Raw genomic sequence first — 41,264 nt, forward strand, 5'->3', positions numbered from 1 at the left:
TGGTCGGTGCGCAGATCCGGGGTCCCCGGGGGCCCGCGGAATCGGGGCCAACCCCGTGAAACCCTTGTCAGAACGTGATCCAGGACACCTCTGTCATGGTCGTAATACGGCTGTAACAAAAACATCATTTCATAGCCGCATCCGCCGACGCCGTCGGCTCTACCCCGCTATGGAGTGACCATGAAACTGCACTCGGCCGGCCTTGCCGCCCTTTCCCTGGCCATCGCCCTGGGCCTGTCGGCCTGCGGTGGCGACAAGCAGGCAGCGCAGCAGCCGGCTTCCGACGGTGCCGCCGCTCCGGCCGCTGCCGGTGCCAAGGTGACCGCCGAAGTGTCCGGTGCCGGCGCTTCCTTCATCTTCCCGCTGGTCTCCAAGTGGTCGGCTGACTACAACGCCAGCACCGGCGCCAAGATCAACTACCAGTCGATCGGCTCGGGCGGCGGTATCGCCCAGATCAAGGCAGGCACCGTCGACTTCGGTTCCTCCGACAAGCCGCTGAGCAGCGAAGAGCTGGCCCAGGCCGGCCTGGCGCAGTTCCCGTCCGCGATCGGCGGCGTGGTGCCGGTGGTCAACATCGAAGGCCTGGAAGGTGGCAAGCTGCGTCTGAGCGGCGCCCTGCTGGCCGACATCTTCCTGGGCAAGGTCAAGACCTGGAACGACCCGGCCATCGTCGCCGCCAACCCGGGCGTGAAGCTGCCGGAAGGCAAGATCACTCTGGTCCACCGTTCGGACGGTTCGGGCACCACCTTCAACTTCTCCAACTACCTGTCCAAGGTCAGCCCGGAGTGGAAGACCAAGGTCGGCGAAGGCACCTCGGTGCAGTGGCCGGATGGCGTCGGTGGCAAGGGCAACGAAGGCGTCGCTTCCTACGTGAAGCAGATCAAGGGCTCCATCGGCTACGTCGAACTGGCCTACGCGCTGCAGAACGGTATGCCGTACACCGCCATGCAGAACGCGGCCGGCAACTGGGTCGAGCCGAGCGCGGAAACCTTCGCCGCTGCAGCCGCCAGCGCCGACTGGGCCAGCGCCAAGGACTTCAACCTGGTCATCACCAACGCTCCGGGCGAGCAGGCCTGGCCGATCACTGCCACCAACTTCATGCTGATGCAGAAGCAGCCGAAGGACGCCAAGCGCAACCAGGACACCCTGGCCTTCTTCAAGTGGGCCTTCGAGAACGGCCAGGCCCAGGCCAACGAGCTGCACTACGTGCCGCTGCCGGCCGAACTGGTCAAGCAGATCGAGGCCTACTGGGCGACCGACCTGAAGTGATGGACACGACGGTGCCCGCCCCGCGCGGGCACCGCCTCTTCCACGCCGTGCCGCCCCGCCCCTTCCTGGCCCTGCCGTCCCCATGAATGCCATCGCCCAGCCTGTAGCCGCCCCGTCCACGCGTGATACGCGTGATGCCCGCAACGACAAACTGTTCCGATGGGTGCTGGTCGGCACCGTCATCTTCGTCCTGATCGCCCTGGCCTGCGCCGCGCTGTCGATGCTGTGGGGCGGCCGCCATGCCCTGCAGATGCAGGGCCTGAGCTTCTTCTTCTCCGCCGACTGGAATCCGGTCGAAAACAAGTTCGGCGCCCTCGCCCCGATCTACGGCACCCTGGTCACCGCGCTCATCGCGATGGTCATCGCCGTGCCGGTCAGCTTCGGCATCGCCTTCTTCCTCACCGAAGTCGCCCCGCGCTGGCTGCGTGGCCCGGTCGGCACCGCCATCGAACTGCTGGCCGGCATCCCCTCGATCATCTACGGCATGTGGGGCCTGTTCGTGCTGGTGCCGGTGATGACCGAGTACGTCACCCCGTTCCTCAACGAGACCCTGGGCGAATGGCCGATCATCGGCCCGATGTTCCAGGGCCCGCCGCTGGGCATCGGCATGCTCACCGCCGGTTTCGTACTGGCCATCATGGTCATTCCGTTCATCTCCTCGGTGATGCGCGAAGTGTTCCTGACCGTGCCGACCCGTCTGAAGGAATCGGCCTACGCGCTGGGCTCCACCAAGTGGGAAGTGAGCTGGGACATCGTCCTGCCCTACACCCGCTCGGCGGTGATCGGCGGCATCTTCCTTGGCCTCGGCCGCGCCCTGGGCGAGACGATGGCGGTGGCCTTCGTGATCGGCAACAGCGTGCGCCTGTCGCCGTCGCTGCTGGAACCGGGCACCACCATCGCCGCGCTGATCGCCAACGATTTCGGCGAAGCCACTGAAACCTACCGCTCGGCCCTGCTGCTGCTCGGCTTCGTCCTCTTCATCGTCACCTTCGTAGTGCTGGCCATCGCCCGCCTGATGCTGATGCGCCTGTCCCGCAAGGAGGGCAACTGATGTCCAGCACCGCTGATTCGCTGTACCTGCGCCGCCGCATCGGCAATGTCGTCGCCATCGCCGCGTCGTGCGCCACCGCCCTGTTCGGCCTGTTCTTCCTGGGCTGGATCCTGTTCACCCTGGCTTCCAAGGGCCTGGCCGGTATCAACTGGGATCTGTTCACCAAGATGACGCCGCCGCCGATGCAGGAAGGCGGCCTCGCCAACGCCTTCTTCGGCAGCGCGGTGATGTGTGCGCTGGCGATCGGCATCGGCACCCCGCTGGGCGTGCTGGCCGGCACCTGGCTGGCCGAGTACGGCAACGCCCGCAAGGCCGGCACCGTGGTCCGCTTCGTCAACGACATCCTGCTGTCGGCACCGTCCATCGTGCTTGGCCTGTTCGTCTACACCCTGTACGTGATGCAGACCGGCGGCAACTTCTCGGCATTCGCCGGTGCGCTGTCGCTGGCCTTCATCGTGCTGCCGGTGGTGGTGCGCACCACCGACGAGATGCTGCGCCTGGTGCCCTCGCAGATGCGCGAAGCGGCCCTGTCGCTGGGCATCCCGCAGTGGAAGGTGATCGTGCAGGTGCTGTACCGCAGTGCGTCGGCCGGCATCATCACCGGCATCCTGCTGGCCCTGGCCCGCATCTCCGGCGAGACCGCACCGCTGCTGTTCACTGCCTTCGGCAACCAGTACTGGAACAACAACATCTTCCAGCCGATGGCCTCGGTGCCGGTGGTGATGAACCAGTTCGCCGGCAGCCCGTATGAATCCTGGCAGGTGCTGGCCTGGGCCGGTGCCCTGGTGCTGACTGTCTTCGTGTTGCTGGTCAGCCTTGCCGCACGCGGCATCCTGCTGCGCAACCGTATCTCCCATGACTGACCTTTCCGTGGATAACGCCATGAACGACCTTTCCAACGCCGTGCCGATGCAGCGCATCGCCGTGCCGTCCTCGCACGAGAGCCTGCACACGCCGTCGCCGGTGAAGCTGGCTGCGCGTGGACTGGACTTCTACTACGACAAGTTCCACGCCCTGAAGGGCATCAACCTGGAGATTCCGGAAAAGCGCGTGACCGCGCTGATCGGTCCCTCCGGTTGCGGCAAGTCCACGCTGCTGCGCATCTTCAACCGCATCTACGCGCTGTACCCGAAGCTGGAAGCGCGCGGTGAAGTGCTGCTGGACGGCGAGAACATCCTGTCGCCGAAGTACCCGATGAACCGCCTGCGCAGCAAGGTCGGCATGGTGTTCCAGAAGCCGGTGCCGTTCCCGATGACCATCTTCGAGAACGTGGCCTACGGCATCCGCCACCACGAGAAGCTGAGCAAGGCCGACATGGCCGACCGCGTCGAGCAGGCGCTGCGCCAGGGCGCGCTGTGGGACGAGGTGAAGGACAAGCTGGGGCAGAGCGCACTGGGCCTGTCCGGTGGCCAGCAGCAGCGTCTGTGCATCGCCCGTGCCGTGGCCCTGCGCCCGTCGGTGCTGCTGCTGGACGAGCCGACCTCGGCGCTGGACCCAATCTCCACCAGCCGCATCGAGCAGCTGGTAGAAGAGCTCAAGCACGAGTACACGATCGTGATCGTCACCCACAACATGCAGCAGGCCGCGCGCGTGTCCGACTACACCGCCTTCATGTACCTGGGCGACCTGATCGAGCACGACCGCACCGAAGTGATCTTCTCGCAGCCGTCGCAGCGGCAGACCGAGGATTACATCACCGGTCGCTTCGGCTGATCGACGCTGTTCCTTCGCCACATGTCCCAGCCAGGCATGGCCTGGCTCTACCCGGATTGCAGACCATGAATCTTCCCAACGACCACATCGTCAAGAGCTACGACGAAGAGCAGCAGCGCCTGGTGGCCGAAATCGTGCGCATGGGCGAGATGGCCGTCGCCCAGCTCGAAGCTGCGATGGACGTGATCGAGAAGCGCGACGAGAACGCCGCCCATCGCATCATCGCCAACGACGAAGCGATCGATGCGCTTGAGCAGCAGATCAGCCACGACGTGATGCGCCTGGCGCTGCGTGGACCGATGGCGCGCGACCTGCGCGAGATCCTGGCGGGCCTGCGCATCCCGGCCGACATCGAACGTATCGGCGACTATGCAGCGAACGTGGCCAAACGTTCGATCGCGCTGGGCAAGGTGCCGCCGCTGCCGCAGATCCAGGGCCTGCGTGCGCTGGGTCGCCTGGCCGCGCAGCAGGTGCGCCGTGCCATTGCCGCCTACCGCGACAACGACGCCGATGCTGCGCTGGAACTGCGCGAGGATGACGCCCGCCTGGACGCGCAGTACACCGCGCTGTTCCGCGAACTGCTGACCTACATGATGGAAGACCCGCGCAACATCACCCCGTGCACCCATCTGTTGTTCATGGCCAAGAACCTGGAGCGCGTGGGCGACCACGCCACCAACATCGCCGAGAACGTGTGGTTCCTGGTGCACGGCGAGCAGCCGCTGCCGCCGCGTGAAAAGCGCGACGAGACCTCCAGCACCGGGCAGCCCTGACGCTGCACTGCAACACCGGAGTTGACTCCAAGGTGGCCGCTGTCCTGGTGACAGCGGCCTTCTTTTTTTGCGTGTTCCACCCGCATTGTGGGCGCCGGGCTCGCCCGGTGCGAACCTGCCGGATGCTTCTGTAACAAACCTCACGAAAATTTGAGGTCTTGGCGAGGATTCGTTGAGTAGGATCGCTGCACCATCGATTCCACCGGCACCCGTGCCGGCGACCCGGGCACCCGCCCACACCACCCAGGAGCACGACCGATGAGCAGTTCCAACAAGACCCTGTCCCTGCTGACTGCTACCGCCCTGGCCGCCGGCCTGGGCATGACCGCCAGTGCCTCGGCGCTGAGCATGAGCGACCTGGCCCAGGGCTATCTGGTGGCCGGCCAGGCGGCCAAGGCCAGCACCGATGCCAAGGCAGCGGATACCAGGATGGCCGCTGACGCGACCAAGCACGCCGAAGGCAAATGTGGTGCCGATGGCAAGAGTGCCGAAGGCAAGTGCGGCGCCGACAAGGGCAAGGCCGCCGGTGCTGCGGCAGGCGCCAAGGCCAAGACCGGCGACAAGAAGTCGGCCGAGGGCAAGTGCGGCGAAGGCAAGTGCGGTGCCAAGCACTGACGTCCGCGCCAGTGCCGTCCACCTGCGGTCGCCGCTTCATGCGGCGGCCGCCGGGTTGGGGCTGCGCAGGGCGCTGCTGCAGGATCTGCGCGATGCACCGGCGGGCGACTTCGATTTCCTCGAATGTGCGCCGGAGAACTGGATCCATGTCGGTGGTCCCGCCGGGGATGCACTGGCCGAACTGGCGCAGCGCCATCCGTTGAGCTGCCACGGCCTGTCATTGTCGCTGGGCGGCAGCGCGCCGCTGGATACGCAGCTGCTGGAACAGGTCGGCCAGTTCCTCGACACGCACCGCGTGCCGCTGTACAGCGAGCACCTGAGCTACTGCAGCGACGACGGCCATCTGTACGACCTGCTGCCGATTCCATTCACCGACGAAGCCGTACGCCATACCGCGGCCCGCATCGCGCGCGTGCAGGATATTCTCGGCCGCCGCATCGCAGTGGAGAACGTCTCCTATTACCTGGCACCGGAACCGGCGATGGACGAACTGGCCTTCACCAATGCGGTGCTTGCCGAAGCCGACTGCGATCTGCTGCTGGACGTCAACAACGTCTACGTCAACGCCTGCAACCATGGCTACGACGCCGACACCTTCATTGCCGGGCTGCCCGCAGAGCGCATCGTCTGCCTGCACGTGGCCGGGCACCTGGACGAGGCACCGGACCTGAAGATCGATACCCATGGCAGCGCAGTGATCGATCCCGTCTGGGACCTGCTGGCGCGTACCTACGCGCGCATCGGCCCGCGCCCCACCCTGCTCGAACGCGATTTCAATTTCCCGCCCTACGCCGAGCTGCAGGGCGAACTGCAGACCATCCGCCGCCTGCAGGCCCCCCATACCGGGATCGCCCATGGCTGATACCTCCCACACCCTGCGCGCGCAGCAGCACGCCTTCACTGCCCATCTGCGCGATCCGCAGGGCGTGCCGCCACCGGCCGGGCTGGAGCCACGCCGGGTGGCGGTGTACCAACGGCTGCTGTTCAACAATCTGCTCGGCCTGTTGAGCAATGGCTTCCCGGTCTGTGTGCGCCTGCTCGGAGAACCGGCCTGGAGCACACTGGTGCGCCGGTACTTCGCCACGCACCGCTGCCAGACGCCGTTGTTCACCGAACTGGCCGCCGAGTTCGTGCAATGGCTGCAGGCGCAGGCGCAGCTGCCGCATCCGGCCCTGGCCGAACTGGCCCACTACGAGTGGGTGGAAACCGCGCTGTACCAGCTGGCCGCCGAGCCCCTGCCGCCCGCGGGAGACATCGATCCGCTGCAGGTACCGCTGCGGCGCTCGCCGCTGGCGTGGCCGCTGCTGTACCAGTGGCCGGTGCACCGGCTCGGTGCCGAGGATGCACCGTCACAACCGCCGGCCGAACCGACCGGCCTGCTGGTCCGCCGCGAGGCCGATGGCGAGGTGCGCTTTGCCGTGCTCAGCCCGCTGGCGGTGTACCTGCTGTCCAGCATCGGGGAACACCCCGGCCTTGATGGTCATGCCTACCTGCAGCACCTGGCAGCCGCGCACGGCCTGGCCGAGGATGCGCTGGCCGGACCCGGTGCCGCGCTGCTGCAGCAGTTCCTGCAGGCCGGCGTAATCGGCCCGCTCGCAGTCCCCAGCTGACGCCCCTTTCCCCGGAGAACCGCCGATGAACCTCCCGACCCTGGCCACCGCGCGCGGCCAGCTGGACCGTCTCGCCCCCTGGTTGGCCCCGCTCGGCCTGCGCCTGCTGCTGGCCTGGGAATACTTCGAATCCGGCCGCGAGAAACTGCACGGCCAGAACTGGTTCGCCGACCTGCAGGACGCGTTCCCGTTCCCGTTCGACCAGCTGCCGGCCACCCTGAACTGGCAGCTCGCCACGTGGTTCGAACTGGTCGGCGCGGTCTGCCTGCTGGTTGGCTTCGGCACCCGGTTTGCCGCGGCCAGCCTGCTGGTGCTGACCATTGTGGCCACCTATGCGGTGCATTGGCCGATGGAGTGGAACTCGCTGGCCGACCTGGCAATGGGCTATGCGATCAGCGACCAGGGCTTCGGCAACTTCAAGCTGCCGGTGCTGTTCATGGCGATGCTGCTGCCGCTGATCTTCACCGGCGCCGGCAAGCTGAGTCTGGACGCGTGGTTGGCGCGGTGGTCTCCCTCGGCCACACCTGCGCGGCCAGCGGTTCGGTAGTTGCCGCCCCTGGTCGGCACGCACCGTGCCAACCAAGGTTGGCACCTACCGGAATCCTGAGCGCGCGGTGCACCGGTGGGTGTCGACCTTGGTCGACACGCTCCTGCGCAGGGAACCCGTGCGCCACAGGCTGGCCGGGCGCTCAGGGTCGCTCTGCTAGAATTCACGCATGACTGACCCCACCCCCGCACCTGCCGCCGCTCCCGATTCCGTAGTACCCCAGGCGCAGCGCGCGATGTCACAACGCTTCCGCGGCTTCCTGCCGGTGGTGGTGGATGTGGAAACCGGCGGCTTCGACAGCCAGCGCAATGCGCTGCTGGAAATCGCCGCCGTGCCGATCGAGATGGACGAGAACGGCCTGCTCTACCCCGGCCAGACCGCCAGCGCCCACGTGGTGCCGGCCGAAGGCCTGGAGATCGATCCGAAGTCACTGGAAGTGACCGGCATCATCCTCGACCACCCGTTCCGGCTGGCCAAGGAAGAAAAGGCGGCGCTGGACCACATCTTCACCCCGGTGCGTGCGGCGATGAAGAAATACGGCTGCCAGCGCGCGATCCTGGTCGGCCACAACGCCCATTTCGACCTCGGATTCGTCAATGCGGCGGTGGCGCGGACCGGCCACAAGCGCAATCCGTTCCATCCGTTCAGCGTGTTCGACACGGTCACCCTGGCCGGCATCGCCTACGGGCAGACCGTGCTGGCGCGTGCAGCCACCGCCGCCGGGCTAGGTTGGGATGCCAACGAAGCACACAGCGCGGTGTACGACACCGAGCAGACGGCGCGGCTGTTCTGCACCATCGCCAACGCCTGGCCGCGGTGAAGCAGCCAACGGCGGAGCCCCTCGTGGCGTGAAGCAAATCATCAATTGGGCCGGACGGGTGGACTGCGCAGGGGACGCTGCAAGTACGTCCATGTAAGCTCGGTCGCCGCATCCATGCGGCTCACGCCCCTGCGCAGCCCACCCGTCCGGCCGCGGACACGTTGCTGAGCGCCACGGAAAGATCAGAAAAGCAGGAGCAACAGCGGGTCACTGCACTCGTTGTGAGCTGCCGACGGCCTCTGTGGGTCACTTCTTTGGTGGGTGCCGACTATTGGTCGGCACCGCCGGTTGGTACGGCACTCCAGTAAATCCACGCCACGCGTGGATGCGATCAACCAATGCTCGTACGATCGCGGCCATCGCTCTTGGCGCGATACAACGCCCGGTCGGCGCGCTGGTACAGCAGTGCCGGGGTGCGGTCGTCGGCATCCAGTTCCACCAGGCCCGCGCTGAAGGTCACGCGCAGGCCGTCCACGCCAGCCCAGTCCGGGTGGTCGTGGAACAGGCCGCGCAGGCGCGCGCACAGCTGTGCGGCTTCCTCCAGGCGGGTGTCGTTGAGCAGCAGCGCGAACTCTTCGCCGCCGGTCCGCGCCGGCAGGTCCGAGTCGCGGCTGGCGGCGGCGATCAACCGCGCCACCTGCACCAGCACGGCATCGCCGATGCTGTGGCTATGGCGGTCGTTGACGTCCTTGAAGTGGTCGATATCCAGCACCACCAGGCACAGCGGATGGCCACTGCGCTGCGAACGTGCGAAGTCGCGCGCCAGGGTCTCATCGAAGGCTCGGCGGTTGGCCAGGCCGGTCAGCGCATCCTCGCGGGCCTGCCGTTCGAAGGCCTCGGCCTGGCGTGCCAGACGCTCGGCCAGTTCGGTCTTTTCCTGGTTCAGCGCCTGCAGGTGCACGGTCTTGGCCTGCAGGTCAAAGGTGGCTTCATCCACCCGCCGTGCCAGGCGCAGGTTGCTGGCCTTCAGCTGCTGCAGCAGCAGGCGGTACAGCGCCACCAGCCCGGCCAGCAGCAACAGGCCACCCAGCACCTGCACACTGCGTCGCTGCCACCAGAACGGCTCCACGGTGAAGCTCCATACCGCTTCCTGCTGGCCCCAGCTGCCACTCGGATGGGCAGCGGCCACGTGCAGGGTGTAGTCGCCCGGCGGCAAGCCGACGAACTCCACGCTGCGCTGCGGGCCGCGTTCGACCCACCCCGCATCCAGGCCGTCCAGCCGCGTGCGGTAGCGGATCCGGTCAGACATCAGGTAACTCAGGCCGACATAGCTCACCGTCAACCGGCGGCCGCCGGGAATGTAGTTGCGGTCCGGGCCTTCCCAATGCACCGGTGCGCCATCCACCTGCACGCTTTCAATCGCTGCCGGCGGTGAAAGACGCTCGCGGAAACGCTGCAGGCGTTGCGGGTCGACGGTGCTCAGGCCTCCGGCGGTGACCACCCAGAACGTGCCGTCCTGGCGCAGGATCGCCGATGGCCCGGAGCTGCCGTTGGCCTGCGCGTTGGCCATGCCGTCGATCTCGTTGTAGCGCTCCACCACCACCCGCGGCGCGCGGCCATCGGCCACCGCGTTGAGGGTGGCCATGTCGGTGCGCAGCACACCGCGGTTGCTGCTGATCCACACATTGCCCAGGCGGTCCGGCACCAGTTGGAACACCGCATCCACCGGCATGCCCTGCTCCAGCCCCACCCGCGCCAGCGTGCCGTTGCGCCAGCGGTACAGGCCACGGTCGCTGCTGATCCACATCGCGTCACCCAGCTGGTGGAAACCGAACACACTGCGGCCGCCGCCCAGCGGCGCCAGGTCGATCGACTGCACGTGGTCGCCGCGCAGCACGCGGATTCCCTCGATGGTGCCGATCCACAGGTTGCCTTGGTGATCGTGCTCTAGCGCGGTGATCAGGCCGCTGGGCATGCCCGGGACGTTTGACACCTGCACGCGGTCGCCGTCGATGCGGACCACGCCCTTCTGCGTACCGGCCCAGACCACGCCCTGCGGGTCCACGCTGATCGCGCGGATGTTGCCACCCGGCATGCCATCGGCGGCGGCATAGTTGTGTCGCAGCCGGCCATCGCGGCCAAGACGGTAGACGCCATCGCCGAACGTTCCAACCCACAGGTCACCGTCCGGGCCCTGCGCCAGGCTCAGCACCGAAGGTGCCTTGCCGCCGCGGTTGTGCAGCGGCATCGCACGGAAGCGGCCATCGGCGGTCTGCAGGTCGAGGCCGCTGGCGCTGCCGACCCACAGCTGGCGGTCGCGGTCCTCGAACACGGTGCGCACATAGTCGCCACTGAGGCCATCGCGCTCGGTGTAGCTGCTGAACAGTGTTTCGCGCAGGCGGTACAGGCCACCGTTGGCACCCACCCAGATGCTGCCCTCGGCGTCCTCGCGCAGGCTGACCACGCGCCCACCCGGCAGGTTCAGGCCCGCCGGCAGCCGCTCCAGACCATGTGCGGAGATGCGCAGCAGGCCCTGGTTCTCGGTGCCCAGCCACAGGTCACCGTGGCGGTCCTGCAGCATCGAGGTCATGTGCAGCTGGCCCGGCAGGCGGTGCATCAACACCAGCTGGTCATCTTCCACCCGGTACAGGCGCTCGCCGGCGACGATCCACAGCGCGCCATCCGGAGCACGGTACGGCCACGACAGGCCACTGCCGGCGCCCAGCCCCCACGCCGCAGGCGCCCGCTTGAGAACGCCGTCGTTGTCGCGCAGTACCAGTCCATCGAGGGTGCCGGCCCAGACCCGGTCCTGCGCATCGACCACCAGCTTGGTGAAGCTCATCGCCATCGGCAGGTCAGCGGCCGGAGCCTGGTAGACGATGCCGGTGTCCGGCGTCAGATAGCCGATGCCCTTGCCTTCATACAGCAGCCACAGGCGGCCCTGGCTGTCCATCTGCATGGACTGGATCAGCACCTGCGGGGTATCGGCCTGGTGCTCCCAGACCCGCCACTGGCCGTCATTGCCACGATGGCTGACATTGCCGCGCGAATCACTGATCCACAGCCCGCCCTGGCGGTCGACGAACAGCGCGCCGATGCCGTTGTCGCGCAGGCCTGGGCGGGTACTGCGGTCGAACACGGTGAAATCCAAGCCGTTGTAACGCACCAGACCTTCCCAGGTGGCGAACCACAGATGGCCTTCCGGCGTCTGCGCGATGTCACGCAGCGAGTTGTGTGGCAGGCCGTTGCGCGAGGTCCATACATCGATGGCGTAGTCGCGCAGCGGGGGGGCGCCGTCCTGTGCGGCCAGCGGCAGCGCAAGCGCCAGCAGCAGCCACAGCAGCCCCTGCCGCAGCGCCCGCCTGAATCCCGATACGTGGCACTCCACCCAGCGCCCGTTGCCCCCCTGTCCGCCCATCAGTGCAGCGGCGGTGGCCAGATGCAGCCACCGGACCAGGCAGCATGCGGGAACGGCCGGGCAGCGCGGAACGGCATGCCGGCGGGAACAGGCTGGCTCATCGACGGAAAACTGGGGAGTTGCGCAGATGATAGGCCAAACCCCGGCCCTGGCGTCACCGTTGGCTGGCGGGCGGACTCAGCCAGCCCGGCCCGGGGGCACCACCTGCGCGCTGGCCGGCCACTGCACCACCGCCTCCAACCCGCCTTCGGCACGGTTGCGCAGCCACAGGCGAGCGCCGTCCTTCTCGGCCAGTGCGCGGGCGATGGTCAGGCCCAGCCCGGCGCCGCCGGTTTCCCGCGAACGGGAGGTTTCCACCCGCACGAACGGGTCGAACACCGCCTCCAGCTGCTCCTCCGCCAGCCCGGGACCATCATCGGACACCATCACGGTGATCGAGCCACCGCCGCGCTCCACCCGCACCCGCACGCGATGCGCATACATCACAGCGTTGTCCACCAGATTGGAGAACAACCGGTGCATGGCCAGTGGACGCAGCATCAGCACCGCGCCGGTACCGCCTTCGAAGACGACATCAGCGCCGCCCTCGGTGGCATCCTCGACGATGCTTTCCAGCAGTGAGTCCAGGTCCAGCGCGGCACGCTGCTCGGCGCTTTCGGCGCTGCGGGCCAGCTCAAGGCCTTCGCGCACCAGTGCCTGCATTGCCGCCAGATCACCGATCAGGCGCTCGCGCAGCGCTTCGTCGCTGACATTTTCCAGACGCAGGCGCAGGCGGGTCAGCGGCGTCTGCAGGTCATGGGTGATCGCCGCCAGCATCTGCGTGCGCTCGGCCAGATGCCGCTGCAGGCGGTGCTGCATGGCGTTGAAGGCTTCGGCGGCACGCTGCACCTCGCGCGGCCCGCGCAGGGGCAAGGGATCACGCTGCAGGTCGTCGCCAAGGTCCTCGGCGGCAGCGGCCAGTTCCTGCAGCGGCGCGCTGGCCATGCGCGCGACGATGTACGCCAGCACCGCAATCGCCAGCACCAGCAGGGTCAGGAACCATGGATCCACGGCAAGAATGCCGTTGTGCGCCACGGCCGGTGAATCCAGTGCCAGCTTGAGCAGCGTGCCGTCGTTGAGGGTCACGTCGACCGCACGGCACTTGGGCGGGATGAACGCCGGATCACGCTCGCGCGGGTGGCGGCGGTGCCCGGGCGGCGGTGGCGGCAGCAGATCCTGCAGCTTGGGAATGCACGAGCGGAACGAAGCGAAGTGCACGTGGGCGCGGGACACCGGCCCCGGGCGGTCTTCCAGTACCTCCATCAGCGCGGTGTCGGCACGTCCCAGGCGAGCGCCCGGCTGCAGCGCACGCACGCTCGGCCCGCCGATCTCGAGCAGGCGCTCGCGCAGCTCCGGATTGCCATCGAGCAGGTTGACGTAGCCCTGCAGGCGGTCGGCGATGCGGTTCAGGTTCTGCCGTTCGAACTCCTGCTGGCGCTTGGAGGTGGCCAGGATGGTCGCGCCGATCGCGGCCACGCTCATGCCCAGCAGCAGGATCACGAACAACCGCCCGACCATCGAGGACAGGAAATGGCGCAGGCGCTTCATCGAGGCTTATTCCAGGTTCACCGACGAGGCCAGTACGTAGCCTTCGTTGCGCACGGTCTTGATCAGGCCGTCCGGGCCACCGTCGTCGCCCAGCTTGTTGCGCAGCCGGCTGACCTGCAGGTCGATGGCGCGGTCCTGCGCCTCGTAGTTGCGGCCACTGCTGAGCGCCACCAGCTGTTCGCGCGACAGCACCTTGTTGGCATGGGCGATGAACACCCGCAGCAGGCGGAACTCGGCACCGGACAGCACCACCACGCGGTCGTCCGGGTCCACCAGGTGGCGGTGCTCCAGGTCGAATATCCAGCGCGAGAAGCGCGCGCGGCGCACCGCCAGCGGCTCCAGATTGGCCGGCAGCGCCTCGGTCCGGCGCAGCACGTTGCGGATGCGCGCCAGCAGCTCGCGCGGTTCGAACGGCTTGGCCAGGTAGTCGTCGGCGCCCATTTCCAGGCCCAGCACCCGGTCGATCGGCTCGGCGCGTGCGGTCAGCATGATCACCGGCGTGTTCGAGCGCGCGCGCAGGTCGCGGCACAGGGTCAGGCCATCCTCACGCGGCAGGTTGAGGTCGAGCACGATCAGGTCCACGTGCTCACGGTCCAACAACTGGCGCATGGCGGTGCCATCGGCGGCCGTGCTCACCTGGTAGCCGGCACGGCCCAGCTGTTCTGCCAGCAGGGTCCGGATGTCGTTGTCGTCGTCGACGATCAGCAGTCGATGCATCGGGTTTTCAGTCTCCATGTCGCGATCATCCCGTGTCGGCAGCTGAACCGCATCCGGGGCAATGCGTACCAGTGTATCCAGCCATGGGCGGGATACCTGTGGTTACGCGTATTCACCGACAGTGTTACATACAGACATACCCCGAGGATTGGCCCCCCGTCGGTCGATCTTCACAATGCCCACCAACGCCGCCACCGCGGCCCCGAGAGTGAAGCCACGACGTGACGTTCCGCCTGTTGCCTGCGACCCGCCGAGGTCGCCTGATACTGATCGCCCTGCTTGCCCTCGCCGTCGCCGCAGCCGCCTGGTGGCTGCTGCGCAAGCCCGCCGCCCCGGCCGTAGCGACCACCCCGGTCAGCCGCGGCGACATCGAGCAGACGGTGGAGGCCACCGGCGTGATCGACGCCTACAAGCTGGTCAGCGTCGGTGCGCAGGCCTCGGGCCAGATCAAGTCGCTGAAGGTGCAGCTGGGCGACACCGTGAAGGAAGGCGACCTGATCGCCGAGATCGATGCCACCACCCAGCAGAACCAGGTGCTCAACGCGCAGGCCTCGCTGGACCAGGTCACCGCCCAGCGCGCCGTGCAGCAGGCCACCCTGCGCCAGGCAGAACTGGAATTCGCGCGCCAGCAGCAGATGCTGGCCGCCGAGGCCACCTCGCGCCAGGAATACGATGCCGCCGAGGCGCAGCTGAAGACCGCCCGTGCCCAGCTGCAGTCCTACGAGGCGCAGATCAAGGGCCGCGAAACCGAGCTGGGCACGGCCCGCGCCAACCTGGCCTACACCCGCATCACCGCGCCGATGGATGGCACCGTGGTGGCGGTGGTGGCCGAGGAAGGCCGCACCGTGAACGCCAACCAGACCGCGCCGACCATCGTCATGCTGGCGCGGCTGGACGTGGTCACGGTCAATGCCGAGATATCCGAAGCCGACGTGGTCAAGATCAAGGCCGGCATGCCGGTGTACTTCACCACGCTGGGCGAACCCGATCGCAAGTACCACGCCACGCTGCGCCAGATCAATCCGGCGCCGGCCTCGATCGCCAATGAAAACTCGTCCAGTTCCAGCAGCTCCTCCAGTTCCAGCTCCAGCAGCGCGGTGTACTACAACGCGCTGTTCGATGTGGAGAACCCGGACGGCACGCTGCGCATCGACATGACCGCGCAGGTCTCGGTGCTGCTCAAGCAGGCCAAGGGCGTGCTGATGGTGCCGGCGGTGGCACTGGGACCGAAGCGCCGTGGCGACGAGCGCATGGTGCGGGTGCTGGACGACAAGGGCCAGCCGCAGCCGCGCAAGGTCACCGTGGGCATCAACAACGGCGCCTCGGCCGAGATCCTGTCCGGGCTGAAGGAAGGCGAGCGCGTGGTGGTCGGCGAAGCCAGCGCCGCCGCGGCCGGTGCCGGCGGCGGCAACCGCGGCGGCATGCAGATGCGGGTCGGCGGCCCAGGCATGGGGCGCCGATGAGCACGACGGCGCCGCTGCTGCGCCTGCGCGACCTGCGACGCGAGTTCCCGGCCGGCGACGATGTGATCGCCGTGCTGCGCGACGTCAATCTCGACATCCACGCCGGTGAGATGGTGGCCATCGTCGGCCAGTCCGGCTCGGGCAAGTCGACGCTGATGAACATCCTCGGCTGCCTCGATCGTCCTACCCGTGGCAGCTACCAGGTGGCCGGCCGCGAAACCGGGAAGATGGAGCCGGACGAACTGGCCGAACTGCGCCGCGAGCATTTCGGCTTCATCTTCCAGCGCTACCACCTGCTGGGCGACCTGGACGCGCGCGGCAACGTGGAGGTTCCGGCGGTATATGCCGGCAGCCCGGGCGCCCTGCGCAACGCGCGTGCCGAGCAGCTGCTGCAGCGGCTGGGCCTGAGCGACCGCATGCACCACAAGCCAGGCCAGCTGTCCGGTGGCCAGCAGCAGCGCGTGTCGATCGCACGTGCCCTGATGAACGGCGGCGAGGTGATCCTGGCCGACGAACCGACCGGCGCGCTCGACACGAAATCCGGCGAGGAAGTGATGGCGATCCTGGGCGAGCTGCACGCCGAAGGCCACACCATCATCATCGTCACCCACGACATGAGCGTTGCCGAACATGCGCAGCGCATCATCGAGATCCGCGATGGCGAGATCATCGCCGACCGCGCCAACCCGAACGCGCCGACCTACCGCGCGCAGCGCGAAGCCAGCACCGGCGTTGCCCGCGGCAACAGCTGGCGGGCGGCCCGCGACCGTTTCACCGAAGCGTTCCGCATGGCGCTGCTGGCGATGAACGCACATCGGCTGCGTACCTTCCTGACCATGCTCGGCATCATCATCGGCATCGCCTCGGTGGTCTCGGTGGTGGCGCTGGGCAATGGCTCTCAGCAGCAGATCCTGCAGAACATCAGCGCGCTCGGCACCAACACCATCGACGTCTATCCCGGCCGTGGTTTCGGCGACATGCGCTCGGCGCGGGTACAGACGCTCAAGGCCAGCGATGCCGATGCACTGGCAAAGCAGAGCTACGTGGACAGCGCCACCCCCAGCGTGTCGACCTCGGTCACGGCCCGCTACCGCAACCAGTCCTCCACCGCCCAGGTCAGTGGCGTTGGCGAGCAGTTCTTCCGGGTCAAGGGCGTGACCCTGCTCAGCGGCAGCTTCTTCGATAGCGATGCGGTGAAGGGCCTGGGCCAGGTGGCGGTGATCGACGAGAACACCCAGACCCAGTTCTTCCCCGATGTCGATCCGGTCGGCCAGGTGATCCTGCTCGGCAACGTGCCGGCACGCGTGGTCGGCGTGGCCAAGCGCCAGAGTTTCGGCTTCGGCGGCAGCACCAGCCTCAGCGTGTGGGTGCCGTACACCACGGTGATGTCGCGCATGCTCGGCCAGAGCCACGTCTCCAGCATCACCGTGCGCGTGGACGACGACACGCCGATGGATGCCGCGCAGGAAGCGATCACCCGACTGTTGACGATGCGCCATGGCACCGAGGACTTCTTCCTCAGCAACAGCGCCGAGATCCGCGAGACCATCGAGCAGACCACGCGCACGATGACCCTGCTGATCGGGGCCATCGCCGCCATCGCGCTGCTGGTCGGTGGCATCGGTGTGATGAACATCATGCTGGTGTCGGTGACCGAACGCACCCGCGAGATCGGCGTGCGCATGGCCGTCGGTGCACGGCAGAGCGACATCCGCCAGCAGTTCCTGATCGAAGCGGTGCTGGTGTGCCTGCTCGGCGGCGTGCTCGGCATCGGCCTGGCCCTGCTGCTGGGCTCGATGATCGGCCGCTTCGCCAGCGACTTCCAGGTGCTGTTCTCCACCGCCTCGATCGTCGCCGCGTTTGCCTGCTCGACCCTGATCGGCGTGGCGTTCGGCTTCCTGCCCGCGCGCAATGCCGCGCAGCTCGACCCGGTGGAGGCCCTGGCCCGCGAATGAAGATGATGACCCGACTGCCCTTCCCTGCTCCCTCGTGCCTGCTGCTGGCGGGCGCCGTACTGCTCGCCCTGTCAGGCTGCGCATCGATGGGCCGCTATCCGGTGGCAGACCCCAGCGTAGCGGCTGCCTATGGGCGCGGCGATGCCACCCTCAACGCACCGGCCGACGACCCGCGCAGCAGCCTGGATACACCGGGCCGCGACATCCGCCAGGACACCTGGTGGACCGGCTTCGGCGATGAACGCCTGGACCGCCTGGTGGCGCAGGCGCTGGCGGCCAACAGCGATCTGGCCGCCGCCGGCCTGGCCGTGCAGCGTTCGCGCCTGCAGGCCGGCCTGGCCAGCAACGCGCTGTGGCCGCAGCCTTCGTCATCCGGCGTCAGCGGCAATGCCAGCCGCGCCACCGACCAGTCTGATGATTGGCGTCGCAGCTATTCCACAGGCGTGTCGCTGGGTTGGGAGGTCGACCTGTGGGGCCGCCTGCGTACCCAGCGCGACATCGCCCGCTGGGAAGCCGAGGCCAGCGAGGAAGACCGGCAGAACACCGCGTTGCTGGTGATCGGCGACACCATCACCCAGTACTGGAACCTGGCCTATCTCAACCAGTCGATCGCCACTGGCCAGGCCAACCTGGAGCGGCTGGAACGCACCCGCGAACTGGTGCAGGCCCGCTTCGACGCTGGTGCGGTATCGCGGCTGGAAGTACGCCAGGCACTGCAGAACCTGCAATCGCAGCGTTCCTCGCAGAGCGCACTGGAGCAGCAGCAGGTGGAGGTGCGCAATGCACTGGCCGTGCTGCTGGACGGCACGCCCTGGCCGCAGCAGGACGAACCGCAGGACCTGCTGGCCGCACGCAGCCCCGGCGTCAACGAAGGGCTGCCGACCGACCTGCTCGGCCGCCGTCCGGATCTGCGCGCAGCCGAACTGCGCCTTCGCAACAGCCTGAAGACGATCAAGGTCACCGCCACCCAGTACTACCCGGCGCTGAGCCTGACCGGCAGCCTCGGTTCCAGCGCGACTTCGCTGGGCGATGTGCTGCGCAACCCGGTAGCCACGCTGGGCGCCGGCCTGTCGCTGCCGTTCCTCAACCTGCAGCGTGCGCAGCTGGATACCGATATCGCCGGCACCGCCTACCAGATCGCCGCCACCAACTTCCGCAAGACGCTGTATACCGCGCTCTCGGAAGTGGACAACGCGCTGTCGGCACGCGAGCAGCTGGCGCGCCAGGTAGCGGCCTCGCAGGCCTCGTACGACGAAGCGGTGGAAGTGGAGCGAGCACAGGAAGTGCGCTACCGCGTGGGTGCCACCGACCTGCGCACCTGGCTGGAAGCGCAGCAGACCCGGCGTGATGCCGAGCTGTCGCTGGCACGCGTGCGCCAGGGCCAGCTGAACAACGACGTGACCCTGTTCAAGGCGCTGGGCGGCAGCGCGGGGTAAGGCAGCAGGAGCGCCAACCAAGGTTGGCGACTACCTGGTGGGTGTCGACCTTGGTCGACACGGCCCCTGCTGCCGATCAACCGCGCTGGCGCACGGCCTCGAACAGGCTGACGCCGGCGGCGACGGAGACGTTCAGGCTCTCGATCTCGCCCGGCATCGGGATCTTGACCAGGCCATCGCAGTTCTCGCGGGTCAGGCGGCGCAGGCCATCGGCCTCGCCGCCCAGCACCAGGGCGATGTTGCCCTTCAGGTCCAGCTGGTACAGCGAGGCGGTGGCTTCGCCGGCCAGGCCGTAGATCCACACGCCCTGCTTCTGCAGGTCCTTCAGGCAGCGCGACAGGTTGGTCACCGCCACCACCGGGATGAGATCGGCGGCACCGGCCGAGGTCTTGCGCACGGTGGCATTGACCGTGGCCGACTTGTCCTTGGGAATGATCACCGCCGTGGCGCCGGCGGCAGCCGCCGAGCGCAGGCAGGCGCCCAGGTTGTGCGGGTCCTGCACTTCGTCCAGCACCAGCAGCAGGGCCTTGCCCTCGGCCGCGGTGACCAGGCCTTCCAGCTCGTTCTCGCTGTAGGTACGGGCGGCGGCATAGCGCGCGGCCACGCCCTGGTGGCGCACCGAACCGCCGACACCGTCCAGCGCCTGGCTGTTCACCTTGCGCACGTCGATGCCCTTGCGGCGGGCGTTTTCCTCGATCTCGGTCAGGCGCGGGTTCTTCGCACCGGCCTCGACCAGCACTTCGCGGACGTTCTCGGCGTCGTTCTCGATGGAGGAGGCGACGGCGTTGACGCCGACAATCCACTGGCTGTTCTTGCTCATGCGGGCGGGGACCGGAAAGGGGGTGGCTATGGTAGAGCATCGGCGGGCCGGGCGCTGCGACCGGCCATCTGTAGAGCCGAGCCTACGCTCGGCTGCCCCTGGTCCAGGCAGCGGCGATCCGCCAGCCGAGCGTGGGCTCGGCTCTACAGGCGGGTCACCGGCTGCGCGGCGGCCAGTGCGGAGTGTCGTGGTCGGGGTGCTGGTGGGACACGATGGTGGCCAGGAACTCCAGCGCGGCGATGTCCTCCTCGGTACGTCGCGCCGGCAGGCTGGCCAAGCCGTCGACGAAGGGCAGCTTGCGTTCGACCCCGTACTGGATCGTCGGCGGCAGGCGTTCGGGCTCGTCAAACGCGCCGGCAGCCACCGCCACGCCATCGGGCGCCTCGTAGGTCAATGGCGTACCACAGTCGGCGCAGAAGCCGCGCCGCACCACGTTGGACGACTGGAAATAGCGCGGCTGGCCGCGGGTCCAGCTGAACTGCACGCCGCGCACCGACACCAGCGGCGCGTAATAGGCACCGAAGGCCTTCTGGCACATCCGGCAATGGCAGATCGAGCTGTCGGTCAACTCGCCACGCGCCTGGAAGCGGATCGCGCCGCACTGGCAGCCGCCACTGTGTTCGGGTTGGCCCTGCATGGTGAGTTCCTCCGCAAAATCGTGTCGACCGAGGTCGACACCCACCGGACAGGAGGCGCCGACGTGGTGGGTGCCGACCGTTGGTCGGCACACCTTTCAATACTGCTTCTTGGTGCGCTTGGCCGGCTTGCCACGCTCGGGCAGTGGCGGCAGGCCATCGCCCTCGTCCTCGCCCTTGTGCTCGACCAGGCGGAAGTCGATCTTGCGCTCTTCCATGCTGGCCTTCAGCACGAGGATCCGCACGCGGTCACCCAGCCGGTAGCTGCTGCCGCGGCGTTCGCCGGTCAGCGTCTTGCGGGTCGCATCGAACTTGTAATAGTCCTGCGGCAGCTGGGTCACGTGCACCAGGCCCTGCACCTTGGACTCGTCCAGTTCCACGAACAGGCCGAAGCTGGTCACGCCGCTGATGACGCCGTCGAACTGGCCGCCCACGTGCTTTTCCATCCACGCCGCGCGGTAACGCTCATCGACTTCGCGCTCGGCCTCGTCGGCACGACGCTCACGCTCGGAACACTGCAGCGCCAGGGCTGCCATTTCGCGTGCGTTGTAGGTGAACTTGTCCAGTGGCTTGCCGGACAACGCATGCTTGATCGCACGGTGCACCAGCAGGTCGGGGTAACGGCGGATCGGCGAGGTGAAGTGCGCGTACGCCTCCAGTGCAAGGCCGAAGTGACCGTGGTTTTCCGGGCTGTAGATCGCCAGGCTCTGGCTGCGCAGCAGCACCGATTCCAGCAGCGTGGCATCGGGGCGGTCGCGGATCTTCTTCAGCAGCTTGGTGTAGTCACCCGGGCGCACCTTCGACCATGGCGGCAGGCTCAGCTTGAACTCCTTGAGGAATTCCAGCAGGTCGGCGTACTTGGTTTCCGGCGGCTTTTCGTGGATGCGGTACGGGGCCGGCACGTGGCGCGACAGCAGGTACTTGGCCGCCTCGACGTTGGCCGCGATCATGCATTCCTCGATCAGCTTGTGCGCGTCGTTGCGCACCAGCATGCCGGCCTGGGTCACTTCACCGCGGTTGTCCAGCACGAAGCGCACTTCACTGCTTTCGAACTCGATGGCACCGCGCTTGGCACGTGCCTTGGACAGCACCTTGTACAGCTGGTGCAGGCGCTGCACCTGCGGCAGCAGGTCGCCCATCCAGGCCTTGGTATCGGCATCGTCCTCGCCCACCGCCTTCCACACCTGGGTGTAGGTCAGGCGCGCATGCGAGTTCATCACCGCCTCGTAGAAGCGCGAATGCGTGACCAGGCCATCGCGGTCGATCTGCATGTCGCAGACAAAGCACATGCGGTCGACCTTCGGCATCAGCGAGCAGATGCCGTTGGACAGCGTCTCCGGCAGCATCGGCACCACGAAGCCCGGGAAGTACACCGACGTGGCACGCTTCTGCGCTTCCTCGTCCAGCGGCGTGCCGGGGCGAACGTAGTTGGAGACATCGGCGATCGCCACCACCAGGCGGAAGCCATCGGCATTCGGTTCGCAGTACACCGCGTCGTCGAAGTCCTTGGCATCCTCGCCATCGATGGTCACCAGCGGCGTGCTGCGCAGATCAACGCGGTCGCCGATCATCGCCGGTTCGACCACCAGCGGCACCGAGGCCGCTTCGTCCAGCACGTCCTGCGGGAACTCGAACGGCAGTTCATGGCCGTGGATGGCGGTCTCCACCACCAGCGACGCGGTCAGTTTGTCGCCGAGCACGGCGATGATGCGGCCGATCGGCGGACGGCGGCTGTCCGGCGCCTGGGTCAGTTCGCAGACCACCAGCTGGCCGTCGCGCGCGCCACCGGTCTGGTCCGGCGGCACCTGCACGTTGCGCTGTACGCGCTTGTCGTCGGGCACCACATAGTTGATGCCCATCTCGATGCTGAAGCGGCCGATCAGTCGGGTCATGCCGCGTTCGAGCACGCGGGCGATGCTGCCTTCACGGCGGCCACGGTGATCGATGCCCGTCACGCGTGCCAGCACCTTGTCGCCGTGCATGACCTTGCGCATCTCATACGGCGGCAGGAACAGGTCGTCGCCGCCTTCGACCGGGCGCAGGAAGCCGAACCCTTCCGGGTTGGCGATCACCACGCCGGTGACCAGGTTCAGGGTCTGGATCGGTGCGAAACCGCCACGGCGGTTCTGCACCAGCTGGCCATCACGGACCATGGCACCGAGCCGGCGCGACAGCGCCTCGGCCCGATCCGGTGCGGTCAAGCCCAGGCGCGCGCCCAGTTCTTCAGCGGTCTGCGGCCCTTCGCAGCGCTCCAGCAGGGCCAGGATGGCCTCGCGGCTGGCGATGGGCTGTTCGTATTTCTCGGCTTCGCGGGCGGCATAGGGATCGTCGATCACCTTGCCGGTCGGCGGCAGCTTGCGGCCCGGGGCCGGGCCCGGGGCGTCGGCACTGCGAACCTTGCGGCCACGCGGTGGTGCGCCGCCTTCATTCAATTCAGGGAACCAGCCCGGCAACGGCTTGCCCGGCTTGGTGGTGCGGGCTGTGCCCGCCTTGGCGCCCTTCTTCGGGGCCTGGCTGCGGGAGGTGCTCCCGCCCTTGCTTGGTTTTTTGGTAGTCATCGCCCCACATGGTAGCCGTTGACGGCGTGCAGAACGGGTCAGTGGCGGCTCTGGAAGCGCCGCGTGAAATATTTGTTGGAAATCGTTGACAGCCTGCGGATTCATCTTCACAATTGCGCCTCTGGAACGCCCAGGTGGCGGAATTGGTAGACGCACTAGTTTCAGGTACTAGCGGGTAAAACCGTGGAGGTTCGAGTCCTCTCCTGGGCACCAACGAAAAAACTCCTCGCTTCGGCGGGGATTTTTTTTGCCTGTAATCCTGCAGCCGGGTCGGATCCCTTTCCACAGGAAAGGGCTCTGCCCCCCAAGCGAGTGAGATGGGGTCAGAGCCCGTACCGCACGCGAAACGGGATCCGACCCCGGCTCCAGAAAAGGTGTTGACACCCCGGTAACAACACCCCATAATCTCGCTCCTCGACGCCCAGGTGGCGGAATTGGTAGACGCACTAGCTTCAGGTGCTAGCGGGGGCAACTTCGTGGAGGTTCGAGTCCTCTCCTGGGCACCATGTCGAGAAAGAAAACAACCCGCGCAAGCGGGTTTTTTCTTGCCCGTGATTCGGGCTTCCGTAGCGTCGACCACGAACACCATCAGAACAATGGCCGCAGCACCAGCTCCAGCCCAAGCAGCAGCAGGAACCCGAGGAAACAGGCGCGGAACACCCGGGCACTGATGCGCTGCCGGATCACCTGCCCCAGCCACATGCCCAGCAATGCCGGCAGCACCGCCAACGCACTCAGCCCCAGCTGCTGGATACCGAATGCGCCGTGCAGCACCAGGCCAGTGGTCAGCGAAATCGTCGACACGGTGAAGGCCAATCCGAGCGCCTGCACCAGTTCCTCGCGCTGCAGCCCCAACGACTGCAGGTACGGCACCGCCGGCATCACGAACACGCCGGTGGCGCCGGTCACCACGCCCGACAACGCGCCCACCAGCGGCCCCAGCCAACGCTCGCGCCGCTGCGGCACGTGGAACACAGGTGCAAGCAGGGCATAGGCCGCGTAGACCACCAGCGCAACGCCCAGTGCAACGCGCGACCAGGTGCGATCGACCCGCACCAGCAGCGCCGCAGAACCCAGCGTCACCACCACCACCGCCAGCATCATCGGCCACAACCGCCGCACGATGTGGCCCAGCGACGGCCCGGACAACAGCTGCCATGCGTTGGTGACAAAGGTGGGGATGAACAGCATCGATGCCGCCGCCACCGGCGACAGCGCGCCACCCAGCAGACCCATCGCCACTGTCGGCAACCCCATGCCGGTCACGCCCTTGACCACGCCGGCCAGCACGAACACCACCACCAGCAGCACGTAGAAGTACATCGATTCATTCATGCCTTCATTGGATCGGGCGACCGCTCGGCGCACAATGCGGTCTTCCCGGCCTCGCCTTCGGCTGATCCGAAGGCGCAGGCGTTGCGATGAGGGCATCACATGCGGATGGATATCGCCGACCTGCGCCTGTTCCTGGCGATTGCCGAGGCGGGCAGCATCACGGCCGGTGCAGCGCAGGCAAACCTGGCACTGGCTTCGGCCAGCGAACGCCTGCGCACGATCGAAGCCGATGCCGGCACCGCGCTGCTCAACCGTCATCCGCGCGGCGTCAGCCTGACCGAAGCCGGTGCCGCCCTCGCCCACCATGCACGCTTGATCCTGCAGCAGCAGGCGCAGCTGCGCGGTGAACTGCAGGCGTTCGCGCATGGCGCGCGCGGCACCCTGCATCTGTATGCCAACACCGCAGCGCTGACCAACTACCTGCCCTCGCGGCTGGCACCCTGGCTGGCCGAACGCCCACGCCTGCACGTGGAACTGATGGAGCGCACCAGCCCCGAAGTCGTTCGTGCGATCAGCGCTGGCCAGGCCGAGGCCGGCATCATCAGTGATGCGGTCGACGCTGCCGGCCTGCAGCAACATGTGGTGGCTGAAGATCCGCTGGTGATGCTGCTGCCGGCCAACCACCGCTTCGCATCGAAGCGCAGCGTGGCCTTCGCCGAGGTTGCCAGCGAGACCTTCGTCGCCCTGGCCAATGGCAATGCACTGCAGACCTACATCGAGGACCAGGCGCGCGATATCGGGCGGCGCCTGGACGTGCGCATCCGCATGAAGACCTTCGAAGGCGTATGCATCATGGTCGGCCACGGCATTGGTGTCGGCATCGTGCCGCGGACCATCGCCCGGCAGCATCGGCGCAGCACGCATACAGTTGGCATAGCGCTCTCCGATGCGTGGGCACAACGTCGCCTGTGTGCGTGTTTTGCCGAGTGGACGCAGCTGTCACCGGCGATGCGCAGCCTGCTGCATCACCTGGGCGTGCAGCCGCAGAAAAAAGTGTGAAATGTTGTTGACACATCTTCTGTCGTTCCCCATAATTCGTCTCCTGAGTCGCCCAGGTGGCGGAATTGGTAGACGCACTAGCTTCAGGTGCTAGCGGGGGCAACTTCGTGGAGGTTCGAGTCCTCTCCTGGGCACCATGACTCAGCAAATGATCAAACCCGCGAAAGCGGGTTTTTTCATGTCCGGAGTCCGCCATGTCAACGTGATGGCGACGCTCATCCACGCATGGCGTGGATCTACCGAATTGCACAACGCTCCAAACAAGAACCCCGCCTTCCGGCGGGGTTTCTGCATCCAGTAGATCCACGCCATGCGTGGATGCATGCTGCGGGAAATCTGCCGGGCATGGCCCGGCGCTACCGAGTGGCAGATCGATCAGTGCCCACCACCTGCAGAGGCCGCACCCGCGCCCGCGCCGAACGGCGGCTTGGCCAGCCACAGGAAAGTGATGATCGCCAGGAAGATCCAGCCCAGCAGGAAGAAGATGTCGTTGAAGCCCATCTGCGATGCCTGGTGGTTGATCATGTTGTTCAGTACCGCTGCACCGTGTTGCAGGTCGCCCTGCCCCATCGCGGTGACCTGGTCCTGCATGCCCGGCTGATAGGCCGAGATGTGCTCGGTCAGGTCGGCATGGTGCACCTGGGTACGCCGCGCCCACAGCCACGTTGTCAGCGAGGCCGCGAAGCTGCCGCCCAGCGTACGCAGGAACGTGGCCAGGCCGGAGCCCGCCGCGATCTCGCGCCCATCCAGGTCCGACAGCAGGATCTGCAGCACCGGCATGAAGAACAGCGCAACACCAATGCCCATGATCAGCTGCACGCCGGCCACATGCTGGAAGTCCACCTGCAGGTTGAAGCCGGAACGCAGGAAGCTGGTCATCGACAGGAACACGAAGGCGATGGTCGCCAGCATGCGCATGTCGAAGCGCGACGCGTACTTGCCCACGAATGGCGTCATGATCACCGGCAGGATGCCGATCGGCGCGGTCGCCAGGCCTGCCCAGATCGCGGTGTAGCCCATGTCACGCTGCAGCCACTGCGGAATCAGCAGGGCCACGCTGAAGAACGCCGCGTAGGCCACCACCATCGCCAGCGTACCGGCGCGGAAGTTGCGATGGCGGAACAGCTTCAGGTCGACGATAGGATCCTTGTCGGTCAGCTCCCAGATCAGGAACACCGTCAGCGTCACCACTGCCACACATGCCAGCACCACGATCTTCATCGACGAGAACCAGTCCTCGTCGTTGCCAAGATCAAGCACCAGCTGCAGCGCACCGACACCAATCACCAGTGTGATCAGGCCGACGTAGTCCATCTTCGGCTTCTCGATCTGCTCCGGGCGCCCCTTCAACTGGTTGCCCACCACGAGGGCAGCGAATATGCCCAGCGGCACATTGATCAGGAAGATCCATTCCCAGCTGTAGTTGTCGGTGATCCAGCCACCGAGAATCGGGCCACAGATCGGCGCCACCACCGTGATCATCGCCAGCAGCGCCAATGCCTGTCCGCGTTTCTCGCGTGGATAGATCGAAACCAGCAGCGACTGCGTGATCGGGTACATCGGGCCGGCCACGAAGCCCTGCAGCGCACGCGACACCACCAGCATGCCCATGCTCTGCGCCAGGCCGCACAGCAGCGAGGTGATGACGAAGGCCAGCGTGGCCCAGACGAACAGCTTGCGTTCGCCGAAGCGGCGGCTGAGCCAGCCGGTCAGCGGCAGCGCAATGGCCGTGCTGACCGCGAACGAGGTGATGACCCAGGTCGCCTGCTGCGAACTGGCACCGAGATTACCGGCGATGGTCGGCAGCGAGACGTTGGCGATGGTGGTGTCGAGCACCTGCATGAACGACGCCATCGCCAGGCCCACGGTGCACAGGGCGACGCTGGGTGGCAGGAACCCGGAGGCCGCACCCGGCGCCGCCGGTGCGCCGGGCGCGGCTGGAGCTTGTGCGGACATGGCGACCTCAGCCCACCTTCGCCTGCTGCGGCAGGTTGCCCTGGATGATCGTGTGGATCACCTCATCGGCATCATGCAGCTGCTTGGCATACACGTCGGTGTCGAACACCGTGCCCTTGGCCGGTGCGCTCGGCAGCACTTCGCCCTTCTGGTCGCGCAGGCTCACTTCGGCCTTCATCGACAGGCCGATGCGCAGCGGATGTTCGGCCAGCTGCTTGGCATCGATGGCGATACGCACCGGCACGCGCTGCACGATCTTGATCCAGTTGCCGCTGGCGTTCTGCGCCGGCAGCAGCGAGAACGCCGAGCCGGTGCCCAGGCCCAGGCTCTGGATGCGGCCCTTGTACTTCACGTCGCCGGCGTACAGGTCCGACTTCAGCTCCACTTCCTGGCCCAGGCGCATGTGGCGCAGCTGGGTTTCCTTGAAGTTGGCCTCGACCCACATCTGCTCGGTCGGCACCACGGCCATCAGGGCATTGCCCGGCTGCACGCGCTGGCCGACCTGCACCGAACGACGGGCGACGTAGCCGGTGACCGGCGCGACGATGCCGGCGCGGGCGTTGTTGAGGAAGGCCTGGCGCAGCTGCGCGGCGGCCGCCTGCACGTCCGGCTGGGTGGCGATCACGGTGTCGTCGACCAGCGCGCGGTTGCGCTCGACCGTCTCGCGCGAACCGGCCACGGCCGCTTCGGCAGCGGCCAGCTCGTCACGGGCGTGGGCCAGTTCTTCGTTGGAGATGGCGCCGGTGGCGGCCAGGTCCTTGCGGCGGGCGAAGTCATCGCGCACGCGCTTCAGGGTCACCTGGCGGGCATTCAAGTCCGCCTGTGCGCCTTCCACGCTGCGGTACAGACCACGGGTCTGGCGCACGGTCTTGGCCAGGTTGGCTTCGGCCTGCTGCAGCGCCACCGAGGTATCGGACGGGTCCAGCTGCACCAGCAGCTGGCCGCGCTCCACGCGCATGCCGTCATCGGCGTTGATGGCGACCACGGTACCGGCCACCAGCGGGGTGATCTGCACCTGGTTGCCCTGCACGTAGGCGTCGTCGGTTTCTTCGAACCAACGGCCGAACATGAAGTACCACAGCGCCAGTGCGGCAAGCAGCAGCACGACGATCACGAACAGGCCGCGCAGCAGGTTGCCGCGGCGGTTGGAGGCGGCCGGGGCCGCAGTGTCTTGGGTCTGGCTCATGGCGGAGGTCTTCAGGAATGCGAGGAATCGGAATGGGAGGCGATCGGTGCGCGGTCGGCGTCAGCGGGCTGGAAACCACCACCCAGCGCCTTGCTCAGGCGCACCGAGGTCTGCACCTGCTGCGACTGCAGGCCGGCCAGCTGCTGCTGCGACTGCAGCAGGGTGGACTGCGCGGTCAGCACGTCCAGGTAGCTGCCGATGCCGGCGCGGTAGCGCTGCTGGGCCAGGTCGAAGGCCGAGCGTGCGGTGTCCACTGCCTGCTGCTGCGCGTGCGCCTGCTGCGCCAGCGAGCGCACCGCGTTGACCTGGTCGGCGACATCGCGCAGTGCGTCGAGCACGGTCTGGTTGTAGTTGGCCACCGCCAGGTCGTACTGCGCATCGGTGTTGGCAAGGTTGGCGCGCAGCTTGCCGCCTTCGAAGATCGGCAGGCTCAACGCCGGGCCGATGTAGGCGAAGGTGGAACTGCTCTTCAACAGATCGCCCACGTTCGGGGCAACCACGCCGGCCAGCGCGGTCAGGTTGAAGCTCGGGTAGAACTTGGTCTTGGCAACCTTGATCTGCTTGTCCGCCGCTTCCACGCGCCAGCGTGCAGCGACGATGTCGGGGCGGCGGCCGAGCAGTTCGCTGGGCAGCACGCCCGGCAGCTGCAGCGCCATCGGGTTCAACGGCTGCGGACGCTGGATTGACAGGCCACGGTCCGGGCCCTTGCCAACCAGTGCGGCCAGCGCTGTGCGGGCGGCGTCGATGCGCTGCTGCGCGGCCAGCACCTGCTGCTGCGCGGCCGGCACGCGGGCCTCGGCCTGACGCACCTGCAGATCGCTGTCGATGCCGGCGCCGCGACGCTGGCGGGTCAACTGCAGCGACTTCTGCGAGCGGGTCAACTCTTCCTCGGCCACGTCGTTGAGCTGCCATGCGTAAGCCAGATCGGCATAGGCCTGCGCAATGCCGGTGGACAGGTTCAGGCGCGCGGCCTGGGCTTCAACAGTGGCGGCATGCGCGCCATCCACCGCAGCTTCCCAGGCAGCGCGCTTGCCGCCCCACAGATCGACGCCGTAGCTGAAATCGAAGGCAACCTGGCTGCTGCCGCCATAGCGACCGCCCATTTCACTGCCGACCATCGACTCGGGCAGGCGCAGGCCGGTGTAGCCACCGGACACCGACAGGCTGGGCAGCTCATCGGCGCGTGCGGTGCCGACCTGGGCCTGGGCCTGACGCAGGCGCGCATCGGCGGCATCCAGGCTCGGGTGGCCAGCCAGGCCCTCGGCAATCAGCGCGTCCAGCTGCGCATCGCCCAATGCCTTCCACCAATCCTGCGCCGGGAAACCGGTGGCGCTCAGATCGGTGTCGGCCAGGGTACGTTCGCTGTGCAGGCTGTCCACATCAAGCACGTGGCCCTGTGGGTTGAGGCCACGACTGCTCGCGCAGGCGGCCAAGGCCAGGGCCAGCGCTGATACCAGCAGCGCGCGCCCGGACCGGCGGAGAGTGGAATGCGGGATCGGGTTCATGGGGTCGTCAGTGAATCGCGGATTCGGGTAAGGAGGGACAGCAGCAGCGTGCGCTCATCGGCGGAAAGATCGCGTAGGGCGTAATCCATCACCGCGTCGCCGCGCAGCTTCAGCCGTGCCCACAGCGCGCGACCTTCATCGGTCAGCACGATCTGCAGCGCACGCCGGTCCTGTGCATGTGGCTCGCGGCGCACGCAGCCCAGCGCTTCCAGCTTGTCCAGCAGGCGGGTCACCGCGCTGGGCACCTGGTCGATGGCCTGGGCCAGTTCGTTGGCGGTACACGGGGCCATGTTCGAAAGCACCTTCAGCCCGATGTAATGGGTGAAGCCGATACCCAGATCTTCTTCGGCCATGGACGCATCGAGCTGGCGGACCAGGCCGTCGCGCACCTGGCGCAGCAGCAGGCCGAAGCTGGGGGGAGTGGTTGCAGGACAGATCATGGGGGAGCATTCTCTTCCAAAAAAAATATTTCTCAATGGAAATATTCGATCTGGCATCGAATGCTGTGTTGCAGCAGCGGGCTGGATCAGTGAAGGCGCCTACCTTAATGATCTGGTCAGGTGGCCCGGTAGTACAATTCAGCCAATGGATGTCACATTTCAGCCAGCGGATATGATGAACAAGGCAGAAATTCCCCCTTCCAAGCGCCTGCTCAGGGATGACGCACTGGATTGGTTCGAGCGCAATGACGGGCCACCGGTTGTCGCCTTCCGCTTCGACAGCCCGCAGGGATTGGTCCGAGAAGTGGACTGGCATCATCACCAGCGCGCGCAGCTGATCTGCGTGGAGCGCGGCCTGTTGACCACCCGCACCTCGCACGGCACCTGGTCACTGGCGCCGGGCTCGGCCGGCTGGATGCCGCCACTGGAGCCACATACGGTCACCCTCGACGGCCCACTGCGCGGCTGGGGCATGGCATTGGCTGCGCCGGACTGCACCACCCTGCCCTCCGACCCCTGCGTGCTGGGCCTGTCCAAGCTGGCGCAGGCGTTGGCCGACCGTATCTGCGAGTGGCCCCTGGGCTACGACACCACGTCCGAGCGCCAGCACATCATCAGCGTGCTGCTGGACGAGATCCGCAGCGCGCCGCGCCAGCGCATGCATCTGCCGATGCCGCACGACCGGCGCCTGCTGAAGATCGCCTCGCAGCTGCTGGCCGACCCATCCGACGAACGCAGCCTGGCCGAATGGGCGCATTGGGCTGGCCTCTCGCCGCGCAGCCTGACCCGTCATTTCCGCGACGAGACCACCCTCAGCTTCGCCCAGTGGCGGCAGCAGGCCCGCCTGTCCGAGGCCCTGCGCCAGCTGACCGAAGGCCGCAGCGTGGCCGATATCGCCCATGCACTGGGTTTCAGCAGCGCCAGCGCCTTCGTCACCGTGTTCCGCCGCCACTTCGGGCTGCCGCCGGGGCGCTACCTGGCACGGGCCGGGCATGGCCTGGAAACCGGCCTGGACCCTGCACGTGGCTTGGCATCCCCCGCCGCATCCGGATAATCACAGGATTGCGAGCGGCGACCGCCGTCGCCGCCTCCCGACAACAGGTAACAACGCCGCATGACCGAACTTGCCCGCCCCGTGTTCCACGGATTCGAACAACTGCCGCTGCGCGAGTACGCCGAACGCGCCTACCTCGACTACTCGATGTACGTGGTCCTGGACCGCGCCCTGCCGTTCATCGGCGACGGCCTGAAGCCGGTGCAGCGCCGCATCATCTATTCGATGAGCGAGCTGGGCCTGAATGCCGCGTCCAAGCCGAAGAAGTCCGCGCGCACCGTCGGTGACGTCATCGGTAAGTACCACCCGCACGGCGACAGCGCGTGCTACGAGGCGCTGGTGCTGATGGCGCAGCCGTTCTCGTACCGCTACCCGCTGATCGAGGGCCAGGGCAACTTCGGTTCCAGCGATGACCCGAAGTCGTTCGCGGCGATGCGTTACACCGAATCCAAGCTGACCCCGATCGCCGAAGTGCTGCTGGGCGAACTGGGCCAGGGCACCACCGACTGGGCGCCGAACTTCGACGGTACCCTGCAGGAACCGACCTGGATGCCGGCGCGGCTGCCGCACCTGCTGCTCAACGGCACCACCGGCATCGCCGTGGGCATGGCCACCGACGTGCCGCCGCATAATCTCAACGAGATCGTCAGCGCGCTTCTGCACCTGCTGGACAACCCCGACGCCAGCGTGCGCGACCTGTGCGAGCACGTGCAGGGCCCGGACTATCCGTCCAGCGCCGAGATCATCACCGCGGCCAACGACCTGCGCACGATGTACGAGACCGGCAACGGCAGCGTGCGTGCGCGTGCGACCTTCACCAAGGAAGCCAACAACATCGTGGTCACCGCGCTGCCGTTCCAGGTGTCGCCGTCGAAGGTGATCGAGCAGATCGCCGCCCAGATGCGCGCCAAGAAGCTGCCTTGGCTGGAAGACATCCGCGATGAATCCGACCACGCCAACCCGGTGCGCGTGGTGCTGGTGCCGCGCTCCAACCGCGTCGACGCCGAGCAGCTGATGGGCCACCTGTTCGCCACCACGGACATGGAGCGCAGCTACCGCGTCAACCTCAACGTGATCGGGCTGGACGGCCGTCCGCAGGTGAAGAACCTGAAGATGCTGCTCAGCGAATGGCTGACCTTCCGCAGCAATACCGTCACCCGCCGCCTGCAGCACCGCCTGCAGAAGGTCGAGCGCCGCCTGCACCTGTTGGAAGGCCTGTTGGTCGCCTTCCTCAACCTGGACGAGGTGATCCACATCATCCGTACCGAGGACGAACCGAAGGCGGCGCTGATCGCGCGCTTCGGCCTGTCCGACGACCAGGCCGAGTACATCCTGGAAACCAAGCTGAAGCAGCTGGCCCGCCTGGAGGAGATGAAGATCCGCGGCGAGCAGGACGAGCTGGCCAAGGAGCGCGAGAAGATCCTCGGCATCCTCGACAGCAAGGCCAAGCTGAAGAAGCTGATCCGCGACGAACTGACCGCCGATGCCAAGAAGTTCGGCGATGCCCGCCGTTCGCCGCTGGTGCAGCGCCAGGCCGCGCAGGCCATCGACGAGACCGAACTGGTGCCGAGCGAGCCGATGACCGTCGTGCTGTCGGAGAAGGGCTGGATCCGTGCCGCCAAGGGCCACGACGTCGATGCGTCCGCCCTGTCCTATCGCGATGGTGACGCCCTGCAGGGCGCGGTGCGTGCACGCAGCACCCAGCAGGTCGCGTTCCTCGACAGCGAGGGCCGCGCCTACTCGACGCCGGTACACACCCTGCCCTCCGCGCGTGGCAACGGTGAACCGCTGACCGGCCGCTTCTCGCCGGCCGCAGGCACCAGCTTCGTGACCCTGGCCAGCGCCGAGCCGGACACCCGCTTCGTGCTGGCCTCCACCCACGGCTACGGCTTCGTCACCCGCTTCGAGAACCTGATCGGCCGCAACAAGGCCGGCAAAGCGATGCTGAACCTGTCGGCCGGCTCCACGGTGCTGACCCCGTCGATGGTGGCCAACGTCGCTACTGATCGCATCGTGGCGGTGACCAGTTCCGGCAACCTGCTGGCAATCGCCGCCAACGACCTGCCGGAACTGGACAAGGGCAAAGGCAACAAGATCATCGAGATCCCGAAGGCCAAGCTCGCCACCGAACGCGTGGTCGCCATCGTGGCGATCAGCCCGGGGCAGACCCTGCAGGTACGCAGCGGCCAGCGCACCATGGGCCTGAAGTTCAACGAGCTCGACGCCTACCTCGGCGCCCGCGCCACCCGCGGCCACCTGCTGCCGCGCGGCTGGCAGAAGGTCGAAGGATTGTCGGTGGAGTAAGGGCCGCGGCCCTGCTCCTGGTGGGTGTCAACCTTGGTTGAGGTGGGTGTGAACCTTGGTTGACACGCTTTGCCGGAGATCAGACACGAAAAAGCCGGGGCATTCCCCGGCTTTTTCGTTGTCGGCTGGCGGGCAGTGGAGCGGCTGGCTGGCGAAAGCTGGCTGGCGGTGCTCCGGTGCTGGCGGGCGACAGAACGCTGTGCTGCTGGTAGAGCCGACCGCGGGGGGGGGGGGGTTAGCCGATGAGCCCCCCCCCCGGCGGCGCGGACCGGGGGGCGGCGGGGCCGGCGACCGCTGGTCGGCTGCTTTTCGCAGAGCAGCCGACCAGCGGTCGGCTCTACCGGGTAGTCGCCGGGCATGGCCCGGCGCCACCCGCGGTCAGTGCGCCGGGGCGCCGTTGCCGTCGATCTTGCTCAGCTGATACAGCTCCAGGCCGATGCGCTTGATCAGGCCCAGCTGCTGCTCCAGCCACCAGGCATGGTCTTCCTCGGTGTCCTTCAGCTGCGCCAGCAGGATGTCGCGGCTCACGTAGTCGCCGTTCTCTTCGCACAGTTTCATGCCGGCGGCGAGATTGTTCCGAACCGCGTATTCAGTATCGAGATCCTTCTGCAGCATCTCCTCCACGGTCTTGCCAGGCTCGGTGGCATGCGGGCGCATGTCCGGGTCGCCGCCGAGGAACAGGATCCGGCGCAGCAGCGCATCGGCGTGCTGGGTTTCCTCTTCCATCTCGTGGTTCAGGCGTTCGTACAGCGCGAACAGGCCCTGGTCCTCGTAGCGGCGGGAATGGATGAAGTACTGGTCGCGGGCAGCAAGCTCGCCGCGCAGCAGTTCCTTCAGGCAGGCGATGACGTCCGGGTTGCCTTTCATGGGGGGGCTCCTGTGAATCGATGTGACATAGGGTGCCGCATTTCAAAATACGGTGATCTAATCGGAATCAGTCGCAGTTGCGCCTGCGGCTACAATCAGCCCACGAGTTCGGAAAGGACGTGCGATGCGACGTACATGGCGTTGGGTGCTGGGCGTGTTGATCGCCATCGTGCTGGTCACCGCACTGGTCCTGTGGCTGCTGCTGCGCGGCAGCCTGGCCGACCTGGACGGCGAGCATGCGCTGCCCGGGCTGGCCAAGCCGGTCACCATCGAGCGCGATGCGCTGGGCGTGGTCACCATCACTGCCGGCAGTCAGGCCGACGCGATGCGCGCACTCGGCCGCGTGCATGCGCAGGAACGCTATTTCGAAATGGATCTGATGCGCCGCAGTGCTGCTGGCGAGCTGTCGGCGCTGTTCGGGCCGAAGGCCATCGATGCCGACAAGCGCATGCGCGTGCATCGCCTGCGCGCACGCACCGAAGCGCACCTGGACGCTGCATTGGGCGACAACGGCGATGCCGTGCGTGCCTACGTGGATGGCGTCAACGAAGGCCTGGCCGATCTCGCGGTGCGCCCATGGGCCTACCTGCTGCTGCGGCAATCGCCGCAGCCCTGGCAGGCCAGCGACAGCGTGCTGACCGGTCTGGCCATGTACGCCGACCTGCAGGACCCGAACAACCAGACCGAGCTTGCGCTCAGCCGCATCCGCGCGGTGGTGCCGGCGGCGCTGTACGCGCTGATCGCGCACGACGGCACCGAATGGGATGCGCCGCTGTTCGGCGAACCGACCGGCAACGCCACTCTGCCCGATGCCAGCCAGCTCGATCTGCGCACATTGAAGGGGAAACCGGGCACCGAGCAGGAAGAGGCCGACGTCATCGGCAGCAACAACTTCGCGGTGGCCGGTGCACTCACCGCCGACGGCCGCGCGATCGTTGCCGACGACATGCACCTGGGCCTGCGTGCGCCGGGGCTGTGGTTCCGGGTGCGCCTGCGCTATCCGGACCCGCAGGCCGCCGGCGGCCAGGTCGACGTCACCGGCTTCTCGCTGCCCGGCCTGCCGGCGGTGATTGTTGGAAGCAACGGGCACGTGGCCTGGGGCTTCACCAACAGTTACATCGACACCGCCGATTACCGCACTGAACCGGCCAACGCCGCGGTCACGGTGCATGAAGAGCGCATCGCAGTGGCCGGCGAGGCCGACGTGCTGTTCCCGGTGCGCGAAACCGAATGGGGTCCGATCCTGCATGCCCATGCCGATGGCAGCGGCGATGCCCTGCGCTGGGTCGCACATCTGCCCGGCGCGGTGCGCCTGGATTTCGGCGACCTGGCCCGCGCCGGCGACCTCGACAGCGCTCTGCACTTCGCCGACCGCGCCGGTATTCCCGCACAGAACCTGGTGGTCGGCGACCGCAGCGGACGCATCGCCTGGCGCCTGATCGGCGCCCGCCCCGACCGAGGCCCCGGCTGTGCACCGGCCGGCTTCACGGCCGCCAACAACCAGCACTGCGCACCCTGGCCGATCCGCAGCGACGCGTCACCCGCGCTGATCGATCCCCCCAACCATCGCCTGTGGACCGCCAACGGTCGCGTCCTCGACGGCGAGGCACTGGCCACCGTCGGCAATGGCGGTTACGACCTCGGTGCCCGTGCGCGGCAGATTCGTGATCTGCTGGCGATCCAGGAACGCTTCGACGAACACGATCTGCTGGCGATCCAGCTCGATGATCGCGCGGTGTTCCTGCAGCGCTGGTGGGCCCTGCTGCACGACGTGATCGAACGCAGTGACGACCCTGCGCTGAAGCGTCTGAAAGAGGTCAGCCATCAATGGGGCGGCCGCGCCTCGGCCAGCTCGGTCAGCTACCGGGTGGTGCGAGAATTCCGTACGCAGGTGATGGAGACGTTGTCCGATGCACTGCTGGCACCGGCCAACGCGGCACTGAGCGACGACTATCTGGACCCGCGCCTGGCGCAGCTGGAAGGCGTGGCCTGGCCGATGCTGCAGGAGCGTCCGGCCAATCTGCTGCCGCCCGCCTTCGACAGCTGGGACGCGCTGCTGATCGATGCCGCCCGACGTACCGAGAGCGAGCTGGCCAAGCAGGGGCCGCTGGCCGAGCGCAGCTGGGGCGAGCGCAATACCGCTGCCATCTGCCATCCCATCGCCCGGGCGTTGCCGGACATCGCCAAGCGCTGGCTGTGCATGCCCGCCGATCCCCTGCCCGGAGACCGCGACATGCCGCGCGTGCAGACGCCTAACTTCGGCGCCTCCGAACGCATGGTGGTTTCGCCCGGCCACGAGGCCGACGGCATCGTGCACATGCCCGGCGGCCAGAGTGGGCATCCGCTCTCGCCGTACTGGGCAGCCGGCCACGAGGACTGGGTACATGGGCGCCCGACGCCGTTCCTGCCCGGCAAGGCGCAGCACACGATGACGCTGGTGCCTGCACGTTGACGATCGCGGTCAGATCCCCTTTCCAAAGGAAAAGGGATCTGACCCCGGCCATTGCCGGCCAGCGGCCGGCGCTAGGCCAGCGCCTGCTCGTGCACGCCGGCAATCGCGCGGCCAGAAGGATCTGCAGCCGCAGCAAAGCTGGCATCCCAGGCGATCGCCGCTGGCGACGAACAGGCGATCGACTTGCCGCCCGGCACGGTCTCGGCCGCCGCGCGGCTCGGGAAGAACTGCTCGAACAGATGGCGGTAGTAGTACGCCTCCTTGGTCTGCGGCGGGTTGTGCGGGAAGCGCTTGTCGGCCGCCGCCAGCACGCGATCACTGACCTGCGCCTCGGCGTGCGCCTTCAGCCCGTCGATCCAGCCGTAGCCGACGCCATCACTGAACTGCTCCTTCTGCCGCCACAGGATGCTGTCCGGCAGGTAGCCATCGAACGCCTCGCGCAGCACCGCCTTCTCGATGCGACGCCCGCCAAAGCCGGCACCGACCATCTTGTGCGCGGCATCGAAGCGCATCGCCACATCGAGGAACTCACGATCGAGGAACGGCACGCGCGGCTCCACGCCCCAGGCCATCATCGACTTGTTGGCACGCAGGCAGTCGTAGTTGTGCAGCGCGTCGAGCTTGCGCACCAGCTCGTCGTGGAATTCACGTGCATCCGGCGCCTTGTGGAAGTACAGGTAGCCACCGAAGATCTCGTCGCTGCCCTCGCCGGACAGCACCATCTTCACCCCCATGGCCTTGATCCGCCGTGCCAGCAGGAACATCGGTGTCGATGCGCGGATGGTGGTGACGTCGTAGGTTTCGATGTGGCGGATCACTTCCGGCAACGCGTCGAGGCCTTCCTCGAAGGTGTATTCGAAGCCGTGATGCACGGTGCCGAGTGCCTCGGCAGCGATCGCCGCAGCCGCCAGATCGGGCGAGCCCTTCAGTCCGATCGCGAACGAATGCAGACGCGGCCACCAGGCTTCGGTCTGCCCACCGTCCTCGATGCGGCGACGCGCGTAGCGTGCGGCAACTGCCGCCACCAGCGATGAATCGAGGCCACCGGACAGCAGCACGCCGTATGGCACATCGCTCATCAGCTGGCGTTCCACCGCATGCTCGAACGCCTGGCGCAGCTCGGCCAGATCGGCCTGGCGGCCCTGTACGTCGGCATAGTCGCGCCACGGTTGCTGGTAGTAGCGCACCAGCTCACCACTGGCACTGTCGAAGTAGTGGCCCGGCGGGAACTGCGCGACGTCGGCACAGGTATCGACCAGTGCTTTCATTTCCGAGGCCACGCGCAGGCGTCCCTGGGCATCGTGACCCCAGTACAGCGGCACCACACCGACCGGGTCGCGCGCCACCAGCACGCGTCCACTGTCACGGTCCCACAGCGCAAAGGCGAAGATGCCATTGAGCTGTTCCATCCACTGCGCCGGCGAGCCGCCCTGGCGGTACAGCGCGTTGATCACCTCGCAGTCCGAGCCGGTCTGGAAGTCATAGACGGTGGTCAGCGCCGCCTTCAACGCCTGATGGTTGTAGATCTCGCCGTTCACCGCCAGCGCCAGCTGACCATCGGCCGACAGCAGCGGCTGCGAACCACCGGCCGGGTCGACGATGGCCAGCCGCTCATGGACCAGCAGCGCACCCTCGTCGAGGTACACGCCGCTCCAGTCCGGGCCACGGTGGCGCTGGCGCTGCGACAGTTCCAGCGCATGGCGGCGCAGAGCAGGAAGATCGTCACCGGCCTGCAGGCCGAAGATTCCGAAGATCGAACACATGGGGGAGCTCCTGTTGGGGAATTTCACGGGTGGGAAGGTGTTCGACCGGCCATCCAGGCCCGGGTGGGGCTGCGCCCGGGCACAAAAAAACCCGCATCGGCTGATGCGGGTTTTCTGGTGTCCGGGCGTGTGTTGCTGTCTATCTACCCAGGGCGCAGTCCCGCATCGGCCGCGCACGATTATTCGCGCGCAGATTATTGCGGTTGTTGTTATTGACGGCGGTGGCCAAGCGGATCGACATGGCATCGACCCTACCCCGGTTTCCGGCACGGTGCAACAGTTGCGTCAGCAACCACGCCTGGAGCGCATAATGGCGCGCCCTGAATCGTGTAACAGGAATGCAACACCGCAATGGACGCACCGGGGCAATGACCGCCCTGCTCTGCCTGGGCCTGGTGGCCTGCCAGACCCTGCCCCCGCCTTCTACGCTGCCGCAATCCCAGCAGCAGGCATTGGAACAACGCGGAACCGACGGCAGCTTCGACGGTGCCTGGGACACCGCGCAGACCTTCGAACGCTTCAACGATCTGCGCGCCGTCACCTACTACGAGCGCGCTGCAGCAGTTACGCCCTGGAGCTTCCACAACACCAAGGCGGAAGAAGCGCTGGGCCGGATCTGGATCTCCGGCACGCTGCGGTTCGCCGACAGTCCACACATCGATCCTGCACCGGTGCTGCGCGCGTCCTGGCGACGTGGCGAACGCTGGTCTCTGGCCGCTGCCAATCACGGCAATCCGTACGCGTTCTTCGACCTGGCCAAGGCCTATCGCGAGCGCGGCGATGCCCAGCGCGCGCTGCGCTGGGACCTGCGCGCGATGGTCTACCAGCGCTATGCATCGTCGACATCGGAACTGCCCGGCGCGGTAGCAGCCACAGGCGATACCGTGCATCCGCTGGTGGCGTGGATTCAACGCCGAGCCGCTGCAGATGACGCCGACGCCCAGGTCGACCTGGGCGCACTGCTGGAAAAAGGCGTAGGCCTGCCACGCGATCCTGCGCGTGCGCTGCAGCTGTACCAGCGCGCCGGTGAGCAGGGCAATGTGTTCGGCCAGTATTTCGCCGGGCTGCTGCTGGGCCGCGGTGCGCCGGGTGTGGAGAAGGATACCGACGCAGCGGCGCACTGGTTCGCCAGGGCCGAAGCGCAGCACTTCTACATGGCCGCGCCGAGTTACTGGAAGAAGGCCGTCGAGCCGCCGTTCTTCATTTTTTCAGAGTAGAGCCGAGCCATGCTCGGCTACTCCTGCCGGGATAACCCAGCCGAGCATGGCTTGTATGTTCCTTCCGGCTCCTACGAGGTATGTAGGAGCCAGGGTGGAGGGACCGTCAACATGATATCTGCGGGTAGCAGCCGACAGACGAGCCGAGCGATCCCCATCCCGCACCTTAACGTCGATAAAGGATCTAGCGGCCTTTGAGGACCGCCGATGTAGGCAAGCCAACGTGGTGCGGTACCACCCCAGCCCTTCAACAATAGCTGGGAGTTGCGCAGATGTCAGATCGTCACGCTGTCGGTATCGATACCGATTCAAGGACCCTGGTGGTGGCGTGCCACGGCACCAAGGGCAGCATCCGAATCGCCAATTCAGCCTCGGCCATCAACAAATGGCTGTCCAGCCTGCCCGCGAAGTCCCGTATTGGCGTTGAGGCAACCAACCGCTACCACGAGCTTGTGGTTCACGCTGCCCAGAAGGCCGATCACGCCGTCTTCGTGCTCAATCCTCGCGATATCAAGCACTACGCCAAGGGCGTGGCCTGCCGCGGCAAGACCGACTCCGGCGATGCCCAGGTCATTGCGCGCTACATCGCCAAAGAGGCCGACAATCTGCACGAGCATGTCGCTCGCTCGCCCGAGCAGGAGCGGCTGCACGTGCTGCTCCAGCAACGTGACAGTCTGGTCCGGAGCAAGGCGAAGTTGAATCTCTCTCTGGGCGCGGGGGCATCGGAGTCCGCCCTCTTTGGGCGCATTTTCAGTAGCCTGAAAGAGGCCATTGCCATGCTGGACCAGCAGATTCAGCAGCTGTGTCGCAGCGGCCAACAGCGCGACCTGTACCGGCGGATCATGACCATCCCCGGGATCGGGCCGACGGTGGCTGCCTTCGTCACCCATCACATCACCCGCTGGCCGCTGGCCAACTCCGACGCTTGGATCGCCTGCACCGGTCTGGATCCGCGACCCAACGAGTCCGGTGCACGGATCGGCCGACGCCGATTGTCCAAACGAGGCAATGCCAGCCTGCGCCAGATCCTCTACATGGCCGCCATGGGCCTGACCCGATCCAAAGGCGGCAAGCCTCTCTACCTCGCCATCCGCGAGCGCGGACACAGCAGCACCGCCAGCTTCAACATCCTGGCCAGAAAGCTGGCCAAGATCGCCTGGGGCGTCTTCAAGAGCGGCAAGGATTTCGATCCCGCCATGCTGAAGGTGGGTCAAACCTGCTTCCAGCAGGCTTGACCGCGAACATAGGATCTCGGCTCT

General features: G+C 67.0%; 32 protein-coding genes and 3 tRNA genes. 22 read left to right on the forward strand and 13 right to left on the reverse strand.

The window, feature by feature from the left end:
- The first annotated feature begins 180 nt into the window (after positions 1 to 180).
- The 10 genes from pstS (at position 181) to rnt (ending at position 8,398) form a co-directional block, all read left to right on the forward strand.
- Entirely contained in the window at positions 181 to 1,269 is a 1,089-nt protein-coding gene (gene pstS, locus ACJ7C5_RS10060; RefSeq protein ID WP_094000162.1) for a phosphate ABC transporter substrate-binding protein PstS, read from the forward strand.
- A gap of 82 nt (positions 1,270 to 1,351) precedes the next feature.
- Positions 1,352 to 2,320 (forward strand): phosphate ABC transporter permease subunit PstC, encoded by a 969-nt coding sequence (pstC, locus tag ACJ7C5_RS10065; RefSeq protein ID WP_049444211.1) that lies wholly within the window; start codon positions 1,352 to 1,354, stop codon positions 2,318 to 2,320.
- The gene (gene pstA, locus ACJ7C5_RS10070; RefSeq protein WP_088025454.1) at positions 2,320 to 3,183 is read left to right on the forward strand and encodes a phosphate ABC transporter permease PstA; all 864 of its coding nucleotides are present in this window, start codon (positions 2,320 to 2,322) and stop codon (positions 3,181 to 3,183) included. The genes pstC and pstA overlap by 1 nt, the downstream gene beginning before the upstream one ends.
- A 46-nt stretch (positions 3,184 to 3,229) precedes the next feature.
- Complete coding sequence (gene pstB, locus ACJ7C5_RS10075) at positions 3,230 to 4,033, forward strand: phosphate ABC transporter ATP-binding protein PstB (RefSeq protein ID WP_412703808.1); 804 nt, start codon at positions 3,230 to 3,232, stop codon at positions 4,031 to 4,033.
- 65 nt (positions 4,034 to 4,098) lie between these two features.
- Complete coding sequence (gene phoU, locus ACJ7C5_RS10080) at positions 4,099 to 4,806, forward strand: phosphate signaling complex protein PhoU (RefSeq protein WP_014036547.1); 708 nt, start codon at positions 4,099 to 4,101, stop codon at positions 4,804 to 4,806.
- Positions 4,807 to 5,064: 258 nt separating this feature from the next.
- Positions 5,065 to 5,421 carry a hypothetical protein gene (locus ACJ7C5_RS10085; RefSeq protein ID WP_010486221.1) on the forward strand — a complete coding sequence of 119 codons (357 nt, stop codon included), beginning with the start codon at positions 5,065 to 5,067 and terminating at the stop codon, positions 5,419 to 5,421.
- The gene (locus ACJ7C5_RS10090) at positions 5,408 to 6,283 is read left to right on the forward strand and encodes an HvfB family MNIO-type RiPP peptide maturase (RefSeq protein WP_125429510.1); all 876 of its coding nucleotides are present in this window, start codon (positions 5,408 to 5,410) and stop codon (positions 6,281 to 6,283) included. Before ACJ7C5_RS10085 ends, ACJ7C5_RS10090 begins: the two co-directional genes overlap by 14 nt.
- Complete coding sequence (locus ACJ7C5_RS10095; protein WP_412703792.1) at positions 6,276 to 7,031, forward strand: HvfC family RiPP maturation protein; 756 nt, start codon at positions 6,276 to 6,278, stop codon at positions 7,029 to 7,031. The genes ACJ7C5_RS10090 and ACJ7C5_RS10095 overlap by 8 nt, the downstream gene beginning before the upstream one ends.
- A gap of 25 nt (positions 7,032 to 7,056) precedes the next feature.
- Positions 7,057 to 7,578, forward strand: a complete 522-nt coding sequence (locus ACJ7C5_RS10100) for an HvfX family Cu-binding RiPP maturation protein (RefSeq protein WP_412703793.1) — start codon at positions 7,057 to 7,059, stop codon at positions 7,576 to 7,578.
- Positions 7,579 to 7,747: 169 nt separating this feature from the next.
- Positions 7,748 to 8,398: a ribonuclease T gene (rnt, locus tag ACJ7C5_RS10105; protein ID WP_404830428.1), complete on the forward strand. Its 651-nt coding sequence runs from the start codon at positions 7,748 to 7,750 to the stop codon at positions 8,396 to 8,398.
- 331 nt (positions 8,399 to 8,729) lie between these two features.
- Here the strand turns inward: rnt and ACJ7C5_RS10110 are convergent, their stop codons facing one another.
- The 3 genes from ACJ7C5_RS10110 to ACJ7C5_RS10120 form a co-directional block, all read right to left on the reverse strand.
- Positions 8,730 to 11,756, reverse strand: coding sequence for a two-component regulator propeller domain-containing protein (locus ACJ7C5_RS10110; RefSeq protein ID WP_412703794.1), 3,027 nt, complete (start codon positions 11,754 to 11,756; stop codon positions 8,730 to 8,732).
- A gap of 177 nt (positions 11,757 to 11,933) precedes the next feature.
- Positions 11,934 to 13,343 carry an ATP-binding protein gene (locus ACJ7C5_RS10115; protein WP_285316827.1) on the reverse strand — a complete coding sequence of 470 codons (1,410 nt, stop codon included), beginning with the start codon at positions 13,341 to 13,343 and terminating at the stop codon, positions 11,934 to 11,936.
- Positions 13,344 to 13,349: 6 nt separating this feature from the next.
- A complete protein-coding gene (locus tag ACJ7C5_RS10120; protein ID WP_008267980.1) occupies positions 13,350 to 14,060 on the reverse strand; it encodes a response regulator in 711 nt (236 codons plus the stop codon).
- A 221-nt stretch (positions 14,061 to 14,281) separates the two neighbouring features.
- Between ACJ7C5_RS10120 and ACJ7C5_RS10125 the strand changes: the two genes are divergently transcribed.
- From ACJ7C5_RS10125 to ACJ7C5_RS10135, 3 genes are read left to right on the forward strand one after another with little or no spacing between them, the layout of a single operon-like run.
- Positions 14,282 to 15,523, forward strand: a complete 1,242-nt coding sequence (locus tag ACJ7C5_RS10125; RefSeq protein WP_097049970.1) for an efflux RND transporter periplasmic adaptor subunit — start codon at positions 14,282 to 14,284, stop codon at positions 15,521 to 15,523.
- Positions 15,520 to 17,478: a MacB family efflux pump subunit gene (locus ACJ7C5_RS10130; RefSeq protein WP_412703795.1), complete on the forward strand. Its 1,959-nt coding sequence runs from the start codon at positions 15,520 to 15,522 to the stop codon at positions 17,476 to 17,478. The genes ACJ7C5_RS10125 and ACJ7C5_RS10130 overlap by 4 nt, the downstream gene beginning before the upstream one ends.
- 5 nt (positions 17,479 to 17,483) lie before the next feature.
- On the forward strand, positions 17,484 to 18,914 hold the full coding sequence (locus ACJ7C5_RS10135; protein ID WP_412703796.1) for an efflux transporter outer membrane subunit: 1,431 nt from the start codon (positions 17,484 to 17,486) through the stop codon (positions 18,912 to 18,914).
- Between the two features lie 76 nt (positions 18,915 to 18,990).
- Here the strand turns inward: ACJ7C5_RS10135 and rlmB are convergent, their stop codons facing one another.
- From rlmB to rnr, 3 genes are all read right to left on the reverse strand, one after another.
- Positions 18,991 to 19,734, reverse strand: coding sequence for a 23S rRNA (guanosine(2251)-2'-O)-methyltransferase RlmB (gene rlmB / locus ACJ7C5_RS10140; protein ID WP_005408775.1), 744 nt, complete (start codon positions 19,732 to 19,734; stop codon positions 18,991 to 18,993).
- Between the two features lie 154 nt (positions 19,735 to 19,888).
- Entirely contained in the window at positions 19,889 to 20,371 is a 483-nt protein-coding gene (locus tag ACJ7C5_RS10145; RefSeq protein WP_412703797.1) for a GFA family protein, read from the reverse strand.
- A gap of 96 nt (positions 20,372 to 20,467) precedes the next feature.
- A complete protein-coding gene (gene rnr, locus ACJ7C5_RS10150; RefSeq protein ID WP_088025440.1) occupies positions 20,468 to 22,927 on the reverse strand; it encodes a ribonuclease R in 2,460 nt (819 codons plus the stop codon).
- 128 nt (positions 22,928 to 23,055) lie between these two features.
- Here rnr and ACJ7C5_RS10155 point away from each other — a divergent pair.
- Together ACJ7C5_RS10155 and ACJ7C5_RS10160 are read left to right on the forward strand one after the other, a co-directional pair.
- Positions 23,056 to 23,140 (forward strand) — tRNA-Leu (locus ACJ7C5_RS10155).
- A 206-nt stretch (positions 23,141 to 23,346) separates the two neighbouring features.
- Positions 23,347 to 23,433, forward strand: a tRNA-Leu gene (locus ACJ7C5_RS10160).
- An 82-nt stretch (positions 23,434 to 23,515) separates the two neighbouring features.
- Here ACJ7C5_RS10160 and ACJ7C5_RS10165 read toward each other — a convergent pair.
- Complete coding sequence (locus tag ACJ7C5_RS10165) at positions 23,516 to 24,262, reverse strand: sulfite exporter TauE/SafE family protein (RefSeq protein WP_412703798.1); 747 nt, start codon at positions 24,260 to 24,262, stop codon at positions 23,516 to 23,518.
- 99 nt (positions 24,263 to 24,361) lie between these two features.
- Between ACJ7C5_RS10165 and ACJ7C5_RS10170 the strand changes: the two genes are divergently transcribed.
- Both ACJ7C5_RS10170 and ACJ7C5_RS10175 read left to right on the forward strand, forming a co-directional pair.
- A complete protein-coding gene (locus ACJ7C5_RS10170) occupies positions 24,362 to 25,261 on the forward strand; it encodes a LysR family transcriptional regulator (protein WP_412703799.1) in 900 nt (299 codons plus the stop codon).
- Positions 25,262 to 25,311: 50 nt separating this feature from the next.
- Positions 25,312 to 25,398: transfer RNA gene (locus tag ACJ7C5_RS10175), tRNA-Leu, on the forward strand.
- A 238-nt stretch (positions 25,399 to 25,636) separates the two neighbouring features.
- Here ACJ7C5_RS10175 and emrB read toward each other — a convergent pair.
- From emrB to emrR, 4 genes are read right to left on the reverse strand one after another with little or no spacing between them, the layout of a single operon-like run.
- A complete protein-coding gene (gene emrB / locus ACJ7C5_RS10180; protein WP_412703800.1) occupies positions 25,637 to 27,217 on the reverse strand; it encodes a multidrug efflux MFS transporter permease subunit EmrB in 1,581 nt (526 codons plus the stop codon).
- A 7-nt stretch (positions 27,218 to 27,224) separates the two neighbouring features.
- Entirely contained in the window at positions 27,225 to 28,403 is a 1,179-nt protein-coding gene (gene emrA / locus ACJ7C5_RS10185) for a multidrug efflux MFS transporter periplasmic adaptor subunit EmrA (RefSeq protein WP_088025436.1), read from the reverse strand.
- Positions 28,404 to 28,414: 11 nt separating this feature from the next.
- On the reverse strand, positions 28,415 to 29,908 hold the full coding sequence (emrC, locus tag ACJ7C5_RS10190) for a multidrug efflux transporter outer membrane subunit EmrC (RefSeq protein WP_094000176.1): 1,494 nt from the start codon (positions 29,906 to 29,908) through the stop codon (positions 28,415 to 28,417).
- The gene (emrR, locus tag ACJ7C5_RS10195; protein ID WP_005415875.1) at positions 29,905 to 30,348 is read right to left on the reverse strand and encodes a multidrug efflux system transcriptional regulator EmrR; all 444 of its coding nucleotides are present in this window, start codon (positions 30,346 to 30,348) and stop codon (positions 29,905 to 29,907) included. The genes emrC and emrR overlap by 4 nt, the downstream gene beginning before the upstream one ends.
- A 175-nt stretch (positions 30,349 to 30,523) precedes the next feature.
- Between emrR and ACJ7C5_RS10200 the strand changes: the two genes are divergently transcribed.
- Together ACJ7C5_RS10200 and parC are read left to right on the forward strand one after the other, a co-directional pair.
- On the forward strand, positions 30,524 to 31,402 hold the full coding sequence (locus ACJ7C5_RS10200) for a helix-turn-helix domain-containing protein (protein WP_412703801.1): 879 nt from the start codon (positions 30,524 to 30,526) through the stop codon (positions 31,400 to 31,402).
- Between the two features lie 60 nt (positions 31,403 to 31,462).
- Positions 31,463 to 33,706 (forward strand): DNA topoisomerase IV subunit A, encoded by a 2,244-nt coding sequence (gene parC / locus ACJ7C5_RS10205; RefSeq protein ID WP_412703802.1) that lies wholly within the window; start codon positions 31,463 to 31,465, stop codon positions 33,704 to 33,706.
- 378 nt (positions 33,707 to 34,084) lie between these two features.
- On the opposite strand, the gene bfr is transcribed toward parC, so the two are convergent.
- Positions 34,085 to 34,573: a bacterioferritin gene (bfr, locus tag ACJ7C5_RS10210; RefSeq protein ID WP_010486279.1), complete on the reverse strand. Its 489-nt coding sequence runs from the start codon at positions 34,571 to 34,573 to the stop codon at positions 34,085 to 34,087.
- Between the two features lie 124 nt (positions 34,574 to 34,697).
- Here bfr and ACJ7C5_RS10215 point away from each other — a divergent pair, with 124 nt between their 5' ends.
- Positions 34,698 to 37,025, forward strand: coding sequence for a penicillin acylase family protein (locus ACJ7C5_RS10215; RefSeq protein WP_412703803.1), 2,328 nt, complete (start codon positions 34,698 to 34,700; stop codon positions 37,023 to 37,025).
- A 71-nt stretch (positions 37,026 to 37,096) separates the two neighbouring features.
- Here the strand turns inward: ACJ7C5_RS10215 and asnB are convergent, their stop codons facing one another.
- Entirely contained in the window at positions 37,097 to 38,788 is a 1,692-nt protein-coding gene (gene asnB, locus ACJ7C5_RS10220; RefSeq protein WP_094000180.1) for an asparagine synthase B, read from the reverse strand.
- 368 nt (positions 38,789 to 39,156) lie between these two features.
- Here asnB and ACJ7C5_RS10225 point away from each other — a divergent pair, with 368 nt between their 5' ends.
- The gene (locus tag ACJ7C5_RS10225; RefSeq protein ID WP_412703804.1) at positions 39,157 to 40,005 is read left to right on the forward strand and encodes a tetratricopeptide repeat protein; all 849 of its coding nucleotides are present in this window, start codon (positions 39,157 to 39,159) and stop codon (positions 40,003 to 40,005) included.
- A gap of 272 nt (positions 40,006 to 40,277) precedes the next feature.
- Entirely contained in the window at positions 40,278 to 41,240 is a 963-nt protein-coding gene (locus tag ACJ7C5_RS10230; RefSeq protein WP_088026673.1) for an IS110 family transposase, read from the forward strand.
- Positions 41,241 to 41,264 lie beyond the last annotated feature (24 nt).

This window comes from Nocardiopsis yanglingensis (assembly GCF_045809185.1).
GTDB lineage: Bacteria > Pseudomonadota > Gammaproteobacteria > Xanthomonadales > Xanthomonadaceae > Stenotrophomonas > Stenotrophomonas yanglingensis.

What these genes read in the sequence shown, in the direction of transcription:
- emrC (WP_094000176.1), bottom strand. Translation starts at nt 29,908, where the DNA reads ATGAACCCGATCCCGCATTCCACTCTCCGCCGGTCCGGGCGCGCGCTG.
- ACJ7C5_RS10110 (WP_412703794.1), bottom strand. Translation starts at nt 11,756, where the DNA reads ATGGGCGGACAGGGGGGCAACGGGCGCTGGGTGGAGTGCCACGTATCG.
- rnr (WP_088025440.1), bottom strand. Translation starts at nt 22,927, where the DNA reads ATGACTACCAAAAAACCAAGCAAGGGCGGGAGCACCTCCCGCAGCCAG.
- asnB (WP_094000180.1), bottom strand. Translation starts at nt 38,788, where the DNA reads ATGTGTTCGATCTTCGGAATCTTCGGCCTGCAGGCCGGTGACGATCTT.
- pstA (WP_088025454.1), top strand. Translation starts at nt 2,320, where the DNA reads ATGTCCAGCACCGCTGATTCGCTGTACCTGCGCCGCCGCATCGGCAAT.
- ACJ7C5_RS10170 (WP_412703799.1), top strand. Translation starts at nt 24,362, where the DNA reads ATGCGGATGGATATCGCCGACCTGCGCCTGTTCCTGGCGATTGCCGAG.
- phoU (WP_014036547.1), top strand. Translation starts at nt 4,099, where the DNA reads ATGAATCTTCCCAACGACCACATCGTCAAGAGCTACGACGAAGAGCAG.
- ACJ7C5_RS10130 (WP_412703795.1), top strand. Translation starts at nt 15,520, where the DNA reads ATGAGCACGACGGCGCCGCTGCTGCGCCTGCGCGACCTGCGACGCGAG.
- pstB (WP_412703808.1), top strand. Translation starts at nt 3,230, where the DNA reads ATGCAGCGCATCGCCGTGCCGTCCTCGCACGAGAGCCTGCACACGCCG.
- ACJ7C5_RS10085 (WP_010486221.1), top strand. Translation starts at nt 5,065, where the DNA reads ATGAGCAGTTCCAACAAGACCCTGTCCCTGCTGACTGCTACCGCCCTG.
- emrB (WP_412703800.1), bottom strand. Translation starts at nt 27,217, where the DNA reads ATGTCCGCACAAGCTCCAGCCGCGCCCGGCGCACCGGCGGCGCCGGGT.
- bfr (WP_010486279.1), bottom strand. Translation starts at nt 34,573, where the DNA reads ATGAAAGGCAACCCGGACGTCATCGCCTGCCTGAAGGAACTGCTGCGC.
- ACJ7C5_RS10165 (WP_412703798.1), bottom strand. Translation starts at nt 24,262, where the DNA reads ATGAATGAATCGATGTACTTCTACGTGCTGCTGGTGGTGGTGTTCGTG.
- parC (WP_412703802.1), top strand. Translation starts at nt 31,463, where the DNA reads ATGACCGAACTTGCCCGCCCCGTGTTCCACGGATTCGAACAACTGCCG.
- emrA (WP_088025436.1), bottom strand. Translation starts at nt 28,403, where the DNA reads ATGAGCCAGACCCAAGACACTGCGGCCCCGGCCGCCTCCAACCGCCGC.
- ACJ7C5_RS10230 (WP_088026673.1), top strand. Translation starts at nt 40,278, where the DNA reads ATGTCAGATCGTCACGCTGTCGGTATCGATACCGATTCAAGGACCCTG.
- ACJ7C5_RS10145 (WP_412703797.1), bottom strand. Translation starts at nt 20,371, where the DNA reads ATGCAGGGCCAACCCGAACACAGTGGCGGCTGCCAGTGCGGCGCGATC.
- ACJ7C5_RS10095 (WP_412703792.1), top strand. Translation starts at nt 6,276, where the DNA reads ATGGCTGATACCTCCCACACCCTGCGCGCGCAGCAGCACGCCTTCACT.
- pstC (WP_049444211.1), top strand. Translation starts at nt 1,352, where the DNA reads ATGAATGCCATCGCCCAGCCTGTAGCCGCCCCGTCCACGCGTGATACG.
- ACJ7C5_RS10115 (WP_285316827.1), bottom strand. Translation starts at nt 13,343, where the DNA reads ATGAAGCGCCTGCGCCATTTCCTGTCCTCGATGGTCGGGCGGTTGTTC.
- emrR (WP_005415875.1), bottom strand. Translation starts at nt 30,348, where the DNA reads ATGATCTGTCCTGCAACCACTCCCCCCAGCTTCGGCCTGCTGCTGCGC.
- ACJ7C5_RS10135 (WP_412703796.1), top strand. Translation starts at nt 17,484, where the DNA reads ATGACCCGACTGCCCTTCCCTGCTCCCTCGTGCCTGCTGCTGGCGGGC.
- pstS (WP_094000162.1), top strand. Translation starts at nt 181, where the DNA reads ATGAAACTGCACTCGGCCGGCCTTGCCGCCCTTTCCCTGGCCATCGCC.
- ACJ7C5_RS10200 (WP_412703801.1), top strand. Translation starts at nt 30,524, where the DNA reads ATGAACAAGGCAGAAATTCCCCCTTCCAAGCGCCTGCTCAGGGATGAC.
- rnt (WP_404830428.1), top strand. Translation starts at nt 7,748, where the DNA reads ATGACTGACCCCACCCCCGCACCTGCCGCCGCTCCCGATTCCGTAGTA.
- ACJ7C5_RS10100 (WP_412703793.1), top strand. Translation starts at nt 7,057, where the DNA reads ATGAACCTCCCGACCCTGGCCACCGCGCGCGGCCAGCTGGACCGTCTC.
- rlmB (WP_005408775.1), bottom strand. Translation starts at nt 19,734, where the DNA reads ATGAGCAAGAACAGCCAGTGGATTGTCGGCGTCAACGCCGTCGCCTCC.
- ACJ7C5_RS10120 (WP_008267980.1), bottom strand. Translation starts at nt 14,060, where the DNA reads ATGCATCGACTGCTGATCGTCGACGACGACAACGACATCCGGACCCTG.
- ACJ7C5_RS10225 (WP_412703804.1), top strand. Translation starts at nt 39,157, where the DNA reads ATGACCGCCCTGCTCTGCCTGGGCCTGGTGGCCTGCCAGACCCTGCCC.
- ACJ7C5_RS10215 (WP_412703803.1), top strand. Translation starts at nt 34,698, where the DNA reads ATGCGACGTACATGGCGTTGGGTGCTGGGCGTGTTGATCGCCATCGTG.